Origin of the sequence: Thioalkalivibrio sp. K90mix (assembly GCF_000025545.1) — a bacterium.
In the GTDB taxonomy this organism is placed as follows: domain Bacteria; phylum Pseudomonadota; class Gammaproteobacteria; order Ectothiorhodospirales; family Ectothiorhodospiraceae; genus Thioalkalivibrio.
The window spans coordinates 823,712-880,018 of the sequence record NC_013889.1 but is presented as its reverse complement, the minus strand read 5'-3'; the positions used below and the strand labels follow the sequence as shown (position 1 = coordinate 880,018).

At 66.9% G+C, this 56,307-nt stretch carries 53 protein-coding genes, 2 tRNA genes, 1 other RNA gene, 1 pseudogene and 2 riboswitches (2 of these 59 only partly in view); of the genes and pseudogenes, 19 read left to right on the top strand and 38 right to left on the bottom strand.

All coding sequences use genetic code 11. The features are described 5' to 3' along the window. From TK90_RS04140 to TK90_RS04115, 6 genes and pseudogenes are all read left to right on the top strand, one after another. Positions 1-58, top strand: partial view of a MerR family transcriptional regulator gene (locus TK90_RS04140; protein WP_012982234.1) — the end only. 926 nt of this gene lie to the left of the window's left edge; the window shows 58 of its 984 coding nt (coding positions 927-984); its start codon lies beyond the left edge, outside the window; it ends in the stop codon at positions 56-58. A gap of 69 nt (positions 59-127) precedes the next feature. Next, on the top strand, positions 128-1,654 hold the full coding sequence (locus TK90_RS04135; protein ID WP_041444183.1) for a cryptochrome/photolyase family protein: 1,527 nt from the start codon (positions 128-130) through the stop codon (positions 1,652-1,654). Beyond that, the gene (locus tag TK90_RS04130) at positions 1,654-3,063 is read left to right on the top strand and encodes a deoxyribodipyrimidine photo-lyase (protein ID WP_012982232.1); all 1,410 of its coding nucleotides are present in this window, start codon (positions 1,654-1,656) and stop codon (positions 3,061-3,063) included. Before TK90_RS04135 ends, TK90_RS04130 begins: the two co-directional genes overlap by 1 nt. A gap of 26 nt (positions 3,064-3,089) precedes the next feature. Then, a complete protein-coding gene (locus tag TK90_RS04125) occupies positions 3,090-3,353 on the top strand; it encodes a hypothetical protein (protein ID WP_012982231.1) in 264 nt (87 codons plus the stop codon). A 138-nt stretch (positions 3,354-3,491) separates the two neighbouring features. Next, on the top strand, positions 3,492-3,992 hold the full coding sequence (locus TK90_RS04120; protein WP_012982230.1) for a hypothetical protein: 501 nt from the start codon (positions 3,492-3,494) through the stop codon (positions 3,990-3,992). Between the two features lie 148 nt (positions 3,993-4,140). Further along, positions 4,141-7,964 (top strand): annotated as a pseudogene (locus TK90_RS04115) (AAA family ATPase). Positions 7,965-8,044: 80 nt separating this feature from the next. On the opposite strand, the gene TK90_RS04110 reads toward TK90_RS04115, so the two are convergent. From TK90_RS04110 to gltX, 4 genes are all read right to left on the bottom strand, one after another. Further along, a tRNA-Glu gene (locus TK90_RS04110) sits at positions 8,045-8,120 on the bottom strand. A 20-nt stretch (positions 8,121-8,140) separates the two neighbouring features. Further along, entirely contained in the window at positions 8,141-8,371 is a 231-nt protein-coding gene (locus TK90_RS04105; RefSeq protein ID WP_012982227.1) for a hypothetical protein, read from the bottom strand. 25 nt (positions 8,372-8,396) lie between these two features. Next, positions 8,397-8,472: transfer RNA gene (locus TK90_RS04100), tRNA-Ala, on the bottom strand. A 42-nt stretch (positions 8,473-8,514) separates the two neighbouring features. Further along, the gene (gltX, locus tag TK90_RS04095) at positions 8,515-9,921 is read right to left on the bottom strand and encodes a glutamate--tRNA ligase (protein WP_012982226.1); all 1,407 of its coding nucleotides are present in this window, start codon (positions 9,919-9,921) and stop codon (positions 8,515-8,517) included. A 139-nt stretch (positions 9,922-10,060) separates the two neighbouring features. Here gltX and TK90_RS04090 point away from each other — a divergent pair, with 139 nt between their 5' ends. Beyond that, the gene (locus TK90_RS04090; protein ID WP_012982225.1) at positions 10,061-10,504 is read left to right on the top strand and encodes a DUF4399 domain-containing protein; all 444 of its coding nucleotides are present in this window, start codon (positions 10,061-10,063) and stop codon (positions 10,502-10,504) included. A 68-nt stretch (positions 10,505-10,572) separates the two neighbouring features. Here TK90_RS04090 and TK90_RS04085 read toward each other — a convergent pair whose 3' ends face one another. Next, a complete protein-coding gene (locus TK90_RS04085) occupies positions 10,573-11,553 on the bottom strand; it encodes a cytochrome-c peroxidase (protein ID WP_041444182.1) in 981 nt (326 codons plus the stop codon). A gap of 269 nt (positions 11,554-11,822) precedes the next feature. Then, a riboswitch (cobalamin riboswitch) is annotated at positions 11,823-12,057 on the top strand. Positions 12,058-12,185: 128 nt separating this feature from the next. On the opposite strand from TK90_RS04085, the gene TK90_RS04080 reads away from it, so the two are divergent. From TK90_RS04080 to TK90_RS04070, 3 genes are all read left to right on the top strand, one after another. Further along, entirely contained in the window at positions 12,186-13,301 is a 1,116-nt protein-coding gene (locus TK90_RS04080) for a porin (RefSeq protein ID WP_012982223.1), read from the top strand. Positions 13,302-13,322: 21 nt separating this feature from the next. After that, positions 13,323-13,883, top strand: a complete 561-nt coding sequence (locus TK90_RS04075; RefSeq protein WP_012982222.1) for a cytochrome c — start codon at positions 13,323-13,325, stop codon at positions 13,881-13,883. A 280-nt stretch (positions 13,884-14,163) separates the two neighbouring features. Beyond that, entirely contained in the window at positions 14,164-15,156 is a 993-nt protein-coding gene (locus TK90_RS04070) for an IS110 family transposase (RefSeq protein WP_012981642.1), read from the top strand. A gap of 120 nt (positions 15,157-15,276) precedes the next feature. On the opposite strand, the gene cobM is transcribed toward TK90_RS04070, so the two are convergent. From cobM to TK90_RS04055, 3 genes are read right to left on the bottom strand one after another with little or no spacing between them, the layout of a single operon-like run. Beyond that, a complete protein-coding gene (cobM, locus tag TK90_RS04065; protein ID WP_012982221.1) occupies positions 15,277-16,041 on the bottom strand; it encodes a precorrin-4 C(11)-methyltransferase in 765 nt (254 codons plus the stop codon). After that, the gene (locus TK90_RS04060; protein WP_012982220.1) at positions 16,041-16,469 is read right to left on the bottom strand and encodes a cobalamin biosynthesis protein; all 429 of its coding nucleotides are present in this window, start codon (positions 16,467-16,469) and stop codon (positions 16,041-16,043) included. The genes cobM and TK90_RS04060 overlap by 1 nt, the downstream gene beginning before the upstream one ends. Positions 16,470-16,498: 29 nt before the next feature. Next, positions 16,499-17,734, bottom strand: coding sequence for a bifunctional cobalt-precorrin-7 (C(5))-methyltransferase/cobalt-precorrin-6B (C(15))-methyltransferase (locus TK90_RS04055; protein ID WP_012982219.1), 1,236 nt, complete (start codon positions 17,732-17,734; stop codon positions 16,499-16,501). 4 nt (positions 17,735-17,738) lie between these two features. On the opposite strand from TK90_RS04055, the gene TK90_RS04050 reads away from it, so the two are divergent. Continuing rightward, positions 17,739-18,539 (top strand): cobalt-precorrin-6A reductase, encoded by an 801-nt coding sequence (locus TK90_RS04050; RefSeq protein ID WP_012982218.1) that lies wholly within the window; start codon positions 17,739-17,741, stop codon positions 18,537-18,539. Positions 18,540-18,552: 13 nt separating this feature from the next. On the opposite strand, the gene cobJ is transcribed toward TK90_RS04050, so the two are convergent. The 17 genes from cobJ to TK90_RS03965 all read right to left on the bottom strand — a co-directional run bounded on the left by cobJ (position 18,553) and on the right by TK90_RS03965 (position 39,440). Next, positions 18,553-19,338 carry a precorrin-3B C(17)-methyltransferase gene (cobJ, locus tag TK90_RS04045; RefSeq protein ID WP_012982217.1) on the bottom strand — a complete coding sequence of 262 codons (786 nt, stop codon included), beginning with the start codon at positions 19,336-19,338 and terminating at the stop codon, positions 18,553-18,555. Then, a complete protein-coding gene (locus tag TK90_RS04040; protein WP_012982216.1) occupies positions 19,335-20,090 on the bottom strand; it encodes a precorrin-2 C(20)-methyltransferase in 756 nt (251 codons plus the stop codon). Before TK90_RS04040 ends, cobJ begins: the two co-directional genes overlap by 4 nt. Further along, a complete protein-coding gene (locus TK90_RS04035; RefSeq protein WP_012982215.1) occupies positions 20,087-20,740 on the bottom strand; it encodes a precorrin-8X methylmutase in 654 nt (217 codons plus the stop codon). Before TK90_RS04035 ends, TK90_RS04040 begins: the two co-directional genes overlap by 4 nt. Continuing rightward, entirely contained in the window at positions 20,737-22,131 is a 1,395-nt protein-coding gene (cobG, locus tag TK90_RS04030) for a precorrin-3B synthase (protein ID WP_012982214.1), read from the bottom strand. The genes TK90_RS04035 and cobG overlap by 4 nt, the downstream gene beginning before the upstream one ends. Positions 22,132-22,150: 19 nt before the next feature. Next, on the bottom strand, positions 22,151-22,924 hold the full coding sequence (locus TK90_RS04025) for an ABC transporter permease (protein WP_012982213.1): 774 nt from the start codon (positions 22,922-22,924) through the stop codon (positions 22,151-22,153). Then, positions 22,921-23,865 carry an ABC transporter ATP-binding protein gene (locus tag TK90_RS04020; RefSeq protein WP_012982212.1) on the bottom strand — a complete coding sequence of 315 codons (945 nt, stop codon included), beginning with the start codon at positions 23,863-23,865 and terminating at the stop codon, positions 22,921-22,923. Before TK90_RS04020 ends, TK90_RS04025 begins: the two co-directional genes overlap by 4 nt. Then, complete coding sequence (locus tag TK90_RS04015; RefSeq protein WP_012982211.1) at positions 23,862-24,971, bottom strand: cobalt-precorrin-5B (C(1))-methyltransferase; 1,110 nt, start codon at positions 24,969-24,971, stop codon at positions 23,862-23,864. The genes TK90_RS04020 and TK90_RS04015 overlap by 4 nt, the downstream gene beginning before the upstream one ends. 22 nt (positions 24,972-24,993) lie before the next feature. After that, positions 24,994-25,848 carry a uroporphyrinogen-III C-methyltransferase gene (gene cobA, locus TK90_RS04010; protein WP_012982210.1) on the bottom strand — a complete coding sequence of 285 codons (855 nt, stop codon included), beginning with the start codon at positions 25,846-25,848 and terminating at the stop codon, positions 24,994-24,996. Then, positions 25,845-27,137 carry a cobyrinate a,c-diamide synthase gene (locus TK90_RS04005; RefSeq protein ID WP_012982209.1) on the bottom strand — a complete coding sequence of 431 codons (1,293 nt, stop codon included), beginning with the start codon at positions 27,135-27,137 and terminating at the stop codon, positions 25,845-25,847. Before TK90_RS04005 ends, cobA begins: the two co-directional genes overlap by 4 nt. Continuing rightward, entirely contained in the window at positions 27,134-27,748 is a 615-nt protein-coding gene (gene cobO / locus TK90_RS04000; RefSeq protein WP_012982208.1) for a cob(I)yrinic acid a,c-diamide adenosyltransferase, read from the bottom strand. Before cobO ends, TK90_RS04005 begins: the two co-directional genes overlap by 4 nt. A gap of 59 nt (positions 27,749-27,807) precedes the next feature. After that, entirely contained in the window at positions 27,808-28,098 is a 291-nt protein-coding gene (locus TK90_RS03995; RefSeq protein WP_012982207.1) for a DUF2149 domain-containing protein, read from the bottom strand. Next, positions 28,095-28,538, bottom strand: coding sequence for a MotA/TolQ/ExbB proton channel family protein (locus TK90_RS03990; RefSeq protein WP_012982206.1), 444 nt, complete (start codon positions 28,536-28,538; stop codon positions 28,095-28,097). Before TK90_RS03990 ends, TK90_RS03995 begins: the two co-directional genes overlap by 4 nt. A 143-nt stretch (positions 28,539-28,681) precedes the next feature. Continuing rightward, on the bottom strand, positions 28,682-33,229 hold the full coding sequence (locus TK90_RS03985) for a cobaltochelatase subunit CobN (RefSeq protein WP_012982205.1): 4,548 nt from the start codon (positions 33,227-33,229) through the stop codon (positions 28,682-28,684). A 124-nt stretch (positions 33,230-33,353) separates the two neighbouring features. After that, positions 33,354-33,908: a cob(I)yrinic acid a,c-diamide adenosyltransferase gene (locus TK90_RS03980; protein ID WP_012982204.1), complete on the bottom strand. Its 555-nt coding sequence runs from the start codon at positions 33,906-33,908 to the stop codon at positions 33,354-33,356. Between the two features lie 3 nt (positions 33,909-33,911). Then, the gene (locus TK90_RS03975; protein WP_012982203.1) at positions 33,912-35,756 is read right to left on the bottom strand and encodes a TonB-dependent receptor domain-containing protein; all 1,845 of its coding nucleotides are present in this window, start codon (positions 35,754-35,756) and stop codon (positions 33,912-33,914) included. Between the two features lie 141 nt (positions 35,757-35,897). Beyond that, positions 35,898-36,147, bottom strand: a riboswitch (cobalamin riboswitch). 45 nt (positions 36,148-36,192) lie between these two features. Beyond that, positions 36,193-38,091 (bottom strand): hypothetical protein, encoded by a 1,899-nt coding sequence (locus TK90_RS03970; RefSeq protein ID WP_012982202.1) that lies wholly within the window; start codon positions 38,089-38,091, stop codon positions 36,193-36,195. A gap of 110 nt (positions 38,092-38,201) precedes the next feature. Further along, on the bottom strand, positions 38,202-39,440 hold the full coding sequence (locus TK90_RS03965; RefSeq protein ID WP_012982201.1) for a cyclopropane-fatty-acyl-phospholipid synthase family protein: 1,239 nt from the start codon (positions 39,438-39,440) through the stop codon (positions 38,202-38,204). 205 nt (positions 39,441-39,645) lie between these two features. Between TK90_RS03965 and fnr the strand changes: the two genes are divergently transcribed. Genes fnr through TK90_RS03950 form a run of 3 tightly spaced genes read left to right on the top strand, consistent with a single transcriptional unit; the run spans position 39,646 to position 41,475 of the window. Beyond that, positions 39,646-40,377: a fumarate/nitrate reduction transcriptional regulator Fnr gene (gene fnr, locus TK90_RS03960; RefSeq protein WP_012982200.1), complete on the top strand. Its 732-nt coding sequence runs from the start codon at positions 39,646-39,648 to the stop codon at positions 40,375-40,377. Next, entirely contained in the window at positions 40,370-40,858 is a 489-nt protein-coding gene (locus TK90_RS03955; RefSeq protein ID WP_012982199.1) for a DUF2390 domain-containing protein, read from the top strand. Before fnr ends, TK90_RS03955 begins: the two co-directional genes overlap by 8 nt. Before the next feature lie 47 nt (positions 40,859-40,905). Further along, a complete protein-coding gene (locus TK90_RS03950; protein ID WP_012982198.1) occupies positions 40,906-41,475 on the top strand; it encodes a DUF2058 family protein in 570 nt (189 codons plus the stop codon). A gap of 15 nt (positions 41,476-41,490) precedes the next feature. Here TK90_RS03950 and TK90_RS03945 read toward each other — a convergent pair whose 3' ends face one another. Both TK90_RS03945 and TK90_RS03940 read right to left on the bottom strand, forming a co-directional pair. Continuing rightward, positions 41,491-43,080 carry a DNA mismatch repair protein MutS gene (locus TK90_RS03945; protein WP_012982197.1) on the bottom strand — a complete coding sequence of 530 codons (1,590 nt, stop codon included), beginning with the start codon at positions 43,078-43,080 and terminating at the stop codon, positions 41,491-41,493. Positions 43,081-43,214: 134 nt separating this feature from the next. After that, positions 43,215-44,384, bottom strand: coding sequence for an aldo/keto reductase (locus TK90_RS03940; protein WP_012982196.1), 1,170 nt, complete (start codon positions 44,382-44,384; stop codon positions 43,215-43,217). A 225-nt stretch (positions 44,385-44,609) separates the two neighbouring features. Between TK90_RS03940 and ssrS the strand changes: the two genes are divergently transcribed. The 4 genes from ssrS to TK90_RS03925 all read left to right on the top strand — a co-directional run bounded on the left by ssrS (position 44,610) and on the right by TK90_RS03925 (position 46,636). Then, positions 44,610-44,795, top strand: a non-coding RNA gene (ssrS, locus tag TK90_RS14620) — 6S RNA. A gap of 26 nt (positions 44,796-44,821) precedes the next feature. Then, entirely contained in the window at positions 44,822-45,457 is a 636-nt protein-coding gene (locus TK90_RS03935; protein ID WP_026148162.1) for a 5-formyltetrahydrofolate cyclo-ligase, read from the top strand. A 32-nt stretch (positions 45,458-45,489) separates the two neighbouring features. Further along, complete coding sequence (locus TK90_RS03930) at positions 45,490-45,954, top strand: EVE domain-containing protein (RefSeq protein ID WP_012982194.1); 465 nt, start codon at positions 45,490-45,492, stop codon at positions 45,952-45,954. Positions 45,955-45,958: 4 nt separating this feature from the next. After that, positions 45,959-46,636 (top strand): glutathione S-transferase family protein, encoded by a 678-nt coding sequence (locus tag TK90_RS03925; protein WP_012982193.1) that lies wholly within the window; start codon positions 45,959-45,961, stop codon positions 46,634-46,636. A gap of 6 nt (positions 46,637-46,642) precedes the next feature. Here TK90_RS03925 and TK90_RS03920 read toward each other — a convergent pair whose 3' ends face one another. The 7 genes from TK90_RS03920 to TK90_RS03895 all read right to left on the bottom strand — a co-directional run bounded on the left by TK90_RS03920 (position 46,643) and on the right by TK90_RS03895 (position 52,118). Then, entirely contained in the window at positions 46,643-46,918 is a 276-nt protein-coding gene (locus TK90_RS03920) for a cupin domain-containing protein (protein ID WP_012982192.1), read from the bottom strand. A gap of 65 nt (positions 46,919-46,983) precedes the next feature. Then, positions 46,984-47,652, bottom strand: coding sequence for a DUF6064 family protein (locus TK90_RS03915; RefSeq protein WP_012982191.1), 669 nt, complete (start codon positions 47,650-47,652; stop codon positions 46,984-46,986). A gap of 25 nt (positions 47,653-47,677) precedes the next feature. Continuing rightward, entirely contained in the window at positions 47,678-48,616 is a 939-nt protein-coding gene (locus TK90_RS03910; RefSeq protein ID WP_210399558.1) for an aldo/keto reductase, read from the bottom strand. A gap of 154 nt (positions 48,617-48,770) precedes the next feature. After that, the gene (locus tag TK90_RS03905; protein WP_012982189.1) at positions 48,771-49,241 is read right to left on the bottom strand and encodes a DsrE/DsrF/DrsH-like family protein; all 471 of its coding nucleotides are present in this window, start codon (positions 49,239-49,241) and stop codon (positions 48,771-48,773) included. A 131-nt stretch (positions 49,242-49,372) separates the two neighbouring features. Beyond that, complete coding sequence (locus TK90_RS15225) at positions 49,373-49,516, bottom strand: hypothetical protein (protein ID WP_012982188.1); 144 nt, start codon at positions 49,514-49,516, stop codon at positions 49,373-49,375. Between the two features lie 84 nt (positions 49,517-49,600). Further along, the gene (locus tag TK90_RS03900) at positions 49,601-51,190 is read right to left on the bottom strand and encodes a dynamin family protein (protein WP_012982187.1); all 1,590 of its coding nucleotides are present in this window, start codon (positions 51,188-51,190) and stop codon (positions 49,601-49,603) included. Between the two features lie 214 nt (positions 51,191-51,404). Then, the gene (locus tag TK90_RS03895) at positions 51,405-52,118 is read right to left on the bottom strand and encodes a tetratricopeptide repeat protein (protein ID WP_012982186.1); all 714 of its coding nucleotides are present in this window, start codon (positions 52,116-52,118) and stop codon (positions 51,405-51,407) included. On the opposite strand from TK90_RS03895, the gene TK90_RS15490 reads away from it, so the two are divergent. Beyond that, complete coding sequence (locus tag TK90_RS15490) at positions 52,117-52,899, top strand: hypothetical protein (RefSeq protein ID WP_017925926.1); 783 nt, start codon at positions 52,117-52,119, stop codon at positions 52,897-52,899. The genes TK90_RS03895 and TK90_RS15490 overlap by 2 nt on opposite strands. An 86-nt stretch (positions 52,900-52,985) precedes the next feature. On the opposite strand, the gene TK90_RS15345 is transcribed toward TK90_RS15490, so the two are convergent. The 4 genes from TK90_RS15345 to TK90_RS03870 all read right to left on the bottom strand — a co-directional run. Further along, entirely contained in the window at positions 52,986-53,387 is a 402-nt protein-coding gene (locus TK90_RS15345) for a hypothetical protein (protein ID WP_244406387.1), read from the bottom strand. A 404-nt stretch (positions 53,388-53,791) separates the two neighbouring features. Then, positions 53,792-54,592, bottom strand: coding sequence for a hypothetical protein (locus TK90_RS03880; protein WP_012982183.1), 801 nt, complete (start codon positions 54,590-54,592; stop codon positions 53,792-53,794). Between the two features lie 286 nt (positions 54,593-54,878). Further along, positions 54,879-55,922 carry a glycosyltransferase family 4 protein gene (locus TK90_RS03875; RefSeq protein WP_012982182.1) on the bottom strand — a complete coding sequence of 348 codons (1,044 nt, stop codon included), beginning with the start codon at positions 55,920-55,922 and terminating at the stop codon, positions 54,879-54,881. Positions 55,923-55,925: 3 nt separating this feature from the next. Then, on the bottom strand, positions 55,926-56,307 hold the 3' portion of the coding sequence (locus TK90_RS03870; protein ID WP_012982181.1) for a 6-carboxytetrahydropterin synthase. It continues 17 nt past the right edge of the window; only the last 382 of its 399 coding nucleotides appear in the window; its start codon lies beyond the right edge, outside the window — the gene reads right to left on this strand; the stop codon is at positions 55,926-55,928.

Here is a 56,307-nt window from a genome sequence, read left to right as displayed (position 1 = left end):
GCTGCCCGGCGCGCCGCTCGAAGCGGCCGAACTCCTCAGCCGGCAGCTGCCTCACTGAGCCGGTCCACCACGGCTCGTGGACTCCGGCCAACCTCCGACCGCAAACGACCACCCGACGAGATTACTGGTGGTCCTAGGTGACCAGCTCGCCCAGCCACACCCCGCTCTGGAGGCCTTGCACCCGTCCCGTGACGCCCTGTGGATGGCCGAGGTGCCGGGCGAATCGCTGCATGTCCGGTCACACACCGCCCGTACGGTGCTGTTCCTCTCGGCGATGCGACACTTCGCCCGGCGCCAGCGCGAGGACGGGTGGACGCTGCACTACCATGCCCTGGGCGAACACAGGCACCACACGCTCGAGTCCGTCCTGGAGGCCGATCTGCGCCGCCTGCGTCCGTGCGAGGTTCAGGTCCTGCAACCTGGCGAAATCCGCGTACAGCGCGGACTGGAGGCGGCCTGCCGCAGCGCCGGGGTCACGCTCACCGTCCTGCCCGACCCGCTGTTCCTGGTATCGCTCGAGGCATTCTCCGAGTGGGCCGGGGCCCGCAAGCAACTGCGGATGGAGTATTTCTACCGCGACCAGCGCCGCCGCCTTGATGTACTGATGGAGGGCGGCGGACCCGCCGGCGGCCAGTGGAACTTCGACGCCGAGAACCGGCGGCATTTCGGCCGCGAAGGCCCCGGCCGGCTGCCAACGCCAAAAGCCTTCCCGCCCGACGCCCTCACGCGCAAGGTGATCCAGACCATCGCCGAGCAGCTGCCCGACCTCCCCGGCCGCTGCGAGGACTTCGACTGGCCGGTCACACCCGCACAGGCGCGCGAGGCCCTGGATGATTTCATCGCCCATCGGCTGCCACACTTCGGCCAATACCAGGACGCGATGTGGAGCGGCGAGCCCTGGCTGTACCACGCCCGCCTGTCCGCCGCACTGAATCTGCACCTGCTCGGCCCGCGCGAGGTAATCGCTGCGGCGGAAGGCGCCTGGCACAGTGGCCATACCCCGCTGGCCGCTGCGGAAGGCTTTGTCCGTCAGATCCTGGGCTGGCGCGAGTATGTGCGCGGCCTGTATTTCCATTTCGGCGAGCGCTGGCACGAGTGGAACGCGCTCGAAGCCGGGGAGCCCCTGCCGGCGCTGTACTGGGATGCCAACACCGAGATGCACTGCCTGCACGAAGCCATCGGGCAGACCCTGCGTCTTGGCTATGCCCACCACATCCAGCGCCTGATGGTCACCGGCCTGTTCGCGCAGCTGCTGGGGGTACAACCGGCCGCCATTCACGGGTGGTATCTGGGCATCTACGTCGATGCGGTGGAATGGGTGGAGATGCCGAACGTCATCGGCATGTCGCAGCACGCCGATGACGGCCGCATGGCCTCCAAGCCCTATGTCGCCACCGGGCGCTACATCCAGCGCATGAGCAACTACTGCACGCAGTGTCGCTATCACCCGACCGAGGCGCTGGGCGACGACGCCTGTCCATTCACAACCCTCTACTGGGACTTCCTCGATCGCCACCGCGATCGCTTCGCGAATCATCCGCGCACCGCGCTGCAGTGGAAGCACGTCGAGAAGATGGACACCGAACGCCTTCAGGCCATTCGCACACAGGCCGCCGCGATCCGCGAACGGCTGCGCCAGGGGGAGCGACTCTGATGCCCGGACCCACCCTCGTCTGGCTGCGCCAGGACCTGCGCCTGGCCGACCAGCCCGCGCTGCATGCCGCCGTCGAGCGCGGCGGGGCCGTGATCCCGGTCTTCATTCATGCCCCGGACGAGGACCTGCAGTGGCCCCCCGGGGCCGCCTCCAACTGGTGGCTGCACCACAGCCTGCAGTCGCTCAACGAGGCGCTGAACAAGGCCGGCAGCCCTCTGGTGGTGCGCGCCGGCCCGAGCCTCGACACCCTGCGCGAGCTGGTCGCCGAGACCGGGGCCACGGCCGTGTACTGGAACCGCGTCTACGAACCCGCTCGCGTCCTGCGTGACCAGGGCATCAAGGCCGGGCTGCGCGCCGACGGACTGGATGTTCGCAGCTTCAACGCGGCCTTGTTGATCGAGCCCTGGGATGTCGAGACCGGCCAGGGCGGCCCGTACAGGGTCTTCACCCCGTTCTGGCGCGCCTGCCTGCAGCGCGGGATCGAACAGAACCCGCTCCCCGCCCCTTCCCGCCTGCCGGCGCCCGGGAAACCACCGCGTTCCTTGATGCTCGACGACCTGGAACTGTTGCCACCAATCGACTGGGCCGGCGGCCTGCGCGCCACCTGGACGCCCGGCGAGCGTGGCGCCCGGGACCGCCTGGAGCGGTTCCTCGAGCAGGCGATCGCAGGCTATGCCGACAGCCGCGACCGTCCCGACCAGGACGGCACCTCGCGGCTGTCACCGCATCTGCATTTTGGCGAGGTCTCGCCGCGCCAGGTGCTGCGCGCACTGCGCGATGCCGGCGTCAGCCTGGATCACAAGGGACCCGAGTCCTTCGTGCGTGAACTCGGCTGGCGCGATTTTGCGCACCATGTGCTCTATCACTTCCCGCACACGACGGAACAGCCCCTGAACCCGCGCTTCGAAGATTTCCCCTGGCGCGAATCGGAGGCCGACCTCGCCGCGTGGCAGCAGGGCCGCACCGGCATCCCGATCGTGGACGCAGCGATGCGCCAGCTGTGGGAAACCGGCTGGATGCACAACCGCCTGCGCATGGTCGTGGGCTCGTTTCTGACCAAGAACCTGCGCCTGCACTGGGGACACGGCGCCCGATGGTTCTGGGACACCCTGGTCGACGCCGATCTCGCCTCCAACACCCTGGGCTGGCAGTGGGCCGGCGGTTGCGGCGCCGACGCGGCACCCTATTTCCGGATCTTCAACCCGCAACGCCAGGGGGAACAATACGACCCGGACGGGCGATTCGTGCGAAGCTTTCTGCCGGTGCTCAAGAAGACCGAAACACGGTATATTCACGCCCCGGGCGCCGGCGGCACCCCGGGCTATCCCGACCCGATCGTCGATCTGAAAGCCAGCCGCCAGGCCGCACTCGAGGCCTTCGAGGCCATCAAGAAGACTTCACCCAATTAAAGAACATCATCCAGCAAGGCCCAGACATGACCTTTTCCGAACGCAACCTGCACTACCCCAAAGGCGTCAGCTACAACTTCAGCCGCCACGACAAAACCACCCCGGTACGCGTGACCCACGAGGGCAAGCGCTACGTAGGGCAGATCCTGAATTCCAAAGCCCCCTACCGCATCCGCGTGACTGAGGAGATCGTCGCACCCGGCTCCGCGCGCTTCATCCCGGTACGCGAGATCCAGGTGCAAAACCTCGATGGTGTCGAGTACCTGCACAACGGCTACCACGGGCACTAGGGAGACGCGAGGGCGGCCATCGCGGCCGCCCCTCGGAGCAGGCAAAGGCATGGCGGCTCATGCACACACGGGTCCCCATGCCCTAAACTTGAGACATAGTCACCCAGAAACCGGCTCCGGGTCGGCAAGGAGTACGCCATGAAATACCGGCTGATCGGCATGATCGGTCCTGTCCTGCTGGCCTTCCTGCTCACGGGTCCGGTGGCGGCAGAAAAGCCCTCAGACGAGCGTGCACTCGCAGGCGCCGAACACGGCCAGATCCTCTGGGACATCACCATTGGCGACCCCGAACGTCTGATTGCCCGGCTGAGCGTCATCGAGGAGACCTACGAGGACATGGTGCGCCAGGGCCTGGAACCGAACATGGTGTTCGCGTTTCGCGGCGGTGCCGCCGCATTGATCGCGCGCGACACCAACCACCTGGAGATCGAGGACGTCTCGGCAGTACGCCACATCCATGACCGCCTGGCCGACATCCAGGAGCTGGATGGCGTCCATATGGAGGCCTGCTACATCGCCACCCGTCGCTTTGATCTGGGCCAGGAGGACCTGATCCCGGGCGTCCATCTGGTGGGCAACACCTTCCTGTCCATCATGGGCTATGAGCGGCAGGGATACACCACCATCCGGATCGACTGACCCGGCCCCTCAAATCCCGTTACAATCCAGGTGATATCGTCTCGCGGCCAGACAGCGCGGGCAAGACACGCAATAACCACCCGGGCACCGGCAACAGCGGCGACGTCGTCTGTTGGCATGCACCCGGCGTTTGCGATAGGGGGGATGGTTGGCTCATCTGGAGATCACGACCTTCGGCACAGTCGGCGTGCGGGTCGAGGGACGAGATGTGCCCGCCCTGTCCGGCACCAAGTTGGGGCTGCTGCTGACCTACCTGGCGGCCGAATGTCCACGGCGCGTTCCACGCCAGGAGCTGGCGCACCTGTTCTGGCCCGAGCTGGACAGCGACAGCGCACGTGTCAACCTGCGCCAGGGCCTCTTTCAGCTGCGGCGCCAACTCCCGGACCTGCCCACCGCCCTGCTTGAAGCCACACCGCGCTACGTCCACTTTCAGCTTCAGCCCGGCACACCGAGATCGATTTCCTCGCCCTGCACCGCCTGCGGGCCGACCGCAGCCACCTGAGCTGCAACGAACTGGCCGCACATACCCTCGCGAGCATCCGCCACTACCATGGGCCCTTTCTTGATCCCGTGCGCGCACTCCAGGATCTCCCCGAGCTCGCCGCCTGGGCACAGACACAGCGCGACCACTACTGGTCCCAGCTGCTCCTTCTGATCGAGGAAAATCTCGACGTTCTCTGTCATTCCTCAGACGCCGAGGCCCTGCTCACCGAGCTCCAGCGCCTGGTGGCGATGGAGCCCCACGAAGAGGCTCTGCACCGTCTGGTCATGCTGACCCTGGCCGGCATGGGTAACCGCGAGCGGGCGCTGGAACACTTTGGCCGCCTGGAGCGCCAGGCGGTCGATGGCCCTGGTCAGTTACTGGTGCGAACCCGCGACGAAATCCTGGTCCCAACACCAAAGGCACCGGCCACGGTGTCTCCGACTGCCACACCCGAGACAGCCTCCCTGCGTGCCGAGCGCCGCCGGGTCACCGTCGTGGCCTGCCTTGTCCAGGCGGACTCCGACCTTGACGTAGAGCTGCAGCATGAACGCATGCAACACACGCTGGAGCAACTGGACCTGGTCTTGCTGAACCATCGGGGCCATGTCGTTCGGGCCCCTGGCTGCGGCCTCCTCGCCTATTTTGGCTATCCTGCAGGACGCGAGCAGGCCACTGTCGATGCCGTCCACGCCGCCTGGCAAGTCCTGCAGACAGCACCAAGCGACTGTCAGCTGCGCATAAGCGTCGATACCGACCTCATCGTAACAGGGGTCGACCCGGACACCCCCGACCCCGCTGGCCAGCTCAGCCAGCGCGCGCAGGCTCTGGCGCGTTCGACCGACACGGGAACGCTCGTGGTCTCTCCATCCGTGCACCAGCGCGTCTCGGGATATTTTCTCTTCAGCCCTCACGCGGGCACGGGAGCACCCGAAGGAAGCCAGCGCGTCACGGGCGACCCCGGCCCCCTGGATCGTGTCGATGCCCAGCACGCCCGAGGTGGCCTCACCCCCCTGGCGGGACGCACAGAGGAGCTTGAGCGCCTGCACCAAATCTGGCGCCAGACACTCAAACATCACAAGCCGCACTTTGTACTGATCCAGGGTGAAGCCGGACTGGGCAAGAGCCGTCTCGCACGACACCTCGACGAGCGCATCCGCGGCCAGGCGCGCTCGCGCTTCCTGCTGAAGTGCCGCGAGGACCGCTCGCGGCACTTGTTGGCGCCCGTGCGTCAGGCGTTCGCCACCTGGCTTGGACTCGGCAGCATGAATGCCAGCCGCCAGCGGCGACTGGCACGGGTCCTCGGCACCGCTCGCTCACTCGATGCGGACATCGCCGACGCCCTGGCGCACTGGCTCACACACCCGGACAGCAACGGGCTCGAAGCGCTGGCCGCGCAGGGACTCGACCGGGATCACATCATTGATGTCCTCGTCGAGCTCGCCCGGCGCCGAGCCCGCCGAGGCCCCCTCCTGCTGATCTGTGACGACCTGCACTGGATGGATTCCGGCACGGCCGAATTCCTTCGACGCCTGTATCAGCGCCTGCATGACCGCCCGTTGCTGACCCTGCTCACGGCCCGCATGAGCTTTCGCTCCAACTGGCGCGATGTCCCGCTTGAGCATCTGCGACTGCACGCCCTGCCCGACCAGGCTGCACATGAACTCATCGAGCGTTGCGACACCCGGCATCGCCTGACGAAACACCTGCGCGCGCAACTCATCGAACGCGGCGAGGGCGTCCCGCTTTTTCTCGAGGAGCTGACGCGCTACACCCTCGAAGCCGCGCGCACGGGGACCCTCCCCGACACCTTGCCGCCCGGGCTGGCCAATCTGCTGGTGGCACGCCTGGAACAAACCGGGACCGCGCGGGATTTGGCCCACGCCGCCGCCGTAATCGGACGCGATTTTGATACACGCATCCTGAGTCACCTCCTGGAGCAGCCAGCCGACACGATCCGCCGCCAGCTCAGCCGCCTCACGGGCCGCGGGTTCGTCGAGCCGGTCGGCGTCCTGGACGGTGTGCGCTACCGTTTCCGTCACGCCCTATTCCAGCAGGCTGCCTACGAATCCATGCTGGTGGCCGAACGAACGCGTCTTCACGGCCGCCTGGCGGATCTCCTGCGTGACGATCAAGGCACGAGCAATATCGACTGGGGCCAGGTGGCCAGCCATCTTTATCACGCCGGACGTGTGGACGAGGCCGTGCCCGCCTGGCTCGAGGCGGGAGAGGCGGCGTTCGCCCGGGGCATGCTGCTGGAGGCATCACACTACTTCGAAGATGCCCTCAGCTGTCTCGATCGCGAGCTAGGCGACCGGGAACCCTCGGAAGAACGCGACGCGCAGACGCAGCGAGCTCTGGGCGGACTGGGTGCCTCAAACCTCGCCCTGTTGGGGTACGGCTCCCGCACGGTCCACGCGATCTTCGAACGCACCTTGGGCATCACCGCGCCTCAGCGAGATGCGGTGCAGTACTTCCGTGTGCTCTGGGGCCTTTGGCACGGCGCCGGATCCTGGCACGGCTTTGATGAAGCCCACCGACTGGCCAACGACATGGAACAGGTCGCAGAGCAGTCGAACGACCGCCTGCTACGAATCGCCGCACACTACGTACAAGGCAACACGCACTTCTGGAGTGGCCAGCTACCGCTGGCGCTGGAACACCAGACCCAGGCGCTCGCCCTGTACCGCGAAGACGACCACCCGCACCTGGTCGCGCGCCACACCGAGAACCCCGCGATCAGCTCACGCGGCTTCATGGCCTGGACGCTCCTCTTCTTCGGCAACCACGCTCGCGCGTGGGAGGAAATGGATGCGGCCTGCGCCGAGGCCGCAGCGCTGGAGCACCGCCCCACAGAGGCCTTTGTATACGCCTTCCGGGCAGCGCTTGGCTTCTTCGCCGACGACCCTGACGAAGCCCTGACCTCCGCCCGCCGCGCGCTCGCGATTGCCGAGGACTATGACTATCCCCTCTGGCGGGCCTCAGGCCTGGCACTACAGCACTGGGCCCTGGCGCGCCAGGGCGACACCTCGGCCGTGGCACCACTCCGGGAACAGGCAGACGCATTGCGCCACATCATGGATGGCGTCAGCACCATCTTTCAGCTCTTCCTGCTCGACGCACTGCATGCAACCGGAGCCAAGCCTTCTGAGCGTCTGCAGATCGCCACCGCTACACTGACCAACTGCCTGAAACGAGGCGACCACGGCTTCGAGCCCGCAATCCGGCGACTGCGTGCCCATGCGCTGCTGGAACACAGCGACGGCACCGACAACGAGGGTTGGCAGGAGCTGGAGCGGGCACGCCGTCTGGCCCACGACCACGGCAACCCGAATATCGAACGATTAACCCTGCTCGACTATGCCCGCTTTGCTCGCGATGACGTCTGGCGCCAGTGGAGCGAACGCGAACTCCTGCGCATCAACCACTGCATCATCCCCCGACGACACCCATCCGAGCAGGCGCTGCAGCAGAACCCGCGGCTCGCCTGAAGCGATCCCGGGCCAGCACGGGTAGCGTCCTGCACAAAAGAAAAGGCCCGAACCTTTCGGTTCGGGCCTTTTCGGAATAATGGCGTCCCCACGGGGATTCGAACCCCGGTCGCCGCCGTGAAAGGGCGGTGTCCTAGGCCTCTAGACGATGGGGACGTAGAGGCAACGTCTTGTTGCTAGTTTGGCGGGCCCTGGGGCCGGCCGCTTCTGTGACCTCCGGCGGTCTCACGATAAATGATCGTGGTTACAACACCGGTAAACACCAGAAGAAATCCGATCGGAACCGCCGCAATCAGGGGCTTGGACCAGGTTTGCTCCCCGGTGAACATCAGCCCGAAACCGCCGAACAGTCCAACCACTGCGATCACCAGACCCACCCAGATGGATATAACCCCAAAACGATGCATCGGTGAACTCGCTTACACCCGAATTTGGTGGAGCCAGGCGGGATCGAACCGCCGACCTCCTGCATGCCATGCAGGCGCTCTCCCAGCTGAGCTATGGCCCCGTGTCAGGCGAGCGCGTACTGTAGCCAGCACCCCCTGGAGTGTCAACCCGCTTCCGCCGAAATTTTCTTCAACGCCCGCTCGATTCGAGCCAGTGATCGCTCACGCCCAATCAGCACCAGGGTGTCGTCGATCGGCGGCGATACCGTACTGCCGGTCAGGGCCACACGCAGCGGCTGCGCGACCTTGCCCAGCTTGAGATCCAGCCGCTCGCCGGTGTGCACCACGACCTCGTGCAGCGGCTCCTTCTCCCAGGCACCCAGCGCACTGAAACCGTCATGCAGCGTCTGCAGCACCGGGAGGGCCTCGGCGGTGAGCTGCTTGCGCGCGGCCTTCTCGTCGTAGTCCTCGAACTCGCGGTAGAAGTACACGCTGTTCTCGGCCATCTCGCGCAGGGTGCGCGCTCGCTCACGCTGAGCGATCACCACGTCGCGCATCGCCGGGCCATTGGCCGGATCGATGCCCAGCTGACCCAGGTGCCAGCCGAACTCCAGCGCCACATGATCCGGGTCCAGCGTCTTGATGTAATGCTGGTTCAACCACAACAGCTTGTCCGGGTTGATCGCCGAGGCGGACTGATTCACGTCCTCGATATCGAACAGGCGCACCAGTTCGTCCACCGAGAAGATCTCCTGATCGCCATGCGCCCAGCCCAGACGGACGAGATAGTTCAGCAGTGCCTCTGGCAGGTAGCCCTCGTGGCGGTACTGCATCACCGAAACCGCGCCGTGGCGCTTGGACAGCTTGGCCCCGTCCGGGCCCATGATCATCGGCAGGTGGCCGTAGCGTGGCGGCTCGACACCCAGCGCCTTCAGGATATTGATCTGGCGCGGGGTGTTGTTCAGGTGGTCATCGCCGCGGACCACGTGGGTGATCCCCATGTCCATGTCATCGACCACGACCGTCAGGTTGTAGGTCGGCGAGCCGTCGGAGCGCGCGATGATCAGGTCGTCCAGTTCGCGGTTCTGGAAGGCGACCTTGCCGCGCACCATGTCGTCGACAACCGTCACACCCTCGTCCGGGGTGCGAAAACGGATCACCGGCTCCACCCCCTCGCGCGGTTCGGTGCGGGTGCGGCAGCGTCCGTCGTAGCGTGGCTTTTCCTTGCGCGCCTTCTGCTCCTCGCGCATCGCATCCAGCTCTTCCTTGGTGCAGTAGCAGCGATAGGCGTGGCCCGTCGCCATCAACTGGTCGATCACTTCCTTGTACCGGTCGAAGCGTTCCGTCTGGTAGAACGGCCCGTGATCGTAGGTCAGCCCCAACCAGTTCATGCCCTCGAGGATCGCGTTCACCGACTCCGCGGTACTGCGCTCCAGGTCGGTATCCTCGATACGCAGCACGAACTCACCACCGTGGTGACGCGCATACAGCCAGGAGAACAGCGCGGTGCGGGCACCACCGATATGCAGATAGCCGGTTGGACTGGGGGCAAAACGGGTGCGAAAACTCATGCGGGCTACTCGTCTCGATCGGGAGGTGGAAAACGAAGGCGCATAGGGTAGCAGAACGCCACCGTACTGCCGCGCGGACCGCCGACTATACTCGTAAACGAGCCAACCGACTGCCCGCACGCGGGTCCAAGGAGCACCCATGAACACCACTCTTACTCGGCTCTCCACGCTGCTCGTGCTGACGGGAGGCCTTGCCCTGGTCGGCACCGCCACGGCCGCCGATCGTATTGCACCGCCGGATGGCGCGAAGGTCTATTTCATCAGCCCGCAGGATGGCGAAACGCTCGAAAGCCCGGTGCGGGTCCAGATGGGCCTGCGAGACATGGGTGTCGCCCCGGCCGGTGTAGAGATGGACAACACCGGCCACCACCACCTGCTGGTGAACAAGCCGCTCGACGAGGTGGACCTGGATGTCTCGCTGCCCTTCTCCGACCACAAGCGCCATTTCGGTGGCGGGCAGACCGAGGGCGAGCTGGAACTGGAACCCGGCGAATACACCCTGCAGTTGCTGTTCATGGACTACCGCCACATCAGCTTCGACCCACCAGTTGTTTCCGAGAAGATCACCATCACGGTCGAATAGTCCTGACCACGAAAAAGCCCCCTCCGTCTCCGGAGGGGGCTTGAAACACCCGATCCCAGTGCGGCCAGTTACGGCAGCGCAGGGATGTCGAAGCGCGGCATTTCGCCGGTCAGTGCATGCATGAAGGCCTCGATGTCCGCGACCTCGTCATCGCTGAACTCCATGCCCAGCATCTCCTGCCCCATGATGCGGATCGCTTCGTCCAGCGTGGCGGTCTCGCCGTTGTTCATGTAGGGGTAGGTCAGCGCGACGTTGCGCAGGGTCGGGGTCTTGAAGGCGAACTTGTCGGCCTCGTCGCCCGTGACCAGATAGCGACCCTTGTCCTCCGAGCCCGGCACCTGGATGCGGTGGAAGTTGCTGTCGGTCAATGCCGGGCCGCTGTGGCAAGCCACACAACCGTTGTCGGCGAACAGCTTCATTCCGCGCATCTGCTGCTCGCTCATCGCGCCCTCGTCCCCGGCCAGCCAGCGATCCAGCGGCGAGTTCGGGGTGTTCAGCGTGCGCTGGAAGGTCGCCAGCGCCTTCGCCACGTGGTCGGTGTTGATCACGTTGTCGCCGTCATAGTCGGGATAGGCCGCCTCGAACTTCTCCTGGTACTCGTTGAACTCCTCCAGGCGCGCGATCGCCTCCTCCAGCGGCATCGCCATCTCGATCGCATCCTGGATCGGACCGAGGGCCTGACCCTCCAGATCGTCCTCGCGACCATCCCAGAACTGGGCGGTGAAGAAGCCGGAATTCAGCACGGTCGGGGTATTGCGTTCGCCCACCTGGCCGTCGTGGCCCACCGCGCGCGGGATGCGGTCCGCCCAGCCCAGCGCCGGGTTATGGCAGGTCGCGCAGGAGATCACGCCGGAGCTGGAGATGCGCGGCTCGAAGAAGAGCATCTTGCCCAGCTCGATCTTCTCCTTGGTCATCGAGTTATCCGCCGGGATCGGCGGCAGCGCCGGCAGCGGCTCGAATACGTCGCGGTACTCGGAATAGTCAGTATCGGCCGCGGCCGGGGCCGCCGCCCCGAACGCCAGGGCCGCACAGGCGGCCAGCGCCGTCATGCGGAATCCGGAAAGCGTTTTCATACAGGTCTCCCTTGAGTAACAGATGAGTAACAGACATCTGAGAAGCGGATATCGGCGCGAACCGAAATAGACTCGGTCCAAACCACTTAAAACCCACCCTACAGACGCGGAAACCTGGTCGCGATCAAAATCCGCCCCGGAGATGATCTGCATCAATTATCAGCCTCCAGGGGAGCCGGGTTCGCCCCCACTACACCGTTTCCCGGGATACCCGGACAAACTTGACCCCCTCTTTTCCCTCCATTACGGTTCGCCCCTCTCTAGGTGCCCCGGCGCTCAGCCGCCGGGGATAATCGGGAAGCCGGTGCGCGAATCGACATTCGCAAGGCCGGCACTGCCCCCGCAACGGTAGGCGGAGACGGGCGGATCCAATGCCACTGCGGCGCATCCCCGGGATGCCCGCGGGAAGGCGATCCGCCCTGGATGCATCGCGCATCCACTTCGCGAGTCCGGAGACCGGCCTGGACGACACCCGACGCCGCGGTGGGCGGCCGAGCGGGCCAGACCGGCGTGCTCGCATCGCCCGGCCTCCCCTGCTCCCTGTCCAGCTTCCGGCGTCGTTTCATCCACGGCGTGCGGGGTCGCGCGTCCAAGGGAGCAACCCAACAATGAACCATACCCATCTCCGACCGGGACAGCATGCCGTCCCGGCCCTGGCCACCCTGTGCCTGATGACGGCCGCGGGCATCGCGCCGGCACAAGCCGGCTTCGAATTCGGCGACGCGGAAGACGGCCTGCAGGTCACCCTGGATCCGCTGATCCAGGGCCGCTACAGCTACGAACGAGACCCGGATGGCTCCAGCAGCGAATTCGACTTCCGTCGTGCCTGGCTGGACACCTCGGGCACCCTGTTCCACCCCGATCTGAGCTTCCGCCTGCAGCCGGATTTCAGCAGCGGCGAGCTGTCCATGCGCGACATCTGGTTGCAGTACGCACTGGGTGAACACCTGGGCCTGCGGGCTGGCCAGTTTACGGTCCCCTTCGGCCTGTCGCGGGATATCGGCGGACCCAACCGCCTGTTCACCGAACTGAGCATCGCCGGCAACCAGTTCGAGGTTCCGGCCGGCCGCGACACCGGTATCGCCCTGCTGGGCGGCGCCGGCGACAACCGGGCATGGGCCATCGGCGTGTTTGACGGTCGCGGGCGTCTGGATCAGCGCGACGATCGCCCCTCCACATCCGGCCACCTGTTCAGTGCGCGCGGCGCGTGGGCCCCGGTCGGCGCAGTCCCACGTGACAACACCACGTTAGGCCAGGCCGTGGAGCGCACCGTCGCCCTGGGCGCCGGCGTACAGGCCGCCAGCCGCAACCACCTGCGCGACTGGAGCCGCGGCATCGAAGACACGGTGGCCAACCAACGCGCCGACTGGATCACCGCCACCGCCGACGCGGTGGTCAAGTTCGCCCATACCTCGCTGTCGCTGGCGGCCTTCCGCCGCGATGTCTCCCCCGACCGCACCGCGAGCTACCACGACCTGGGGGCCGAACTGGAACTGGCGCAGTCGCTGCCGGTGGAGGGACTGGAGTTCGCCGCGCGCCACGCCGTATTGCGCCACGACGCAGGCGACGATCTTGGCACTGACGAGCGCTGGCAGCGTGAATGGGGTGCCGGCCTCAACTGGTATCACCGTGGCCAGCGGCACAAGACCCAACTGATGTGGCTGGACCGCGACACCGACACCTCGGACTGGGAGCTGCACCTGCAGCACCAGTTCCGCTTCTGAGAAATGACCGGGAGAATCGACATGAACTGGATGCAACCGATCCACCACCCGTTGAGAACCACCCTCTTTGCGATCCTGTTGCTGGCTGCCACCGGCAGCCCGGCCACCGCGGAGGTCACTGTCACAATGCCGGGCCCCTGGGGCGACTATGACGAGACCCTGGACGATCCGGCCAAAGTGGATGCGACCGAGGCCTTCCAGCGCTTCCGTCAGCAGAGCATGCAGGGCACCTCGGCCACCTACCGCAGCATCGAGCAGATCCTGCGTTATGACGCACCATTCGCCGAACGTCTGCCCGGTCTGGCCGAGGAACTGGCGCGCCGCGCCGACGACATCGAAACCTGGTTCGCACGCGAGACACCAGCGCGGGACGGCGAACCCGGGGCCCTGCCCGCGGCCTGGGAGGACCCGGAGTTCTCCGAGTACAAGGCAGCCTACCGCGAGGCCGCCGAACGACTGCAGCGCAAGGTGGAGTCGGCCGACGACCTGGAGAACGAAGACTTCCAGCTTCGCGCCACCGAGGCCCTGAACGGCGTGCGCCACCATTGTCTGGCCTGCCACGACAACTACCGCCGCCGCTAAACCGGCCGGGAACCAAGGGGCCGCCGCATGGCGGCCCCTTGCCATGACCCTGATCGGGAAGAAACCGCCTTCGCCTGCAAGCAGACTCCTTGTGTCTTGCGGTTCACGGATCGCTACCATGAACCGTATTGGGCTCGGGTAACCCGTCAGGCTCCTGAGGTCACGAACCTGTTCTGTAGATTGGCCCCCGAGTCCTTTCTCATCTCGAAGTTTGAACGGTATCCAAGACCCCCCTCCGTGACGGACGGGTGAGGCTGTACGGACAAGGCGAGAGGACGAGATGGCTCATATTGGCGTTGATGTTAGCAAGAACAAGCTCGACTGCATGTGGGTCCGGGATCTGGAGGCGGGCAAGGTGAAGCCCAAGGTGTTCCCGAACCGCCAAGACCAGTACCGGGAGCTGCTGCACTGGCTCGAGCGCAACACCGGCGAGACCCCCGAGGGGCTCCATGTGTATCTGGAGGCCACCGGCATCTACCACGAGCCGCTGGCGTACTGGCTTCATGATCAGGGGGTGCAGGTCCACGTGCTGAACCCGGCCCAGGTGCGTTCGCATGCCAAGGGCATGGGGGTGCGCAACAAGACCGACCGCAAGGACAGCATGATGCTGGCCCGCTACGGCATCGAACGCGCACCACGACGCTGGCAGCCCGAACCGCCGGAGGTGCGGGAACTCAAGCGCCTGCTCAGCCGCCTGGAGGCTCTGGAACAGGATATGCGGCGCGAAGAGAACCGCCTGGAGAAGGCGCGTTTCAGTGAGGACACCCTCGCTCAGGCGTCGATCGACAACGTCCTGCAGGCCCTGCGTGAGGAACACCGTCGGCTCCAGCAGCAGATCGACGATCACTTCGACGCCCATCACCACCTGAAGCGGGATCGGACCTTGCTGGAGAGCATCCCCGGCATCGGCCGCGTGCTGTCGGCCTCGATGACCGCAGCGCTGCGCAGCCGCGCGTTCACGAGCGCTCGACAAGCGGCGGCGTTCCATGGGCTGGCACCGGTCCTGGAAGAATCGGGGACCACGGTCCGGCGGCCCTCGCGGTTGGCGAAGATCGGTTCCAGCCGACTGCGCAAGGCGCTCTACATGGCGGCGGTGGTGGCGACCCGGTACAACCCGGACGTGCGACACCAGCATCAACGTCTGCTGACACGCGGCAAGGCCAAGATGTCGGCGATCGGGGCGGCTATGCGCAAACTCCTGCACATCGCCTTCGGTGTGCTCAAATCCCAAACCCCGTATCAAGCCCGCCATGAAACCCCTTGCACCCCGTAGGGCAAGACGGTATCTACAGGTTCCTGGCGATGTGGGAGCCTGCTTGCAGGCGAAAAGCCCCGTGTCCCACAACACCCACCGGCGTTATCCCTGCCTGCGGAAGATCAGGGGCGCCACCGCTTAGTCCCCGTCCATGCCGCGGTAACGGCGCACGTGCGACGGGTCGTACAGCGCACTGTCGCGAAAATCCCCCGGGTCCAGCGCCGGCCCCACCAGGATCAGCGCCGAGCGCCGCGTGGTCAGGGCCTGCGCCCGTTCCGCGATAGTCCCCAGCGAACCGCGCACCACGGTCTCGTCCGGCCAGCTGGCGCGAAACACGATCGCCACCGGGCAATCGCAGCCATAGTGCGGCCGCAGGTCTTCGACCACGGTCTCGATATTGTGCAGCGACAGGTGGATCGCCAGGGTCGCCCCGGTGGCGGCAAAGCTCGCCAGCCGTTCGCGCTCCGGCATGGAGGACGCCCGCCCCGGCGTGCGCGTCAGCACCAACGACTGCGCCACCTCCGGCACCGTCAGTTCCCGCCCCAGGGTCGCCGCGGCGGCAGAGAACGCCGGCACTCCAGGCGTGATGCTGTAGTCGATCCCGGCCGCCTCCAGCCGGCGGATCTGCTCGCCCAGCGCGCTGTAGACCGAAAGATCGCCGGAGTGCAGGCGCGCCACGTCCTGGCCCGCCGCGTGGGCGCGTTCGATCTCCTCCATGATCGCGTCCAGCGTCAGTGGCGCGGTGTTGACCACGCGCGCCCCCTCCGGGGCATGTTCCAGCACCACCTCCGGCACCAGCGAACCGGCATACAGGCATACCGGGCAGGCCGCGATACGATCGCGCCCGCGCAAAGTCAGCAGATCGGCCGCACCGGGCCCCGCTCCGACAAAATGAACCGTCATCAAAACTCCTCGAAATTCCCGTCTGTCCCGTTCACCGTCCGCACGGCCACCGCGCAGCTCGCCCGTGCCGAGAGCCGCCGCGGCAGCAGCAGGCGCGCCCCGTCGCCGGCCACCGCCAGCGCCGCCGCCTCCGCCACCGAACCGACCCCGGCGGCGGCACGCGAGCGCGAGGAGTCCGTGGACAGGGCAGCGTCGCGCGCGGCCAGCGCGGCCGCCGACGCGAACACCGGCTCCAGCTCCAGGTCGCGCGCGGCCGTCCACAGCGCCGGGCTGTCGCCCTTGTGCCCCGGGGCCGCCAGCTGCCGGGTCTCGATCGCCTCGCCGCCCCCCGCCCGCAACACGGCGTGCGCCTCGGCCAGCACCTCGCGGACCAGTGCCTCCAACTCGCCGGCCGTGCAGGCCGAGGCGAAGCCGACGCCGGGGGTCACCCGGACACGCGCCCCGCTCGGCGTTTCCCTCAGCCCCGGCGCAGGGACCACAGGGTCACCGGCCGCAGCGGCTTCCAGCCGGCCATGCCGCCCAGCGGCTCCGAGCGACTGACGTTGATCCGCGTGAGCTCGCCGCCGTGGCGCTCGTGCGCCGCCGCCAGCACCGCATCACCCTCCACCGTCACGCTGCTGGCGACCAGCCGCCCCCCCGGGCGCAAACGCTCCACGCAGTGTTCCACCAGCCCGGGCGTCGTCAGCCCACCACCGATGAAGATCGCGTCGGGTGGCGGCAGGTATTCCAGCGCCTCCGGCGCCCGCCCGTGGATGGGACGCAGCGCCGGCACTCCCAGCGTGCTCGCGTTGCGCGCGATGCGTTCCAGGCGCTCCGCGCGCGGCTCGATGGCCACGGCGGTGTTGGCCGGATCCGCCAGCATCCACTCGATGCCGATGGCACCGGAGCCGGCGCCCACGTCCCACAGCCGCTCGCCGCGACCGGGCGCCAGCAGGGCCAGCGCCACCGCCCGCACCTCGCGCTTGGTGATCTGACCGTCCTGCTCGAACTGCGCCTCCGGCCGGCCGGCACTGGCCGCCAGCACCTGCGCCGCCGGATCGGCCCGGCATTCCAGCGCCACGGTGTTCAGCGCCTCGATCGCGACCTCAGGCCAGGCCCCGGCCCGCGCGCGGACGGCCGCCTCGCGGTCCGCACCCAGGGACTGCAGTACGGTCAGGGTGGAATCGCCGAAGCCGAGCCCGGTCAGCCAGTGCGCCAGTTCCGCCGGGGTATCCCCGTCGCGGCTCAGGACCAGCAGTCGCGCGCCGTCATGCAGCCAGGGCCGCAGCGCCTCCATCGGCCGGCCGTGCACCGACAGGCAGCGGGTCTGCTGCAGCGGCCAGCCCATGCGCGCAGCAGCCAGACTGAACGCCGAGGGCGCCGGCCAGACGCAGGTCTGCGCGACCGGAAAACGCCGCATCAGGGTCGCGCCCACCCCGAACCAGAAGGGGTCGCCGCTGGCGAGTACGCACAGCGGCTGCCCGGCGCGCGCCTCGATCCAGTCCAGCGCAGTCTCCAGCGGCGACGGCCACACCAGGCGCTCCTGCCCCGGCCGCGCCGGCAGCATCTCCAGATGCCGCGCGCCGCCGATCACCGTCGCCGCCGTGTCCAGCGCCATGCGGGCATCGGGGGCCAGCCCGGCGAGCCCCTCCGCGCCCACACCGACGATGTTCAGCCATGGCGCTCGCTCCTCGTTCGTGGCTAGACTGGTCATCCTCATGAGCTCCCGTTCATCCTCCGATACCGGCCCCGGGGCGGCGCGCACACGGCAGATCCTGCTGCTGGGCGGCACCACCGAGGCCGCGGCGCTGGAACCGCTGCTGGACGGCCACCCGCGGCTGCACGCCACCGTGTCGCTGGCCGGACGCACGCGCAGGCCCGCGCCCTCGCGACTGCCTCGGCGCACCGGCGGGTTCGGCGGCGCCGAGGGCCTTGCCGCCTGGCTGCACGAACACGCGGTCGACGCCCTGGTGGACGCGACCCACCCCTTCGCACGGCAGATCTCGGCCAACGCCGTCACGGCCGCACGCAACACCGGCATCCCGCTGGCCCGCCTGACCCGACCGTCGTGGGAGGCCGGACCGGAGGACCGCTGGATCCGCGTGCCCGACCTCGCGGCCGCCGCCCGCGCCCTTCCGGAACTCGGCCGACGCGTGCTGCTGACCACCGGCCGCCAGCACCTGGAGGCCTTCGAGGCCGCGCCCGAACTGGACTACGTGATCCGCACCATCGACCCGCCCGAACCGCCGCCGGCGCTGCCGCGGGTCACCTGGATCCACGCCCGGGGTCCGTTCACGGCCGAAGACGAGGCGCGCCTTTTGCGGGAAAACACGATTGACGTGCTGGTGACCAAGGACAGCGGCGGCGATGCCACAGCCGCCAAGCTGCAGGCGGCCCGCGAACGGGGTATGCCGGTTGTGATGGTGGAGCGCCCGCCGGACGCCCCCGGGGTACCGCGATTCCACGCCCCGCAGGCGGTACTCGGCTGGCTGGAGGATCTCCCGGACGCGCACGGCTAACGCGGCTCCCGCCTCATTCCGCGGACTCGACATAACGCGGGGTGTACACGTGGCGCCGGCCGGAGGGGCGCTCCAGCACCCGGGTGGAGGCGGCGCCCACGATCACCAGCGTGCTCATGTTCGCCATCGTCGGGTCCACCTCGCCGAGAGTGGAGATCTGCACGTCTTCGCGTTCGCCGCGTCCCACCGCGGTGGCCAGCATGACCAGAGTGTCCGGACCCTGGGCCTCGCGCACGATGCCCAGGGCCTCCCCAAGCTGCCATGGTCGCGCGCGCGAGATCGGGTTATAGAACGCCATGGCGAAGTCGGCCTCGGCCGCCAGCCGCACCCGGCGCTGGATCAGCGACCAGGGCTTGAGGTTGTCCGACAGCGAAATCACGCAGAAATCGTTGCCCAGCGGCGCACCCAGCCGCGCGGCGGCGGCCTGCATCGCCGAGACCCCGGGAGTCACGTCCACCTCGACTCCCGCCCAGCGTTGTGCCTGCGCCCCTTCCAGCGCCTCGAAGATCGCCGCCGCCATGGCGAATACACCCGGGTCACCCCCCGAGACCACGACCACGTCCCGCCCCTCGGCGGCCATGTCCAGGGCATGGGTCGCACGCGCCAGTTCCTCGCGGTTGTCCGAGGCGTGCACACGGTGATGGGCGCTCGCAATCCGTTCCAGGTACGGCCCGTATCCCACCAGATCGGTCGCCGCTTCGAGACGGGCAGCGACCTCCGGCGTGATCCATTCCGGCCCGGCTGGCCCCACCCCAACCACACTCAACCGACCGACCGGCTGGCCGCCATCCCCGCTCATCGCCGAACCCCGCGCCCGGGAATCACAATCATCGAGAAATAGGGCACCCGCTCCGGGATCTCGAACAATGGCAGGACCCGCTCCTCGGCGGTGCTGGCGCGTTCCACGTACCAGGCGCGCTCGTCCAGCCCCAGCTCCTGAAGGACACCGACCACCGCATCGCGATGGGTTCCGACCTTCATAATGACCGCCGCATCGGTCCCCTGCAGGGCCTGGCGCAGATCGTCGATCGGCATCGTGCCAGGGATTACCGTCAGCAGGTCATCGCGCATAGTCAGCGGCGTCGACAATTGCGCAGCCGAGGCCATCATCGAGGTCACGCCGGGCACCACGTGGGTGGGAAACCGATCCTTCAGCCGCAGGTACACGTGCATGAACGATCCGTAGAAGAACGGATCGCCCTCGTTCAGCACCACCACCGAACGTCCGGCTGCCAGTTCGGCGGCCAGCTGCTCGGCGGCGGCGTCGAAGAACTGCTCGATGCGGCGGCGATACTCGTCGGAGCCGTGCGGGATCTCGTTGGTCACCGGATACTCCAGCGGAATCTCCTGCTGCCCCGTACCCAGGTGGGCGTCCACGATGGCGCGCGCCTGGCCACGACCGCCTCGGCGACAGAAGTAGGCCACCACCGGGCTCTCGGCAATCAGCCGCGCGGCCTTCAGCGTCAGCAATTCGGGGTCACCGGGCCCGGTGCCCACGCCGTACAGACAACCCGCGGTCTCGGGTTCATGCAGGTTGGGGGATGTCGTCATATCCGGTCACTCGCGAAGGCGTTGATGGCCGCCGCGGCCATGGCACTGCCACCCCGGCGTCCGAAGATGGTCAGGTAATCGAGGTTCAGCGGGCTGGTGGCCAGCGCCTCCTTGCTCTCCACCGCGCCAACAAACCCCACCGGGATACCGAGCACGGCGGCCGGCCGCGGCGCGCCCTGGTGCAGCATCTCCAGCAGGTGAAACAGTGCGGTGGGTGCATTACCGATGGCCACGACCGCACCCTCCAGATGCGGTCGCCACCATTCCAGCGCCGCCGCCGAACGCGTGGTGCCCAGGCGCTCGGCGGCCGCCGCCACACCCTCCTCCCGCAGGCTGCAGATCACCGGGTTGTCCGCCGGTAGCCGGGCCCGAGTGATCCCGTGCGCCACCATGTTGCTGTCGCACAGGATCGGCGCACCGGCGGCCAGCGCCTCGCGGGCCGCCCGGGCCACGCCGGCCGAAAACCCGACGTCCCGCGGCAGGTCGGTCATGCCGCAGGCATGGATCATGCGCACCACCGCAGGCACCAGCTCCTGTGGGAAGCGGTCCAGTTCCGCCTCGGACCGGATAATCGCGAAGGACTCCCGGTAGATGGCCGCCCCGTCGCGGATATAGTCGGGTACGGCCCCGGCCGCATCGCTCTGCGTCATGCTGAATCTCCGTTGTTCATCTTCGCGTTCATACGTCTCGTCAGCGCTGTTCCCTCCAACCGTTGCATGGCCTCGATCCTCGACTCATTCCCGCCATCCTCTTCGCGGGCGATAGCATCGAGGGCCGCGAGGGCCGGCTCGACCTGCCCCGACTCCAGCCTCGTCAGGACGGTCTCCCATCGCGCGGGGGCGCGTTGCAGCGCCAGCTCATAGCGGCCTTCCCACGCCGTGAGCAGGACCTGCGCATTCGCGGGACGCCCACAGTGCTTGTCGCAGCCACTCACATGCACTTGCCCGCCCCCCGCAAGCAGCCCGCAGGCAGCGGCGACGGCTGCCTCTGCATCCGCCCGCGTGGCGGTACTGCCCGCGGAGCAACCCGCCTGCCCGATACAGGCACTCACCGCCAGGCGCGGGTCGTTCGGATCGGCCACACCGCCCCACTCGGCGACGCGGTCCGGTTCCACCGGGGGCGCCCCGGTCAAAAGCAGGCTGCGCCAAGGTGTCAGGCACAGGCGTCCGTCGTGCGCCCGGATATGTTCGGCCAGTCCCTGCAGAGCCTCGGCGCGCAGGGCCCCGAACGGAAACGCGATCCCGAAGGCGCGCCCGTTCAGAAGCGTCCCAATCCCGGCATCCGCATATCCGGGGATCCGTGCCGCGACCCCGTCCCCGCCCGGGAGCACCCGCTCCAGCCCCGGTGGGGCCAGCGCCTCGGGGCCAAACCGGGCCACGGCACCGGCCACACGCCCTGGCGGATCCACATCGCCCTCGCGCAATACCACGAAGCGTTCGAGCACCGCGAGGGCGACGTCCACCACATTCTCCGCGCGTGTCCAGCCCAGCACCGTGGCCGTGCGACTGGACGCCCCCAAGGCCACTCGGAACCACACCCCTCCCAGCGCCGTACAGGCCTCCAGTCGCAAATCCGCCGGCACCCCATCCAGCGGCAAACCGCCACCCGCCTCCACCAGCACCCCCACCTTCGGGGGCAATGCCCTCAGGCGCGGGTGCTCCCCCAGTGCTCGCACGAGATCCCGCGCGACCGGCTGCACATCCATGGCCGCCTCCGGGTCGATATCCGTCACCGGGGCCGCCAGGACATTGCGCACCGCTTCCGCCGCAGGGTCGCGATCTGCCAACCCCGCCCCCTCCAGCTCGGCGCGCGCCGGCTCCAGCCCCGCCGCGTCCAAACCACGCAGCTGCAGATTGCCGCGGCTGGTCAGCTCGAGAACACCGGACCCAAAGCGCCGCGCCACCTCCGCAATGGTCTCCGCCTGCCCCGCATCCAGCCCCCCGATCGGGTGACGCACCCGCATCAACAGACCGTCCCCGGTGGCCATCGGCGCGGCTACCCCCGGACAGGCCCGGCGCACCCGCGAATGATCGGCACTCATCGCTGCACCCCGCCCCCACTCATGTCCGGATCCGCACGCCGCGGGCCACCAGGGCCCAGGCCAGCACGCCAACGACAAGGGTTGCCCCTGCGAGGACCCAGAAGGTCGCGGCCCAGGCAAAGGAACCGGTCCCCAGCAGGCCGTAGCGAAAGCCCTCGATCATGTAATAAAGCGGGTTGAGTACGGCCAGGGACTGCCAGGGCTCGGGCATCCGTTCTACCGGGTAGAACAGGCCGCCCAGGTAGATCAGCGGGGTCAGCACGAACGTGGCCACCACAGAGGTATGGTCGAAGCTGCGCGCATACAGGCCGTTCAGGAGCCCGGCCAGGGCGAACAGCAAGGCGCTGATCAGCGCGATCCCCAGCGTGGCCGCCAGATGGTGCAACTGGAAATTGGCAAACGGAATCGCGACCAGCGCGACCAGCGCCCCGGCCAGCAGGCCTCGGATGACACCACCGGTGGCGAAGCCGGCCACAATCAGCCAGGCGGGCAGCGGCGCGACCAGCAGCTCCTCGATATGCCGCTGCAGGCGCGCGCCGTAAAACGCCAGGGTCACATTGCTGTAGGCATTGGTGGCAACCGCCAGGATGATCAGGCCGGGCAGGATGAAATCGGCGTAGTCGACCCCCCGCATGGTGCCCAGCTCGCGCCCGATCAGATGACCGAAGATAACCAGGAACAGGACGGTCGTCACCACCGATGGCAGGAGGTTCTGCACCCAGGCCCGCAGGAACCGGCGCACCTGCTTGACCACCATCCCGCGATAGGCGAATGCATAGGCCGCGAGTCTCATGCCCCGGCCCCTTGCAGTGCGTCCGCGCGTTTCGCAATGCGCTGCAGGAACAGCGACTCGAGCCGGTTGCGCTTGTTGCGCAGTCCCGCGACCCGGACCCCGCTTCCGCCCAGGCGATCGAACAGGTCATTGACCTCCATGCCCTGCGGGAGATCGATCTCCAGGGTCCAGGCATCCACCAGACGGGTCGCCAGCCCCTCCAGGACCGGGGCCGCGTCCAGAGGCGCGTTCAATTCCAGCACCAGCGTCTGCACGTTCAGCCCGTGCAGCAGTTCGCCGGTCTCGCCACGCGCGACGATCTCGCCCTGATCCAGGATCGCCAGCCTGTCGCACAGGCTCTCGGCCTCCTCCAGATAGTGGGTGGTCAGGAGAATCGTCACGCCATCCGCGTTCAAGCCGCGCAGCAGCTCCCAGGTTGCATGGCGCCCCTCCAGGTCCACCCCCGCCGTCGGCTCGTCCAGCAACAGCACGCGAGGGCCGTGTACCAGGGCGCGGGCAACCATCAGCCGCCGCTTCATGCCGCCCGACAGGCCCCAGGCCGACTGTTCGCGCCGGTCCAGCAGACCCGCCTGTTCCAGCACCTCGCCGGTTCGCTCGCGCGCCCGCCTCGGGGACAGCCCGTAGTAGGCCGCCTGGGCCTCGACGATCTCGCCCACCGGTTCGAAGCTGTTGAAATTCACCTCCTGCGGCACCACACCCATGCACGCCTTCGCCGCGACAGCCTGCGTGGCCACATCGTGCCCGCAGACCCGGATCGAACCGCGATCCGCCCGCACCAGCGTGGTCAACAGCCCCACCAGGGTGGTCTTGCCCGCCCCGTTCGGACCCAGCAGGCCGAAAAAGCTGCCCGCCGGCACTTCCAGATCCACGTTCGCCAGCCCGACCCGGCCACCGGCGTAGCGCTTGGCTACCGACTGCAGGGCGATCGCCGCGGCCGTCATGGCGCAAGGCCCCTGGCGCCATCGGCAAACCCGACGATGCGCCCCGCCCGATCCACCGCGCAGACCTCCAGCGCCGTGGTCTCCGGCAACATCCCGCGTGCCCGCTGCCAGGCGCGCGCGCTGATCCGGTCGGCCAGCGCCACGCCCTGTTCCAGGCAGTCCGCAAGGGCCTGGGCACTGGTGTTGGCCGCGCGGATGCGCGCCACCAGGTCCGGGCTGGCGCCCAGATCCGCGGCTTCCTCCGCCAGGGCGTCGAGATCGATGCGCGACTTGCGGCTATGGGCATCCAGGTTCCCGGCCGCGAACTTGCTGAGCTTGCCGAAACCCGCGGCCAGCACCACCGCGGGCAACGGCTGGCGCCGCAGGTACTTCAGCGCCGCCCCGAACAGATCCCCCATCTCGATCAGCGCCATGTCGTCCAGGCCGTAGCGTTCACGCACCGCCGCCTCGCTGGTGCCGCCGGTACAGCAGGCCACGCGCGGACAATCGTTGGCGCGGGCCACGTCGATGGCCTGATGGATGGATGCGATATAGGCGGCGCAGGAAAACGGGCGCACGATCCCCGTGGTGCCCAGGATCGAGAGACCGCCGAGGATGCCCAGGCGGGCGTTCATGGTCCGCTCGGCAATCCTTTCGCCCCCGTCCACCCCGACCGTGACCCGGAAGCCCCCGCTGTAACCGGTCGCCTCGGCAAGCGTCTCCAGATGCCCCTGCATCATGCGTCGCGGGACCGGGTTGATCGCCGGTTCGCCCGGCGCCACCACCAGGCCCGGACGCGTGACCGTCCCAACCCCGGCACCCGCCACGAACGCGACGCCGGCTGCACCACACAGGGTCACCTCGACCCAGACCCGAGCCCCGTGGGTCGCATCCGGGTCATCGCCGGCATCCTTGATGACCCCGGCGACCGCGCCACCCGGGGTGGGCTCCAGATCGTTCAACGCCAGGCGCACGACCTGCCCCCTCGGCAGGGTGACCTCGACCGTCTCGAGCCGCCGCCCCTCCAGCAGCCAGCGTGCGCCGGCCACGGCGGCCGCGGTCGCGCAGACGCCGGTGGTCAGGCCGGTGCGCAGGCGCCCGGTTGTCTCGCGCGTCTCCGGGCGCATGCCGCCCTCCGCACTGTAGCGATCAGCCGACTTCATGCGTCCCCGGCCCGGGCTCGAAGCCCGGCGTGGCAATCGTCTCGCGCAGGCGCACCACCTCGCCCACGATCAGCAACGCGGGCGACTGGATGGCCAAATCCGCAACCCGCGCGGGAAGGTCCGCCAGCGTGCCCTCGATGACGCGCTGCGTCGGGCGCGTGCCCTGCTCCACCAGCGCGGCCGGCATCGCGCCATCCGCGCCCGCCGCCATCATCTCGCCGCAGACCTCGGCCAGGGTGTGCAGCCCCATATAGACGACCAGGGTCTGCTGCGGATAGACCAGCGAGGCCCAGTCCAGATCGGTCTCGCCGGCGCGGCGATGGGCGGTCACGAACTGGCAGCGATAGGCATGATCGCGATGGGTCAGCGGGATCCCGACATACGCCGCGCAGCCACCCGCCGCGGTGATCCCCGGCACGATGCGGACCGGGATCCCGGCCGCGGCGATCGCCGCGGCCTCCTCGCCGCCGCGACCGTAGACGAACGGGTCCCCACCCTTCAGGCGCACCACGTAGTGCCCCTCCCGTGCCAGCGCGATCATGCGCTCGTTCAGGTCCCCTTGATCACAGCTGTGCCGTGAGCGGGCCTTGCCCACATACAGGCGCTGCGCCTTCGGGTTGGCCAGCTCGAGGATCGCCTCCGGGATCAGGCGGTCGTGCAGCAGGATATCGGCGTGCTGCATCGCGGCCACGGCGTCCAGTGTCAGCAGGCCCGGATCGCCCGGCCCTGCGCCGACCAGATCCACGCAGCCGGGCTTTCGCTCGCCGCGCAACGGGATGCGGGCCCCGGCGTGCGCCCCAGGCCCGATCCGCGCCACCTTGTCCCGTTGCCGATCACTCATGCTCGAAACAGCTGCGCCGTGGCCGCGGGGTTGGAAGGGAACCAGGCATGTAGGTAAGTGGCGGTCAGGCGACCATCACGATAGATCGCCTCCCCCTGCGAGCCCGTCCCGCGGGCCCGCCAGCAGTGACCATAGGGTTCCAGACCAACCTCGGAGCGGGTGTGGTGAAAGGTATGCCCGCGCAGCTCGCCTTCCGGCAGCGGGGCCGCCTGGAGCCCCAGACCCTGCAGGCGGTCTGCCAGCTGGGCCTTGCCCGGCACCAGCCCGGCCATGGCCGCGGCATGACCCTCGCGATTGGCCAGTTCATCCAGCAGGTAGAGAAAGCCCCCGCACTCCGCCAGGATGGGGCGACCCGCCGCATGATGGGCCTCAAGGTCCGACTTCAGGACAGCATTGGCGGACAGCTGATCCAGATACAACTCGGGGTAGCCACCCGGCAGCCAGACGGCATCGGCCTCTGGTAACCCGTCCCCCGCAAGCGGGGAAAAGAACCGCAGTTCGGCGCCCATCTTCTCCAGCAGGCGCAGGTTGGCCGGATACATGAAAGCAAAAGCCGCATCCCGCGCAATGGCAATGCGCACGCCGGACAGCGCCGCCTCGATCGGCGCAATTGTTTCCGGATCAAAGCGCACCGGCTCCGGGAGCCCTGTCACCCCAGCCTCTTCAATCGCGGCCGCTGCCGCCTCCAGCCGCGCATCCAGATCGGCGATCTCGCCGGCCTGCACCAGCCCCAGGTGACGATCCGGGACACTCAGCGTCTCGTTGCGCTGCACGGCCCCGAAAAACCGGATCGCGTCCGGGGTGCAATCCTCCAGCATCCGCGCGTGCCCCGGACTGCCCACCCGATTGGCGATCACGCCGGCGAATGACAAGTCCGGGCGGTAGGTCGACAAGCCGTGCACCAGCGCCCCGAAAGTCTGACCCATACCGCTGGCATCCACGATCGCCAGGATCGGCAACCCGAAGGCCTGGGCCAGATCCGCGCCGGAGGGATCCCCGTCGAACAGCCCCATCGAGCCCTCCACCAGGATCAGATCGGACTCCTGGGCCGCCTCGTACAGCATCGCTCGACAGGCTTCTTCCCCGACCATCCACAGATGCAAGGCGTCGACCGGATGCCCGGAGGCCTGTTCCAGGATCATCGGGTCGAGGAAGTCGGGGCCGGTCTTGAACACGCGCACGCGCCGGCCCTGGTTGCGCTGGTAGCGGGCGATGGCGGCAGTGATCGTGGTCTTGCCCTGGCCCGAGGCCGGGGCCGCCACGAACGCGGCGGGGCAGGTCACACTCACAGCTCGATCCCTTTCTGCGCCTTGATGCCGGCCTGGAAGGCGTGCTTGACCGCGCCGATCTCGCTGACGGTATCGGCCGCCTCGATCATCGCCTTGGGCGCGGCGCGGCCGGTGGTGATCACATGCTGCATCGGCGGGCGGTTGGCCAGTTCTTCGAGCACCTCGGCCACGTCCAGGTACTGGTATTTCAGGGCGATGTGCAGCTCGTCGAGCAGCACCAAGTCGACGTTCGGATCCCGCAGCATGTCGCGGGCATGCGCCCAGGCCTCGCGGGCCGCCGCCACGTCCTTCTCGCGGTCCTGGGTCTCCCAGGTGTAGCCCTCGCCCATCACGTGGTACTGCACGTGGTCCTGGCCACGGAAAAAGGCTTCCTCGCCGGTGGCGAACTGACCCTTGATGAACTGCACGATGCCGACCTGCATGCCGTGCCCCAGGGCGCGCGCGACCATGCCGAAGCCCGAGGAACTCTTGCCCTTGCCATTGCCGGTCAGAATCAGGAACACGCCCTTTTCTTCCTGGGCCTCGGCGATCTTGCGATCCACAATCTCCTTCTTGCGCGCCATGCGCTGGGCGTGGCGTTCGGCGCGTGCCGCTTCGGTGTCGTCGCTCATCTTTCTGTTACTCCTTGATTCGTTGCGTCATACGGGGATTCGGACGGCGCCGGGAGTGGTTATTCCCCAATCAGGATCATCCGCCCGGTATCGGGGTCGCGGTAGACCTGCCCCATGGATTCGAAGCCCGAGCCAGCCTCGCCGGCGCCTTCGGGCGGGTCCGGGATCTCGCGCCCGGGTTCGATCTCGGTGCCGCCACTGGCCGGTTCCAGCCCGCTGCCCGAGGCGGCCATCACCACCATCAGGCCGACGGCGAACACCAGCATGATGTCGGCCAGATTGGCCAGTGGCCCCATTGGCTCTTCGTCGGGCGCGTCGAAACGGCTGGCGCGGTAGTGCGGGACCCTCATGCCGCCGCCTCCATACGCTCCATCGCCGCGTCATACCAGCGCCGGCGCAGCCGCCCGAGCAGGAAGCCAAGGATGCCGACCAGCAGCCCCAGCACCGTGGTGTTGAACGCCACCGTAACGGCCTGGGCGAGGATTTCCAGTTCCCCACGCCCCATCGCCGCCAGCCCCGGCCCCAATGGGATCAGCGTACCCATCAGCCCGAGCATCGGACCGATCCGTGCCAGCAGATCGGCGCGGTCGATACGGCGCCGGGCACGGTAGGCGAGGCGCTCGGCATCACCACTCAGTTCCAGACGGCGTACCCCACCGGAGCGTTCGCCCAGTGCCAGCCCGAGCTCCCAGACGGCCACCGCGACCAGCACCAGCAGGCCGACAATCACCGGCTCCAGCAGCCAGCGCACCACGGTGTCCATCAGCTCCATCGTGATCGAGAACGACATTCGGTTTACCTCGTTACCCTTTGTTCATTCATGACCCCAGCCCCGTAGGAGCCTGCTTGCAGGCGAACGCTTCTGCCCGTGTCCGACTTTGGCAGGGGCTTCGCCTGCAAGCAGGCTCCTACAGGCAAAATATCCCGCGAGCGTTATCGCCGTCGGCCCACGGCAATGCCGCCGAGCAGCAGCAGGAACAGCGCAGCGGCGACCAGCCAGGGGAGCCAGGGCATGCCCGCCGCCTCGTCACCGGTTTCCTGGCCGCCGTCGGCCTCGGCCGGCTCGGGGATCTCCTGCATCTCTTGTGCCGTCGGGTCTTCCAGCGGCTGGATCTCGGTGACACGGTTGGGGTCGGCTTCGGGCTCCGCCCGCTCGATTTGCGCGGCCGCGCGCACGGCGTCAAAGGCCTCGCGCAGATCGGCGTCGTCCAGGCGCTCGGCCACCTCGTCCAGCATGGGGTGATCGGGGCGCGTGTGGCCGCTGCCGGGCAGGCCGTGTTCGGCGACCAGTTCCGCGAAGCGCTCGGACAAGGCCTCCAGCACCTCCGGATCGGCCTCCCAGAACCCGTGACTGGCCGCGACCAAGTGCACGGCCTGCAGGTGTGTCTTCACGTGCACGTTGTGGCCATCGGCCAGGAAGTCGTCCAGGCCCAGTCCGTGGCGGTCCTGCAGATACACGTCGTGCACCTCGTCCCAGACCCAGGAGCGGATGACCTCCGGGTTGGTCACCTGCCAGCCCCACAGGTTGTCGACGAAGTCCCGGGTCATGGTGCGGGCCCCGGCATAGCCGTGATCCATCAGCGGCTCGATCCACTGCGGATTCAGGTTCTGCCCCTGCAGCTCGCGCATCAGCGCGCGGCCGAGCGTTTCCACCCGCGGGTCGTCCGGGTCGGCATGCTGCAGCACGCGGTTGTCCGGCACCTCGCCGCGAATGCGCTCGACCGCGGTCGACAGACCACCCTGGAAATCAAAGCCGTCGTCGTTGTCCAGCAGGCCGTAGAGGTGCGAGGCGCGCCCAAGGTAGGTCCGCCCGACCTGGCCCAGCCGGGCCTCGAAGGCCTCGTGTGCGGAGCCACCGGACTCATCCGCGCCATAGGCATGCCCCATCCGGCGCAGATAGGCCGCCCCCAGTTCGGCACGATCCTCCCAGGCCCCGGAACGGTCCGCGAGACGATTGACCCCGGCCCCATAGGCCCCGGGGGCGGTACCGAACACCCGCAGCGCGGCCTGCTGACCCGCCTCGAGGCCATTGAGGCCTGCGGCGCGCAGGGCCTGGGTGTCCTCCACCCATTGGGCGGCCACATCGTTGCGCGCCAGGGGCTCGGTGCCCGGATCGCGCAGGTCTTGCCCCAGCGGGGCCAACGCCGCTTCCAGTGCCTCTTCCAGCTCGGGGTACTCGGCAAGAATGGTCTCGGACGATCCGTCCAGCGCGAGGCGCGCGGCCCGGTCTAGCCACACCAGCTGGTCCTCGTAGAGGTCGCGGAACAGACCGGAGGTGGTAAACAGGGCATCGCGACGTCGATCGCGCCCGGCTTCATCAAGGTCCATGCGCTCCAGCCCCTGGACGATCCCGCGACTGTTCCAGGCCGGACGAATGCCCAGCATGTCCATGCCAAAGGCGATCATCACGCCCTCGTCGCGCACAGTGTCTGACGCCCAGAGGATGATCGCCTCGCTGCCATCCGCCTCGGGATCGCCGTGCTCGCGGGCATCCGCGGCCAGTTCCTGACCGATACCCCAGGCGATACGCGTGGGGACCAGGTCCGCCGCCAGCGCGTGGAAGTTGCGCCCGGTCGGCAACACCTCCGGCGTACGGATCGGGTCATTGCCCTGCCCTGGCGGCACGAAACGGCCTTCGAGCGCCGCCAGCAGATGCGCACGCTCGCTGGCCGGGGATCCACGCAGCTTCGCATCCCAGTCGTCGTCGACCGCGTCGTCACCCGCCATCGACTCGAGCATCGTGTCCACAGCCTCGTCGCTCCAGTCGCGTCCGAACACATGCAGCCCCAGCGGCATCTGGTCTTCCTGCATGTCGGTCAGGTAATGCCCGATCTCGTGGACCAGCAACTCCTCGTCCATCTCCGCCAGCGCGGTCGGTGTGGGTTCGTCATGACCCTCATCCGCATGCTCGTCCGCGTGGTCATGCTCATGGGCATGCTCGTGCTCTGCATCCCCGTGTTCCCGGTGATGGACCGCGTCGCGATGTTCGTCGCCGTGTTCGGCTCCGTGGTCTTCGCCATGTCCCGCGTGGTCCTCGTCCTGATGCCCCTCGTGATGATCACCGTGACCATCATGGTGATGCCCGTGATCGTGATGGTGACCCCGCGCCAGTTCACGCTCGATGGTTTCGGTCAGGCCGAGCTCATCGATGCGTTCGCGCAGGGTCTGGACTGCCCGCGAGCGCGTCGCGGCATCCGGCTGCGCGGCGGCCTCGTAGGTCTCCACCAGCTGGCGCAGTTCCAGCAGGCTGTCGTAGAGCTCGGTGGCCGCCAGCGGCGGGGTCAGGTGGCTGATCATCACGCCCATGGCGCGGCGCTTGGCCTGGATGCCCTCACCCACGCCATCGACAATGTAGGGATAGATGATCGGCAAAGCCCCGCCAAGGAGCTCGGGGTAATCATCCGGTGCCAGCCCCGCGCGCCGGCGCGGCAGGAATTCGCGGGTCGAGTGGCGGCCGACGTAGACCAGCGCGTCCGCCTCGAAGTGATCGCGGATCCAGTGGTAGAAGCCGACATACTGGTGGGTCGGCGGGAACGTGGTATTCGCGTGCAGCAGGCGCTCGCTGACCTCCCAGCCGCGCGGCGGCTGCGGGCCGATGAACACATTGCCGAACTCGATCCCCGGGAACAACATCTCGCCGTCGCGGGTCATCGCCTCGCCCGGCGGCTCGCCCCAGCCGGTCAGGCCGGGGATGCCCGTGCGCACCAGCGCCTTGCGCAACTGCTCGGTGGTCGCGTGCGCGTCCTCCCCCGCCAGCGTGGCCTCCCAGGCCTCCTCGTACTGGGCCAGCAGGTCCAGTGCCCGCTCCTGCGCCGCGTGCGGATAACTCTCGAGCATGTGGCGCAGATCACCGACACCGCTTTCCAGCCCAGCTTGCGCGATCTCGACCTTGTCGGCGGCCCTGGCGGCCTCCAGGCGTGCCTGCAGGTAGCCGATCGGTCCGTCGACCAGCTCCGCCTGCACCGCGGCGGGCAAGCCGTCGAAATACGCCTGGTACTGATCGCGATCCAGCGAGGCGACCCGGCCGGCGATCGCGTCCAGTGCATCGGCCTGTTCCGGCAGATTCACCGCCCGGTCCTGGATCATGTCCAGCAGGGTCTCGGCATCCTCCGGCACCTCGTCCCCGAGGTCATACCCGGCGGCCTCCAGCCGTTGCAGGATCTCCAGCAGCGATTCCGGGACATCCAGCTTGTCGGCGCCGATATTCTGGCGACCGGGCGGATGGTTGTAGTACACGACCGCGACCCGCTTGTCTGCGTTGTCCAGCTGGCGCAGCCGGTCCCACCGCTGCATCCGGTCGGCCAGGGCCTCCACCCGCTCGCCCACCGGCTCGGGCAGGGCCAGTTGCACGCCAGTGCGTTCGTCCCGCGTGGGCTCGCCAGCCGTCGCCAGCACCATCGGCTGGCTGGCGCCCTGCAATTCCGGCATGGCCACATGATAGTGGACCTTGTCCCAGGGGATGCCCTCGTGCGAGAGCCGCCACTCGGTCTCGCTCACGTCCGCCAGGCGAATCCCCTTGACCACCGGGACATCCAGTTCGGCGAAGGCCTCGGCCACCGCCTCGCGGTTGCCACCGCCGCCCACAACGAAGTCCTGCAGGCTGACGATCCCGCTCAGCTCGGCGGGCGCCGCCGATGCGGCGAGCTTCTCGACCGCCTCGCGACTGGCCCCACCCCAGCGCGCGAGTACCGCGAAGCACTGGATATCCCGGGCCTCCAGTGCCTCGCAGGTCGCATCCAGCAGCTCGCGGTCACCAGGACGGTCACCGGTATCCAGGTCCAGCACGGCCACGGCCGGCCTGGCATCCAGGCCAAGATCCTCCGGATCGGCGACCGACTGGCCATCCCGGTAATAGCGGATGGTCTCGCGCGGATCCGGTTCCGGCACCTCGATCGAGTGCCCGCCCCGGGCAGCCAGCCAGCGGATGAGGCCCTCCATGTTCTCCGGTGTGCGGCCCTGATAGAACGCTCGTCCGGTCAGCCAGTCGGCCTGGTTTGAGAAGCGCTCCTGCTGCCGGGCCAGATGCTCGCGCGGATCCTCGCCCGCTTCGGGATTCTCGGCCAGTTCGGTCCGGGCCTCCTCGTCCAGTCCGTCGAGCACGGCCTGGCCGTCGATGCGGGACAGCGCAGTCAGACGCCGTTCGCTATTGATCGCGAGAATCGGCGCTGACTCGGCCGGCGGCTCTTCGCGCAGCAGACGTTCGAGACGACCGGCCTGATCCCCGAACACCGCTGCCACGAGTACCGCGTCGGCATCGCGCCACAGCGCCTGGACGGACGAGTCCGACTTGTCCGCCAGCTGCTCCGGAGTGCGCAGCACCACCTCGGCATCCGGCACGGCCTCCAGGAATCGATGCGCACCGGCGGCCACCTCGGGGGCCGAGCGCTCGGAGACGATGCCGACGATTTTGGGATCCGCCCAGGCGGGCGCGCTCCACAGCACAATCACCAGCAAAACCACACCGCGTTTCCAGAAGGACATGCGATAAACCCCGAAGAAAATCCGATGGGGCGACGCCACCGGTACCGTGGTGGCGCCGCCAATCCGTTATACGCAGGAAGGTGCCGTGGAAACGGCACCCGAAAACCGGCAAAGGCAGATGAAGTCAGCCGCGTTTGTTGGCCGGCTGCCAGAGGACTTCCGCGCCGTTCTCGTGACGTGCAAGCACACGGCAGAGCACGAACAGAAGATCCGACAGGCGGTTGATGTAGGCCAGTGAACTCGGCCGCAGCGCCTCATGGTGATTCACCGCCACCAGACGACGTTCCGCGCGCCGGCAGACCGTACGGGCGATGTGGCAGTCGGCCGTGGCCGGGCCACCGCCCGGCAGGATGAACTCCTCGAGCGGCGGCAGGTCGGCATTGAAGCTTTCCAGCTCCACATCGAGCCGCTCCACAGAGGCATCCGGCAGTGCCTGATGCCCCGGCACTGCCAGCTCCGCCCCCAGGTCAAACAGCTCGTGCTGAACCAGGGCCAGCACGCGCCGAACCTCTTCCGGGAGATCGTGGACCAGGACCCGGCCCACGACACTGTTCAGCTCGTCCACATCACCAAACGCCTCGACACGGTGGCTGTCCTTGTCCACCCGCGAGCCATCCCCCAGGCCCGTCCGGCCCTCGTCACCCGTGCGGGTCACAATCTTCGACAGTCGATTACCCATGCATCACCTCTGCTGGTAGCGCAGCTTGACGAAGGCGGCCCGCCCCGGCTGGTTGTACCCTCCGGCGGTCTCGTAGTCCTTGTCGAACACGTTATTGACCGTCGCCTGAATCTGCCATTCCGGCGCAATCTGATAGCTCGCCCGCAGGTTCAGCAGTCCATAACCGGAAAGGCGCTCGTCGTTATTGGCGTCGTTATATGAGCGGCTCTTCGCGATCACCGAGCCGCCCATTGAGAAACGCTGAAACTTCCGATCGAGATCCATACGGGCCGTAATGGGAGAGCGTCTCTGCAACTCGTTTCCCGTTTCCCGGTCTCGGGCATCCAGTAGGGTCAGTGAAGCGCCTGAAAGCCATTGGCCAAATTCGTATCGGCCATCCACTTCGACTCCCCGAATTCGTGCTTCCTCAACGTTTTCCGGTGGAGCGAACCCTGCAATCAAGTTTTCAACTCGTGTCTCGAAAGCGCTCAAATCAAGATATCCGGATCCCGCCGAATAACGGGCCCCTATTTCGAAAGTTTCAGATTCCTCTGGATCAAGGTCAGGGTTGCCGCGGAAAAACCCGATGTCAGGATGGTAAAGTTCGTTAAACGTTGGGGCCTTGAATGCTGTCCCGTAAGAAGCCCGCAGTCGCCATGCTTCCGCGACCTGGAATCCCCAGGCGACTTGACCGGTAGTTTTACTACCGAACTGTTCATTGTCGTCGTATCGTAACGAACCCTCCAAAGTATGCCGGCCTAGATCGGCTTGGAGAACCCCAAACCCACCAATGTTGTAGCGGCTGGTCTCCTCATATTCGTCCGTACCGAATCCCTCTCTTAGCCCAGGATCATCGACCTGAATACGGTCCTCACGGGCGTCAACGCCTGCCGTGAGGAACAGCTGATCCGACAGGACGATTTCGTTCAACCAGTCGATCGAATCACGCTTCGTGTCATAACGCGATGTGAATTCCCCATCCACATAGCGATCATTCTCATCACGTGCATGTGCAACACTCAGCTCAGTATCCCAACGGTTATTCACCGGGATGCGGAACCCCGCACGGAAGGCTGCATGGACAAAGTCGGTGTAGTCATCTCCCTCCGTACTGTCAAACTCTGACTCCCCTTCCGAGTACAGTACGTTGCCGAAAACCTCAATCCCATTGTCTAGTCGATGGGTCACCTTGGTCGCAAGCGAAGTGTTGTCGTAGCCGTCACGGTCATCGTCACCAACGTCATCCTGCACATTGATGCCGTCGGTCTCGAAATGGCTGAGCGAGAAGCTGTAGTTCGTGTTCTCGGTTCCGCCGGCCACTCCCACACCCGTTTCCCAGGTGTTGAAGCTGCCGCCCCCGACAAACGCGTTGACCCTTGGTGGCCCCTTCTGACCCTCGCGGGTAAAGACCTGCACCACGCCACCAATGGCGTCGGAGCCGTAGATGCTGGTCCGCGGTCCGCGCACCACTTCGACGCGCTCGATCTCCTCCGGTGGCAGGAACTGCCAGCTTGCGCCGCCACTGGTGGCCGACCCCATGCGCACGCCGTCGATCAGAAGCAGGGTGTGGTCGGAGCTTGTCCCGCGGGTGTAGACGGAAGTGGTCTTGCCGAAGGCGCTGTTCTGGGAGGTCTCGATCCCGGCGCGGCCCTCCAGCAGATCGGTGAACTGCTGGGGCTGCAGGCGTTCGATCTCTTCGCGGCCAATGACGGTAACCGAGGACAGGGTCTCGTCGACGGTCTGCGCGACACGCGCGGCCGTGACCTGAACCACATCGAGGGTGTGCGCTTCGGCATTGGAGTCTGGCGTGTCGGCCAGTAGCGGGGTCGTGGCCAGCAGGATGGCCGTGGAAAGTGCTGTGCGTTTCATGTCGTCCGTGTCTCCCGGCGAGCCGCCCGCACGCCGTTGATTCATCGGGATCACGCAGACGAGGGAAGATAGACACGAGGGGGACCCAGCACAGCCGCTATGCGACCAGGCCTGATCATCCGCCTCGCATGCCCGCCGCATGCCGCGCGATCATTCCCTGGCCGGTCTCCGGGCTGACGAGCGTTCCGGTGCGGCGCCTTCCCGAACGATTCCGTTCAGTGGCATGTGCCGCGACCATCAGAGGCCATCATGGCCTCTCGCTCGATCACCGTTGCGGGGGCAGCGTCGGATTCGTCCGCAGGCATCCAGATACCTTTGGCGGGCTCACCGAACTTCCCGTTTAACCCGCCGGCGAGACACGCCGACGGGCACCAGAAAACGCACGAAAGCCTACACCATTGGTCAAGAAATTACCAGACCCGGGAAACGCGCAACGTCAGGATCGCTGGGCCTCTGCCTGCACATAGCGCACACCGCGCTTGAGCAACCGGCCCCAGGACTTGTCCTGCAGCATGGCGTCGAACTCCGGCGAACGCTCGGCACGCAACGCCACCGGCGGCATCTGTGCGCCCTCGTCCACCGGGTGCGCGGCCAGCATCTCCAAGCGCTCCTGATTGGCACCATATTGCTGTACCAGGAAATCACGCATGGAGTCGGACAGGGGCAGGTGGTAGATGCGTGTCAGGCGCAGCGCCAGCCACTCCGCCATACGTCCGAGATCCTGGCGCACCATGCGCACCATGGCCGAGCCCAGGCCCGCCTTGGCATCCGCATTCATGCCGACGTACAGCCCCCCGAGATAGGCGGCCGGATTTGCATAGATCGCACGCTGGATACTCGGGTTGGTCAGGTCGACCAGAGGCTCGAGAATCAGTGCGAGCTGGATGCCGATGCGCTTGGCGGTGTCCGCATCCAGCAGGTGTCCGCCAAAGTAGAACAGGTCGCCCTCGCGCCGGATGCCGAGCTCGGACAGGTATTCACAAAACCGGTCGGCCAGGCGCAGTTTCTGGTCATCCGTCAGTTCGATCACCTCCTCGCTCACCCGAATACCGCGCGCACTGCGCTTGAACCAGCTTTGCTGCCCCTTCTTCTCGACCTCCCGGCGTCGCAGCGCCTCCCAGCGCTCGACCGCAGCGGTATAGCGACTCTGCGCCTGCATCAGCTGGTCCCGTGCCGCGCGCAGGTCCTCAACCTGACGCAGCGCCCGCCCAAGCAATCGGCCCTCCGGCGAGTTCACGGGCGGGCGGGCCTGCTCCAGCTTCGCGAGTGCATCCAGCACATCGCGCCCGAGGTCGAGGGTCGACGCACGCAGGACCTGCGGATCCAGCCCACTGGCCGGGCTTTGTGCCAGCAACATCGCCAGCGAACGCAGGCGGCTGACCACGCCCGCCTGCGCAACACGGAAACGGTTGCCCTGGTACTCGAGCCGGTCCAGCGCATGCCCCAGCCGCCAGCCACCCGACCACTCGAAACTCAACCGCCGGATCTGCCGCCCGTTGACCATCTCGAAGGCCAGCACAAACATGGCCTGCGCATCATCCAGTGTGCAGCGCGACAGGTCGTCCGAGTCCGCCGCGGAGAACAGGCGGTCCAGAAACTGATCGATCCGCCGGACGCCATCCTCGCGCGTCGGCGCGACGCCCTGCAGCCGGTCGCGCAGCGGGTCCGCCAGCTCGGAGGCATCGTGGTGCAGTTTTTCCAGCGCGGCCAGACGCGCATCCGCCGTGGCGTCCACCAAGTCCGCCACGCGCGAGCGCAGCCCCAGTCGGCGGTAGATCTCGATCTGCTCGGCCGCCGCCGCGAGGCTGGTATCGCCCGTCATTTCGCGCACCGCGACCGCGACGCCTTCCGGAGAGATATCCACCTCGTGCAGCAGCACCTCGGCGGCCTTGCGCCGTCGCATGTCCGGTGCCATCTCGGCCATCGCCAGATCGCGCGTCACGAACAGCAGATCCGGCAACAGGTCGATCGTATTACGCAGCTGATCGCGCGAGCGCTCCTGCCGCTTGCCCCGCGTGGCATCGGCAATGAATCGCGCCAGCAGGCCAATCACCCCGAACAGCAGCGTGTAGACCGCAAAGAAGATGAAATTCTGGGCCGGGGCGGCGTGACCAAAGCCCAGGAAGTAGCCCCCCTGCATTGCGAGGAAGGTCACCGGGCCGGCCGCCCACAACAGCTGCAGCATGTTCAGCGACCAGGGCACCTTGCGCGCAGTCGCCGCGACCTCGGTGATCCGGCTGCGTCCGGCGGCCTCGATCAGCACATGGTCCTGGCTCGGACTGGCGGCCTGGGGGGCCTCCTGCCGCTGTTGCCGCTTGCGAAACCTGCCAAACACCCGTCGTCCCTGCCCCTTCAGCGTTTCCGTGAAGTGTAGGGAAAACAGAGAGGTTGCGGGTGTCCGGTCAGGAAAAAATACTCAGAGAACCAGGAAGTAGTCCGCGATCCTTACGCGGCACTGCGGCCCTGGGCGGCCGCCTCCCCCGGCGGCGTCGAAACCACCTCGGGCACCTCGTCGGCATACAGATAGTCGCGGGTCAGCGGCACGGCATCCTGCTGCTTGGCCACCTGGATATGGAAGACCACCTGACGCCACCAGCGGAAGGTCGCCTCGCAACTGGCCAGATAGAACTCCCACATGCGGCAGAAGCGCTCATCGAAATGTTCCACCGCCTCGGCGCGAATGTTCTGGAATCGCCGATACCACTCGGCGAGCGTCTCCGCATAGTGCAGCCGCCAGAACTCGATATCGGTGGTATGCAGCGGAGTCGGTTCCAGTGCCTCCATCACCTCGGACAGTGCCGGGGTGTAACCGCCAGGGAAGATGTACTTGCTCAACCAGGGGTTGGTGGTGCCCGGAGGGCCCTGGCGGCCAATCGTGTGCAGGACCGCCACACCATCGTCCTTAAGCAGATCGTTCACGCGCTGGAAGAAGGTGCCGTAATTGGGCACGCCGACATGCTCGAACATGCCGACACTGACGACCCGGTCGTACTGGTCGTCGTGTTCGCGGTAGTCCTGATAGAAAAAGCGCACGCGATCGTCCAGGCCGCGGCGCTTCGCCTCCGCCTGGGCCACTCGCAGTTGCTCCCGCGACAGAGTAATTCCGTCCACCTGGACATCGGCGTTCTCGGCCAGGTGAAAGGCCAGCCCGCCCCAGCCGCAGCCGATATCCAGCACCCGCTGACCGGGCTCCAGCACCAGCTTCTTGCGCAACATCGCGCACTTGGCCTGCTGGGCCTCCTCCAGGCTCATGTCCGGTCGCTCGAAATAGGCGCAGCTATAGAACATGCCCTCGTCAAGGAAACGGCGGAACAACCACTCGTCCACGTCGTAATGATGCGAGATGTTCTGGTAGCTGCGCGCGATACGGTTGCCCTGCTCGAGGATCGCACGAAACATGCACACCAGCGGATGCACTCGACGCTGGAACCTGGGCGCAAAATTGCGCATCACCACATCCAGAAACACCCGGATGCCCTCGGGTCCCGGCGACCAGAGCCCGTCCATGTAGGTCTCGCCCAGCTGGAACCCGGGATCGCGCGCGATGCGCTTCAGAGCCGCCCGATCATGGACCTGCAGTGTTATCTCGGGTGCCCCCTGCCCGAAACGGCGCTCACTCCCGTTCGGCTCGCGCAGGATCAGCGTGCCGTGGCGCATGTATTCGTTCAGCATCCGTTCGATCATTGCGTCCCTTCCCCTGCGAATCCTCTGCTATATTAAACAGAGTCTAAATATCGCACTCGCTTCGTCGCAAGCCTCTGAATTGGCTGATCCCTGCTACCCCAAAAGGTTCCACACTCACAATAACGGAATTCCTCATACGAGCAACCTCCATCCAGGGCCAACAGACGCCTTCCCTCTCTGACGCCAAAACCGCTAACCTGAGCACATGACACTGCGTCCGACCCAAGCCTGCGAACACTGCACCCTGCGCCAGCTCTGCCTGCCGATGGGCCTACCACAAAATGAACTCTGGCAACTCGACGAGATTGTTCAACAGCGCCGTCCGATCGAGAAGGGGGCACTGCTGTTCAATATGGGCGAACGCTTCGAAACCCTGTTCGCCGTCCGAACAGGCGCACTGAAAGCGGTGCTGATCAGCGACGACGGCACCGAACAGATCACTGGATTCGCCTTCGCTGGCGATCTCCTGGGGCTAGACGCAATCCATTCCGGCAAGCATCCAGTCAGTGCAGTGGCGCTGGAATCCACCAGTGTCTGCGCCGTCCCCTACGCCCATGTGGACGACCTCGCCGACCGACTCCCGACCTTTCGCCAGCACATGATGAAGGTGATGAGCAAGGAGCTGGCCCAGGACGAAAGCCTGCACACCCTGCTGGGACAGCGCACGGCGGAGCAGCGTCTGGCCACTTTCCTGGTGACGCTGTCCGAACGGCACCGTGCGCGTGGTCTGTCCCCCGAACGCTTCTATCTGCCGATGTCGCGCGCCGACATCGCCAATCACCTCGGGCTGACCCAGGAGACCATCAGCCGCCTGTTCACGCAATTGCGCAAACAGGGCGTGATCAGCCTCCGCACCCGGGATCTCGAGATCCTCGAACCCAACAGCCTGCGCAATACCGCCGGCGTGACCTTTACGCCTGCCGCCAGCAGTGCCTGAACCCACTCACGGGTTCGACACCTTCTGGAAATTCGCCCTGGGCCGCTGGGACTATGCGCCGGCCCGCAACCGCCTGCTGCACTGGCAGGATGCACATGCGGTGAATGTCATTCTCGCGCTGTTCGCGCTGTGGTACCCCGGCGGCATGCCAGCAAGCGACTGGAAGCGGCTTGCGCGCGATGCAGCGGCCTGGCAAGTGCAGGCCACCGAGCGCGTCCGCCGACTGCGTCGTCGACTCAAGCCCATTGCATCAGAGCCACATCGCCAAGCGTTGTATGGCGCCGCAAAGGAACTCGAGATCGCATGCGAGCGGACCAGTGCACTTCGCCTCTGCCAACAAGCGCAACATCTCGGGCACCCGGGCAGCAACCCCGACGTTCCCCGGCGCATACACCTGCTGTTTCCAGCCCTCCCCGAGGCCGAGATTCGCGACGGACTACCCGATCTCACCGCGGGCCACGAACCGGGCGGCTGCACATAGACCGCGTTCGGGCTATCCTCCCGGCACATTTTCTACAGGCAAGCGGCATGTCGGACGATCTGCGCAACCAGCTCCTGAAGGCCGGGCTGGTGGACGAAAAACAGGTGCGCAAGGCCAAGAGCCAGAAGCACAAGGCCCAGAAGACACAACCGAAAAAGAAAAAGGGCAAGCCCGCCGACGCCGAGGCCAGTGCCGCCGCAGCCCGCCAGGCCGAGCAGGCCCGGCGCTCGCGGGAGAAGAACCAGGAACGACAGGAAAGGGCCGAACGCCGCGCGCGCCGGGCGCAGATTCGCGAGCTGGTGAACCAGCACCTGGCCCCGATCCCCACCGGCGACGCCGCCATCGACTATCACTTCCAGTTCGACGGGCAGGTCCGTCACCTGCCGGTGACCGAGGACACCCGCAAGCGCCTGGTCGACGGCCGCGCGGCGCTGGCCGGCCTGGAGCTCCACCCGAGCAAGGGTTTCCGTGTAATCCCGCGCGAGATCGCGGACAAGATCCGCGAGCGTGATGGCGAATGGCCGCTGGTCATCCCGGCCGAGGAAAGCGGAGACCCCGAGCCCGATCCCGACGACCCGTACAAGGACTACGTCGTCCCCGACGACCTCATGTGGTAACGCCTTGCCCGGGGCTCAGGCCTTGCCGGCATCGCCCCCGGCCTGGGCGGTGGGGAGTTCGGCGAAATGCTCGCGCGCGCGGGCAACCAGCTGGGGCGGCAGCCCGTTCTTCTCGGCAATCGTAAGGCCGAACGACACACCCGGCTCGCCGATCAGCAGCCGGTAGGTCGGGGACAGCGTCTCGGCGTCGAACTGCATCGAGGCGTTCACGATGCCCGCGTGCTGGGCGGCGTAGTCCTTCAGGGGCGCCAGATGGGTATTCACGATCCCGCGCGTACCACGCGCGCGCAGCTCGTCCAGCATCGCCATCGCCAGCGCCGCACCCTCGTCCGGGTCGGTGCCCGTACCCAACTCGTCCAGCAGGATCAGGCTCTCCGGCCCGGCGTGGTCGAGGATACGTTTCAGGACCTCCACATGCCCGGCGAAGGTCGAGAGGTGGTGGAACAGGCTCTGGTGGTCGCCGACATCGACCATCACCCGATCGAAACGCCCGATGCGACAGTCCTGCTCGGCCGGGATATGCAGCCCGCACCAGGCCATGGTGACCAGCAGCCCGAGCGTCTTCAGCGCGACCGTCTTGCCGCCGGTGTTCGGTCCGGTAATCAGCAGCAGCGGCTGCTCGCCATCCAGCCGGATGGACAGCGGCACCGGCTGCGGCCCGTTGCCCTCGGCGAACTGCAACAGCAGGAGCGGGTGATAGGCCTCGATCAGTTCCACCCCGGCCTCCGCCTCCAGCCGCGGGGCATGGGCATTCATCTGTGCCGAGAGCTGCGCGGCGGCGGACGCCAGGTCGATCCAGGTCAACGCGGTCAGCATCAGTTCCAGCGGCTCGCCATACTGGCGCACCACGTCGGTCAGCTCGCGCAGCAGGCGCTGCTGTTCGGTGTTGATCTGGCCGTTGACCGTATCCAGCTGGTTGTTCAGCGGCACCGCCTCGATCGGCTCGACGATCTGGTCACGCCCGCCCATCGCGGTGCCACGACGCACGCCCTTGACCGCATTCGCCGCCTCGCCACGCAGCACCATCACCGCGCGCTCCTGGTGCCACTGCACCTTCAAGGCATCCTCGCCCTTTTGCGCGACATCGGAGGCCGCCAGGCGCTTTTTCACCACCGCCTCGACCTCCTCGCGCAGGCGTCCGCGCTGCTCGAAGGCCTCGATCAGCGAGGGGCTCGCGTCCTCGCGCAGCGACCCGCCGGGGTTCAGGCATGCCGACAGTCGTTCTTCCAGCCCCTCGGGTGGGTACAGCTTGTTCAGGTCCGCCGGATAGATCTCGGGCGTATCCGCCAGCTGATCCGCCAGCTCGCGGGCTTGGCGCATGATGGTCTGCAGGTTGTGCAGGGCCTGCACCGGCAGCGCCGAGCCCGGATTGGAGGCCTGACGCAGGGCCGCGCGCACATCCGGCAGCTGCCCCAGCCGCGGCAGGGTGCCGGCATCCAGACGTCGGCGCGCGACCGTCACCGCGGTCTGCAGTGCGCGGGCCGCATCCAGATTCGGTGCCGGTTCCAGCCCGCGCGCGGCATCCGCGCCGTAGGGCGTCGCGGTCAGGCGCTCCAGCAGACGCTGGATCGCGGGGAATTCGAGGGCCTTCAGATCAACCTGCATGTCATACCCTTGTGCATGAAATCTCCACCACCGCAGAGGCTCCGGAAACCTTGTAGGAGCCGGCTTGCCGGCGAAGCCCCTGCCAAAATCGGACGCGAGCAGGGCTTCGCGTGCAAGCACGCTCCTACACGGCGTTATTCCTCCTCGGCCTTCTTGAACATCCCGAGGTAGGCCTTCTTCTCCAGCAGCGGTTCGCACATCACCGCCAGCATGTCGTCCAGGTGCTCCGGCGTGCTCATGCCGACCAGGGACGTGCCCAACCCCGGCGTGGAACGGTTGAACTGCATCGCGCGCTGCGCCGGGTTGCGCAAGTTCGCCAGCTGCTGCTCGACGACCTCCACCGACTGCTGGGCGAGGTGTCCCTTCAGCATGGAGTGTGAGGCGAACATATACACCTCCAGCTGGTGCGCGGCCTGCAGCGGGCTGGCCACATTGCCCTGCCCGGTCGCGGTGTTGAAGCGGGTAAAGCCTTCCAGCATCACCTGGTTGAAAGGGAGCATCCCGATCTTGAAGTGGTGCCGGGCGTGGTCGTCGCCGGTTACGGCCTGGGCCGCGCGCTCGGCCAGCCCCTGCATGGAGGTCAGCGACTGGAACACGGCGGCGTCGGTCTCCTCGCGGAAGCCCTCGAACGTGGAGATCCCGTAGGCGCGGATCTTCTTCTCCCGCGCCGCGCGCTCCAGCATCGCGAACACCGGCTCCAGCTTGCGGTTGGTCGCTTCCTTGCCGATCTCGTGGATATGGACCTCGGGCTGGTCGATGACGAAGGCATCCAGCGTCTCCACCCCCATCAGTGAGCGCGACAGCTCCATCTGATAGTGGATGTACTCTGGCGTCAGCAGGTGCGCGCCCTTGGCCAGATCATCCCGCGTACCCATGCCCTGGGACTCGATCTCGCGCTGGAACCAGGCATCCATGTCCTCCGGCGGCCCGCCGCGCCGCGTCAGAAACCCGCCCTTGGAGATCAGGAACATCGCCTCGCGCGGAACTCCGGCCTCCAGGGCCGTGCGCACGCCTGCCCCAACGGCCGCCAGCGAACGGCCGTAGCGGTAGTGGGCACCGGTGTCGACGACATTGATACCCTCGGTCAGCCCGCGGGCGACGATGGCGGAGATCGCAGCATCCACCTCGGCCGTAGCGGCGCCGCCAAAGGTGCCAATGCCCAAGCTGGACAGGCGCATCTTGGCACGCGAGAAGTCGCTGTAGTGCCCCTCGGCGGCCTTGCCCTCGGCGATGTAGTGTTCCGCATACCGGCGCGTCGCCTTGGCGTTGGCGTATCCGGGGATCAATTTCTGCGGCGATTCCATAAAGCTCCTCTGCACAATCGGAAACGGGCAGCATCCATCCGCGCACCGCCCGCTCGCATCCATCCGGAAAACGCGAATCCTACGTCACCCGGGCGTGATTGCTAAAACCCATCCAAACCGGCGAGTCTCCCGCACGGCCGGATTTCAACAAGGATGGATAGTGCAACCATTCTGCGATCATGGTTGCGCACACCCCCGGGGGATTGGTTCATAATGGTGCCGGACGCGTCGCTGCGGCGTGCGAAAGTGGCCTGGTGGTACCCTTGAGCCTTAATTCTTCACCACGGGACCGAGCACTTCCGTTTCGTTGCGCATGTCCGTCTTCGAGCGGAAAGCCTTAAGATTCGGAGGCTTCTCCCACCTGAACCGTTGGTTCAAGGTCGATGGTCACTCCGGCGCCCGCGGGGCGCGTCCACCTCATTATTTTTGCGGATCGTATGTCCAGGGACGAGACCTCCTTCACGCCTGACGAACTGCGCCAGCTACGGCTGCGCCTGCGCCGCGAGCGCGCCGCGCTGTCCGACGAGCGACTGGAGATTCATTCCGCCCTGATCTGCGACCACCTGCTGCGCTGGTTCCAGCGCTGGCAGCCGTATTGCATCGGCGCTTACCGGGGCCTGCGCGGCGAGGTGGATCTGACCCCCCTGACCGTGGCCCTGGCCCGACGCGGCACCCGCATTGCCCTGCCGGTGATGGATGCCAAACGCCCCGGACGCATGCACTTCCACGCCTGGGAGCCGGACGCGCCGCTTTGTCACAACGGGTTCGGCATCGCCGAGCCCTGCCCCGATGCCCCGCGTATCTGGCGCCGCGAGATGCAGGTGGTACTGCTGCCGCTGGTCGCGTTCGACCACGCCGGCAACCGCATGGGGATGGGTGCGGGCTACTACGACCGCTACTTCGCCCGCCGCCGCTTCGGTATCCGCCGCCCCAAGCTGATCGGCGTGGCCCATGCCCTGCAGGGAGTCGAGGCCCTCCCCAGCCAGCCATGGGACGTGCCGCTGGACGGCGTGGTCACGGAGGACGGCTGGCATGCACTGACCCGCCGCGCGCGGCACAATACGCACACCTGACCCACACGCCCGAGCCGGCACAAGGAAACCGCATGGCCTACTGGCTGATGAAATCCGAGCCCGACGAGTTCAGCATCGCCGACCTGGAACGCGTGGGCGTGGAGCCCTGGGACGGCATCCGCAACTACCAGGTGCGCAACATGATGCGCGACGAGATGAAGAAGGGGGATCTGGCCTTCTTCTACCACTCCAACGCCAAGCCGCCGGGCATTGTCGGCATCCTGCGCATCGAGAAGGAGGCCTACCCGGACTCCTGCGCCTTCGACCCCGAGGACCCGCACTACGATCCGAAGAGCGACCCGGATAACCCGCGCTGGCTGCGGGTGGACGTCGCGTTCGAGGAAAAATTCGGCGACATCATCACCCTCGACTGGCTGAAACAGCAGCCGCAGCTCGAGGACTGCCCGCTGGTGCGCCGCGGCAACCGCCTGTCGGTCATGCCGATCACCCAGGAGCAGTGGGACTTCATCCTGAGCCACGCCCAGCGCGGGAAGTAACCGGGTGGCCACGCTCTACCACTTCCCGCACGACGCGAAGGCCGACCGCCTGCGCCTGGCCTGCGGCTACAAGGGTGTCGCGCTGGAGACCCACGCGCTGGACTGGTTCGACGACGAGACCTTCTTCGAGCTGGGCGTGGCCCGCCAGTCGCCGATCCTGCAGACCGATGACGGCACCCTGCACACCGACACGCTCACGGCGTTACGGGATATCGACCAGCTGTTCCCGAGCGACGAGCCACTGTCCGACGGCGTGATCGCCGAGGACGCCTGGCAGGCCCTGGTGGACTGGCGCGCCAAGGTGGAAATCGTGCTGGACCGGCTCTACGCCCCGCTGGCGCCGGGCTTTCACGGAATCGGCGAAAGCGCCGAGGCCCTGGCCGACTACAAGGCCCAGGTGCAGCACCGCTTCGGCCTGTCGCTGGAAGAACTCGCCAACGACCGGTACGACGGCTACAACCAGCTGGCAAAGCTGAGCCGCCTGCCGGAACTGGCCAAGCACCTGGCGGCCAGTCGCTTCTATCTCGGCCACCCGTCCATCGCCGACTGCGTGATCGCCGCCGACCTCTACCCGCTGCAAATGCACGACGGCATCAACCTGCCCGTCGACATGCTCTACTACCTGCGCCGCGTCGAGGAGACCTTCAACACCCCCCTCGACACCCAGTGGCTCGCCCGGTAAGGAAACTCAGCCGAAGCGGTAGTGCTTGCGGATGTCGCGGTGGATCTCCCAGGTGCAGCCCATGCCCTCGGGGAAGGTCACCAGGTCGCCCTCGCCTACGGTGACCGGCTCGCCACCGTCGTCCGGGGTGACCGTCACCTGTCCCTCCAGGATGTAGCAGACCTCACGTTCGTCGTAGTGCCAGGGGAAGGTGGAGACCTCCTTTTCCCAGACCGGCCAGTCGAATACGCCGAGGCGCTCCAGATGGTCCTGCTCCGGCCGATGGATTACTTCGATGGACATGACGGTCTCCTCTGTCTGAGAAAATGGCAAGCCTAACGGGACCGCGACCGGACGCCAAAAGCGCACTATCCGTCGAAGCGGAACAACTGTCTCTCGCTCGAGTGAAACCGCCGAACCAGCAGCAGTACGAAAGCGATCACGCCCAGCGCGGCCGGTAAATATTCCAGCCAGACGCCCAGTTCCCAGGCGATGTAGGCGGTCACCAGAGCCCAGAGGAAGGGAATGATCGTCAAGATCAGTGACGGGCGCGGCTGCGCCAGCAGCAGGATGCCGAGGGTGAACAGCATGGTGGGTCCCGGCGTCACGCCCACGTACTGCGCTTGGGTCCAGGACACCCCCAGGAGCAGGACCTCCAGCAGGGCATGACCGACCATGGCATAGGCTATCACCACGATCGCGACAAGGCCGGCCACACCGCCCGGCCAGCCAAAGCCATGACGTCCCAGCAGCGTGAGGGCGAACAGGAGCATCAGGCCCTGTGCGACGAACACGCCTGCCAGACGACTCGCCCAGAAGTGGAATTCGGCCAGCGCGCCCCCGATGAACACGACCCCGATCCAGATCCACAGCACGCCGAGCAAAAGGCCCACAACACGCCCGCCCCCCCGGCCGCCCATCAGGGCCAGTGCCAGTGTAACGAGCACCATTAGCACCGCGACCGCGTGCAACGGCCAGATGGCGCGATTGTATTGCCCGAAGATCGACAGCAGGGTTTCAGCGGCGAATGGCAGCATCCGGGCTCCCGGAGACGGTGGAGGGTTAAAGCGCTTCGACGTAGTCGATCATGCGCTGGCGTATGTCGTCATCCGGCATCGGGCCGTACAGGGCGCCCATGTTCTCGCGCATGTGTTCCACGACCGAGGTCGCCGGGATCGCGCAGGTGATATCCGGGTGCGAAACGATGAACTTGAGCAGGAATTGCGGCCAGTTCTCGCAGTCGATCTCCCCCGCCCAATCGGGCAGTGGTTCGCTCTCGAAGCGGTCGATCAACGCCTTGCGGCGGAACGGGCGATTGGCGATCACCGCGACCTCGCGCTCGCGAGCCAGCGGCAACAGGCGGTCTTCCGCCTCGCGGTCGAGGATATTGTAGGTGAGCTGCACGAAGTCCAGATCCTCGCGTTCGAGGATGCGCGCCAGTTGGTCGTGGCGGCGCCCGTGCGAGGTCGTCACCCCGATATAGCGGATCTCGCCCGCCTCACGCTTCTCGCGCATCGTCTCCAGATGCGCCTCCCAGTTCTGCAGGTTGTGCACCTGCTGCACATCCAGGGTATCCACGCCCCACAGGTCCAGCGACTTCGCATGCTGGTTGCGCCCGGTGCCGGTGCTACCCGTCCAGATCTTGGTCGCCGAGATCAGGCCTTCGGGGTAGCCCAGCTCCTGCAGGCAGTGCCCCACTACCGCCTCCGCGCGCCCGTACATCGGCGAGGAATCGATCATGCCGCCACCGTGGCGGAAGAAGGTATCGACAATCTCGGTGCGCAGAGCGAGGGCGTCGGGGTCATCTGCCACGTTGAAGGTAATCCAGGTGCCCATACCGATCACAGGGATCTCCTCGCCCGAGGAGGGAATCGCCTTGCTGTTCGGTTCGCGTTCCTCGGCGGTTGCGCCCAGCGGCCAGCCGCTGCCGGCGGCGATGGCCGAGCCCGCCATCCACTGGAGGAATGAACGGCGCGAACACTGATTCGGGGTTTTCGACATGCGGTGGCTACGCTTGGAACCTATTCACGTGGTCCCCTTGGAGCCACTGGAAGTTCCAGCCCGGCAGGATTTCGGCCCGCCAGAACGAAAACGGCCCCGGGCATGCACCTCGGGGCCGTAACGGGCGGACGAGCCACCCAGGGCGTCTACCAGACTAGATGAACAGGCAGATGTCGGATTCACCCGCGAACTCGAAGAACGCGGCGGCCCCGGCATACTCGATGCCATCAATGAACTCGCTGGTATCCATATCGAACAGGTCCACGGTCATCTGGCAGGCGATCATGCGCACCTCGGCCTCCTGGCAAAGCTCGCGCAGTTCCGCGAGATCGGAGACACCCTTCGCCTTCATCTTGTTCTTCATCATCATGGTCATCATCTTCTGCATGCCCGGAAGGGCCTGCAGCATGACCGGCATGGGCATGGGCATCGGCATGCCCGGATTGCCCAGCGACGTGACCTGCAGATCCATCTTCTTGCGCAGCAACTGCAGTCCGTAAAAGGTGAAGAACACTTCGACTTCATAGCCGAGCGCGGCCGCGGTCGACGCCAGGATGAACGGGGGATAGCCCCAGTCCAGACTGCCCTTGGTCGCAATAATGGCCAACTTCTTGGTATCGCTCATTCACTCCTCCTTGGTGGTGGAGGATGGGTTCGCCACAGCCCCCTGCGCGTAACCCACCCCCCTGTGGACCGAGGTCACCCCGTGCGACCTCGATACTTGGATCTCGCTAAAGTGTCGGCGATCCAGGCCGTCTATTTGGACGCCAGACGCGCCTTGCGCCAGTCCCGGATCAATGCACACCCCGCACATACCCCAAGCGCCGCCAGGCTGGCCCAGACCGAGATCGGGACCAGAATCATGGCCAGCGCAAAGAGTATCCAGGCGACAACCGTCATGGTGATACCTCGTCATGGCCCTCGCCCCCCGACGAGGAAACCATGCATCGCGGATTAACCAGGGGAACGCCGCTCGGCGTTTCCCTAACGCGCTTCGGGGCGCTCCGCGGTTGCATCCCCTGGCGTCTCGGCGGCCGGTGACTGCTGTACGGCATCACCGGTCGACTCCGACACAGTACCCGATTGTGCCTGTTCTGCCGAGCGATGCACATCGGCGGCCGAGGCCCGACCACCGGTACGCGACACGGGCCGGGCATCCACAAACTGGTTATTCAGACGCTGGATATACGCCTCGGCGCGGTCACGCAGCGCATGCAGGCGGCCAACCTTGCGCCGTCCCAGGCCCAGCGGGGCACGTCCCAGCATCAACCGCCACGGGCGCGTGTTTTTTTCAAATGCGGCCCGCCAGTTACCGGCGGCAGATTCGGTCGGCAGCGTGCGCGCGATACGCCGCGCGATCCAGCGGCGGTTGAAGAAGTGGAGCCCCGCCAGTACGAGGGCCAAACCGATGATGCCGGCGGACGTCCAGATCGGGTGATCCCCCATGGACGACCAGGCCGAGCCATCAAACCACGGGCCAAACCCGCCCGCCGTGTTGTAGCCGATCACGCCCAGGATCACGGCAATCACCGCGAACATCGCCGCATCGACTTGCAAGACCCGGCGGCGCCATCGTTCCAGGGCCCGACGCAGGGCGGGCAGCGCATCCATTTCGATGGATTCGGCGATCGCCTGCAGCGACCCGAGGATGCGGTACGAGCGTGACGAGCTGATCTCCTGGATCTTCTCGTGGATCTCCGCGCGGTCGCGCTGCGACTTTTCCTCGTAGCGTTCGCGCACCTGCTCGTCGCCGATCTCGACCCCTGCGCTCTCGTTGAACATGCAGTAGAAACGGCCGGTGGCATTCCCCTGACGCACGACCGCGCGTTGCCAGGCGGAGACAACCTCCTCCAGGTTGTCCTCGCGCCAGGTGGTATCGATCTGGTTGAGCACGAACACCAGTTTGTTGAAGTCGTTGCGCTCGGCGACGCGATTGACCAGGTGCTCCAGCGTGTCGCGCATCGCGCCCGGTTCCGGGTGCCGCGCATCGAAGAAGACGACCACCAGGTCGGACAGATCAATGATGTGGTCGGTCAGCTGCAGGATCGTGGCACGCTGCTCGTCGGCATCGAACCCGGGCGAGTCGATCAGGATACGCCCGCGCAGACGCTCGGAGTTGGCGGTCTTCATCGCCAGAAAATGGTCCACCGTACGACCACCGCCATCGGTGATGCGCTCGATCTCGTCGGACACGCGGTAGAACGGGAAGCGCGGATCGCCGTCCAGCGCCAGCCCCGGCAACTCCTGCACCCGCTCGCTGCCACCGTAGCTGATGACCGTGAACTTGTCGTCCACCGCCTGCGAACCACTGCGCTGAACGGTGGTGCCGACGTATTCGTTGATAAACGTGGACTTGCCCGAGGAGAACGTCCCCAGCACCGCGATCATCGGCCACCAGGAGATGGTGAAGGCGTAGGAGTCGTCCTGCGGATTCAGCAGCCCGGAGGCATAGCCGACCCGGTCCAGTTCGCGGAAGGGATCGACAACCCCCTTGAGGACCGGATTTTCTTCGGCGAGGCGATCGCTCAGCAGCTTGAGCTGCTTGCGCACGCGGCGACCAGGACGATTAAACATGCGGACTCCGTTGCGGCGGTGGCCATCCGGAAGACACAGCTTCTCGGTGCCCGGATGCCTCCGCGATGTGAATTGGCTCCATTCATCATACCCACTGCGCCCACGCCTGTGTGGCCCGCAATATGGGTACGACCCCGGCAAACGCTGGCGATCCAGCGTTTTGCCCCATAAAGGCTCGAAAACGTCAAAGAAACGCGTACTGGTTCGCGTTCTTCTATCGATACTCATCGAGGTGCGCCGCACCCTCCTCATGATGACGGTCGTAAACCGGGGCGAGGCGCTCGATCATGCGCAGACGCTCGCTCTCGGGCAGCACCTTGAGGGCACTTTCCCAGGCATCCATTGCAGCCTCGAAATCGCGCATGGCAAACAACGCGTTGCCGAGCTCGCCATACAGATCCGCACGTTGCACCGAATCCCTCGGCAGCGCCTCCAGGCCTTCACGCAGGACCCCTGCCGCCGCGCGCGGTCCCGCACGCCAGTAGGCATCACGCCCAGCCTGCAAAGCCGCCTGGGCAAACTGCGCGGCGCGCTCCGCGTCCGCCTCGACCGCTGCATCACCTTCGAACGCGGGCTCGCGCTCGGCAGCGAGATCAGCAGCCGCCTCATCCTCCGCGTCCTCCTGAACGTAGGGCTGCTCATGCGCGGCCCCGGTCATGGGGTCGGGGTCCCCCTCGTCATCCAGGTCACGGGCCGGCCCAGGGCGGACATCGTCTTCCGCGGCTTCATCCTTCGCGGCGGCCTCGCCCTGCGCATCGGCATCGTCGGCCGGTACTGCGTCGGCCTGCTCGGCCGCCTCGTCCTCGGGGACCGCCTCGGCACTCGGGGCCAGCACGTCACGTGCCGACCAGGCGATGAACCAGAGCACGATCACAATCACGATGAAGTAGCGGTTGATAAAACTGCGCGGCTTGTCTGCGTTATCCATGCGTCACCTTTCGGTTTACCTTCCAGTTCAATCCTACATCCTCTGTAGCAGCCGGTCCGCACCGCGCGTTATTCGCCCGGAACGGTCAATCGTTCATCTCCGGGGTCAGGTCGGTGTCGTCGTCAAAGGACGGTTCGTCACCCATACCACCCTCGGTCGGGGGAGGATCGCCGGGGCCATCCCCGCTGGTCCCACCCGGGGGTTCGGCATCACGAGGGGGCATATCCTGACCACCCGGCGGCTGACCCTGGGGCGGTTGGCCCTGGGGCGGTTGGCCTTGGGGCGGCTGACCCTGAGGTGGCTGGCCCTGAGGTGGCTGACCCTGGGGCGGTTGCCCTTGCGGCGGCTGACCCTGCGGCCCTTGTCCCGGCGGAGCGCCCTGCGGGTCGCGACCTTGGGGATCACGCGCGCCCGGGGGCTCGCCCGGCTCTACATCGCGTTGTTGCGGGTCTCGTTGCTGCGGGGGTTCGCCCTGCCCAGGCGGCGGTGCACCGCCCGGGGTACCGCCCGGAGGCGCTCCGCCTGGGGGACCCCCCGGCGCGCCACCCGGAGGGGCACCGCCAGCCGGGCCACCCGGGTCGCCACCCGGACCACCACCTGGTGCCTGGACTTGATCCAGACCGTGGCCGCGTTCGCTCTCAAAGGCGGGGCGTTCACCCAGACCGGAAGGCCCGGAATAAGGCGCAAGACCGGAATTGTCGCCAGGTGCGTACTGCGCGGAAACGGTAAAGGGGACGGCCATCAGGGCACCCAAGACCCCGGCCTTGAGAAGACTGCGTGACTGGCTCATGACGAAACCTCCGTCGGAGCTGACTGCGTGAATTCGGAGCCGGACGAACATCCGACCCCCGTAGGTCGCGCCAGGATTCAGGATCCGTTGGCGTCGTCTTGCTGCTCTTGCATGGCCTCGCGGTGACGGCGCATTTCCTCGCGATAGACCTCGCGCGCGCGCTCCGCGGCCTGGCGGTGTGCCTCGCGCATTTTTTCGTGCTCGGCCTGGCGTTCGCGCATGTGCTCGCGCATCGCCTCGCGGTCCTCGGGATCGAAGTCCGGGTCAAAGTCGCGCATGCGCTCCTTCCCGCCGGGGCCGTACGGCATGCCGTACTGCATCGGCCCGCCGTGATAGAGACCGTGATAAGGCCGCTGGCCGTAACCGGAACCATAGCCATAGCCATGCCCGTGTCCGTGTCCGTGTCCGTGTCCGTGTCCGTAGCCATAGCCGTAACCAGGCCCATAACCATGCCCGGGCCCATGGGGGCCCGGCCCCATGGGCCCGTACATCATGCCTCTATGGCCAGCCCCCCGGGGGCCTGGGCCATATGGCCCCGGGACCGCTTCTCGGTGCATCATGCCCGGCCCGCCAGGATGTCCACCCTGACCGTGCATTCCCGGGTAGCCATAAGGACCGGGGATGGTGGGCGCGTGCATGGCGCCCGGCTTGTCAGACGCGGAATCTGCATCCTGGGCCAGCGCGGGCCCCGCCAGTAGCAGGCCGGCAACGCATGCAACACCCCTAAAAAAGTGTTGTGGTCGTTTCATGTTCGGGCTCCTTCTCCAGGCGCCGCCAGATTCAACCGCAATGCGGGCTTCTGGCGAACTGCACGTTCTCCTCAAGGCGTGTGACAACACAATCGCCGCAGTTACTCCCGCCAATTACGCGAGGGAAACACTGATCAGCGTTTCCCTAGCACCAGCATATCGCAGTGCCCAACGCTCAGATGCACCCGCCCGTCCGCGATGTCCCTGACTCGGGAACGCGCCCAATCCTGGAACAATGGACGACCCTGCGGCTCCATCTCGGCGGCCGCCTCCGCCCAGCCTCCGATCAACGCGGCCGCCAGCGCTGCCTGACCCTTTCCCAGCCGCCAGTCACTGGTCTCGGTGATCACACGAAGGCCGTTGGTGGTCAAGGCTCGGGCACAATAAGCCGCGGCATCGGGCCCCAGGGCTGGGCCAAAACCCTTGTCCGTACGCTGATGGCGATTCACTGCCGTACGCACGCGCTCGTCGGCCGCATGCGGGTGGCTCCACTCGATGCGCCCATCGTAGCTGAGCGCGAACAGCGCCGGGACCAGCGATTCGATCAGCGTCATCACCAAGCGGTCGAGCCAGTTCGCCGCGACCAGATCCAGCAGGGCAGAGGCCGTCACCAGACCTGCATCCGGCGGGATCGGGGGTGGCCCACCCGAGAAATCGAGCACCTGCGGGGTGATGGTTACGGCCTCGTGCGGCGCCGCGATGGTCGCCAGAAGATCGGCGTCATGATCCACCAGGGTCCAGTGCTGCGGCCCCGACAGGCGCGGCGCCAGGTAACGCAGGTTGGAACCGGCCCCGCTGCCCAGATCCATCACGTGCAAAGGCCGCTCGCATAGAGCAAGCGCGTCGTTCAAGGGACCGAGCAGGGAGTCCGGCCGGGCCGCATGATCCGCAGGTTCGCGCAGGGCCAGCCAGTCCCCGGCAAAGCGTTCAGGCATCTCAGGCCGCCTCCAGGGAAACACTGATCCATGTACACGCTCGCTGCTTCGTCGCTTTTACCTTCGAACAAGGCGCGGTGACTGCCGTGCAGTCATTCTGCACAAGGGCGCCGCAACGCCGTCCCCACGCCCATTTTTGATCACAACGGGCGGCCGAGTCCCTTCGGGGTTGGCACCCCAGGTTCCCCGATACGGCGTTGCGCCGCTTGCAGGTAGAACCACTACCCGCTGCGCACCGCGCCTTGTCCCGGAAAACCTGGGGTACCAACGCGAGCGTGTACATGGATCAGTGTTTCCTTAGCCACTGGGCCAGACGACGGGCACCCTCCGTCCAGCCCGGCAACGACTCGGCATGCGCGCGCCCCGCGCAGCCCATGCCCCGACGCTGCTCGGAGTCGCACAGCAGGCTCTCCAGCGCCCGGCGCAAGGCGTCCACGTCGCCGGGCGGCACCAGCAGGCCCGCGGTCTCCGGCACAGTCCGGGGGATGGCCCCACCGGTGGTCCCGATCACTGGGAGCCCGCGCATCATCGCCTCGGTAAAGGCCATGCCAAAACCCTCGTAGGCGCTCGGCAGCACGAAGATCGAGGCCTGGTCATATCGCTCCGCCAAGCCCTCGCGTGTCAGCACGCCCGGGGCCGAGATCCGCGAACCCAGACCACTCTCGGCAATGGTCGCACGCACAGCGGACGTGTAGTCCAGATCGCGATCCATGGCACCGGCCAGCTCGGCCCGCCAGGACCAACCGCGCAGGCCAGACAGCGCGCGCACCAGCTCGAGCTGTCCCTTGCGGGGCACCCAGGCGGCCACGCACAACAGCACCGGCACCCCGTCTTCCGGGCCACGGGCCAGCGGCGCCTGTTCCACGCCAGGCGGGATGCTGCAAAGGCGTTCGGACGGCACACCCCAGTCGGCCACCTGCGCCCGCGTATAGTCACTGGTCACGACCACCCGCGAGGCGAGGGCCACGGCCGCACGCTCGGACACGAGCAGTTCGCGCGAGCGCGTGGGCGCAAGCCCCGCCTCCAGGCCCAGCGGGTGATGCATCAGGTAGACGAGCCGCAGGCGCGCTACGTGACGCTTCAAGGTGGCGGGATACGCGCCCGCGGCCAATCCATCGAGCAGCACCCGCATGCCATCGGGAAAGCCCGCCAGGGCCGCATCCAGCGCCTGTTCCGCGCGCGCATCGGGACCGGGAAACTGGCCCTCCAGCTCGCACAGCTCGATCCGCCAGCCCTGCTCGCGCAGCCCGGCGATCATGCGCGCGTCGTAGCGGTACCCGCCGGTGGGCTGGTCCAGTGCTCCCGGGACCACAAAACCAAGCTCGGGCATATCTCAGGGAGCGCCCTCGTAGCTCGCCCAGGCCACATGGGATTCGTGCAGGGTCACCGCGACGGCATCCAGCCCCCGGGCCGATTCGCCAAGCTCACCCCTGGCGATGGCCTGCGCCACGCGCTGGTGGATCGCGTGGGCCAGAAATTCAGTGGTCGTGTTCTGCCCGCGAAAGTCTTCGCGCTCGTCGAGATTCTGGTAATTGAGCTCGCCCAGGATGGCCCGCACGACCTCGCTTGCCCGACCGATATCCACCACCAGGCCATCGGCATCCAGTGCCGCGCGTCGAAAGGTCACGTCCACCACATAGGTAGCGCCGTGCAGGTTCTGCGCCGGGCCGAACGTCTCGCCGGAGAAGCTGTGGGCGATCATGAAGTGGTCACGG

Coding starts and splice junctions, on each gene's coding strand:
- cobM (WP_012982221.1), bottom strand. CDS start 16,041: ATGACGGTTCATTTTGTCGGAGCGGGGCCCGGTGCGGCCGATCTGCTG.
- TK90_RS04015 (WP_012982211.1), bottom strand. CDS start 24,971: ATGCGCCCGGAGACGCGCGAGACAACCGGGCGCCTGCGCACCGGCCTG.
- TK90_RS04025 (WP_012982213.1), bottom strand. CDS start 22,924: ATGAGACTCGCGGCCTATGCATTCGCCTATCGCGGGATGGTGGTCAAG.
- TK90_RS04080 (WP_012982223.1), top strand. CDS start 12,186: ATGAACCATACCCATCTCCGACCGGGACAGCATGCCGTCCCGGCCCTG.
- cobA (WP_012982210.1), bottom strand. CDS start 25,848: ATGAGTGATCGGCAACGGGACAAGGTGGCGCGGATCGGGCCTGGGGCG.
- TK90_RS03900 (WP_012982187.1), bottom strand. CDS start 51,190: ATGTTTAATCGTCCTGGTCGCCGCGTGCGCAAGCAGCTCAAGCTGCTG.
- TK90_RS04075 (WP_012982222.1), top strand. CDS start 13,323: ATGAACTGGATGCAACCGATCCACCACCCGTTGAGAACCACCCTCTTT.
- gltX (WP_012982226.1), bottom strand. CDS start 9,921: ATGAGTTTTCGCACCCGTTTTGCCCCCAGTCCAACCGGCTATCTGCAT.
- TK90_RS03910 (WP_210399558.1), bottom strand. CDS start 48,616: ATGTCGAAAACCCCGAATCAGTGTTCGCGCCGTTCATTCCTCCAGTGG.
- TK90_RS03905 (WP_012982189.1), bottom strand. CDS start 49,241: ATGAGCGATACCAAGAAGTTGGCCATTATTGCGACCAAGGGCAGTCTG.
- TK90_RS04055 (WP_012982219.1), bottom strand. CDS start 17,734: ATGACCAGTCTAGCCACGAACGAGGAGCGAGCGCCATGGCTGAACATC.
- TK90_RS03980 (WP_012982204.1), bottom strand. CDS start 33,908: ATGGGTAATCGACTGTCGAAGATTGTGACCCGCACGGGTGACGAGGGC.
- TK90_RS03940 (WP_012982196.1), bottom strand. CDS start 44,384: ATGGAATCGCCGCAGAAATTGATCCCCGGATACGCCAACGCCAAGGCG.
- TK90_RS04020 (WP_012982212.1), bottom strand. CDS start 23,865: ATGACGGCCGCGGCGATCGCCCTGCAGTCGGTAGCCAAGCGCTACGCC.
- TK90_RS03915 (WP_012982191.1), bottom strand. CDS start 47,652: ATGCTGCCATTCGCCGCTGAAACCCTGCTGTCGATCTTCGGGCAATAC.
- TK90_RS03895 (WP_012982186.1), bottom strand. CDS start 52,118: ATGGATAACGCAGACAAGCCGCGCAGTTTTATCAACCGCTACTTCATC.
- TK90_RS15490 (WP_017925926.1), top strand. CDS start 52,117: ATGCGTCACCTTTCGGTTTACCTTCCAGTTCAATCCTACATCCTCTGT.
- TK90_RS04105 (WP_012982227.1), bottom strand. CDS start 8,371: ATGCATCGTTTTGGGGTTATATCCATCTGGGTGGGTCTGGTGATCGCA.
- TK90_RS03985 (WP_012982205.1), bottom strand. CDS start 33,229: ATGTCCTTCTGGAAACGCGGTGTGGTTTTGCTGGTGATTGTGCTGTGG.
- cobG (WP_012982214.1), bottom strand. CDS start 22,131: ATGAGTGCCGATCATTCGCGGGTGCGCCGGGCCTGTCCGGGGGTAGCC.
- cobJ (WP_012982217.1), bottom strand. CDS start 19,338: ATGAGCGGGGATGGCGGCCAGCCGGTCGGTCGGTTGAGTGTGGTTGGG.
- TK90_RS03965 (WP_012982201.1), bottom strand. CDS start 39,440: ATGATCGAACGGATGCTGAACGAATACATGCGCCACGGCACGCTGATC.
- TK90_RS04040 (WP_012982216.1), bottom strand. CDS start 20,090: ATGACGACATCCCCCAACCTGCATGAACCCGAGACCGCGGGTTGTCTG.
- TK90_RS03990 (WP_012982206.1), bottom strand. CDS start 28,538: ATGTCGTTCTCGATCACGATGGAGCTGATGGACACCGTGGTGCGCTGG.
- TK90_RS03950 (WP_012982198.1), top strand. CDS start 40,906: ATGTCGGACGATCTGCGCAACCAGCTCCTGAAGGCCGGGCTGGTGGAC.
- TK90_RS03935 (WP_026148162.1), top strand. CDS start 44,822: ATGTCCAGGGACGAGACCTCCTTCACGCCTGACGAACTGCGCCAGCTA.
- TK90_RS04090 (WP_012982225.1), top strand. CDS start 10,061: ATGAACACCACTCTTACTCGGCTCTCCACGCTGCTCGTGCTGACGGGA.
- TK90_RS04035 (WP_012982215.1), bottom strand. CDS start 20,740: ATGACGCAGAGCGATGCGGCCGGGGCCGTACCCGACTATATCCGCGAC.
- TK90_RS04125 (WP_012982231.1), top strand. CDS start 3,090: ATGACCTTTTCCGAACGCAACCTGCACTACCCCAAAGGCGTCAGCTAC.
- TK90_RS04050 (WP_012982218.1), top strand. CDS start 17,739: ATGAGCTCCCGTTCATCCTCCGATACCGGCCCCGGGGCGGCGCGCACA.
- TK90_RS15225 (WP_012982188.1), bottom strand. CDS start 49,516: ATGACGGTTGTCGCCTGGATACTCTTTGCGCTGGCCATGATTCTGGTC.
- TK90_RS04120 (WP_012982230.1), top strand. CDS start 3,492: ATGAAATACCGGCTGATCGGCATGATCGGTCCTGTCCTGCTGGCCTTC.
- TK90_RS03945 (WP_012982197.1), bottom strand. CDS start 43,080: ATGCAGGTTGATCTGAAGGCCCTCGAATTCCCCGCGATCCAGCGTCTG.
- TK90_RS03995 (WP_012982207.1), bottom strand. CDS start 28,098: ATGAGGGTCCCGCACTACCGCGCCAGCCGTTTCGACGCGCCCGACGAA.
- TK90_RS03875 (WP_012982182.1), bottom strand. CDS start 55,922: ATGCCCGAGCTTGGTTTTGTGGTCCCGGGAGCACTGGACCAGCCCACC.
- cobO (WP_012982208.1), bottom strand. CDS start 27,748: ATGAGCGACGACACCGAAGCGGCACGCGCCGAACGCCACGCCCAGCGC.
- TK90_RS03930 (WP_012982194.1), top strand. CDS start 45,490: ATGGCCTACTGGCTGATGAAATCCGAGCCCGACGAGTTCAGCATCGCC.
- TK90_RS04085 (WP_041444182.1), bottom strand. CDS start 11,553: ATGACGGCGCTGGCCGCCTGTGCGGCCCTGGCGTTCGGGGCGGCGGCC.
- TK90_RS03920 (WP_012982192.1), bottom strand. CDS start 46,918: ATGTCCATCGAAGTAATCCATCGGCCGGAGCAGGACCATCTGGAGCGC.
- TK90_RS15345 (WP_244406387.1), bottom strand. CDS start 53,387: ATGGGGCCGGGCCCCCATGGGCCCGGGCATGGTTATGGGCCTGGTTAC.
- fnr (WP_012982200.1), top strand. CDS start 39,646: ATGACACTGCGTCCGACCCAAGCCTGCGAACACTGCACCCTGCGCCAG.
- TK90_RS03880 (WP_012982183.1), bottom strand. CDS start 54,592: ATGCCTGAACGCTTTGCCGGGGACTGGCTGGCCCTGCGCGAACCTGCG.
- TK90_RS04130 (WP_012982232.1), top strand. CDS start 1,654: ATGCCCGGACCCACCCTCGTCTGGCTGCGCCAGGACCTGCGCCTGGCC.
- TK90_RS04070 (WP_012981642.1), top strand. CDS start 14,164: ATGGCTCATATTGGCGTTGATGTTAGCAAGAACAAGCTCGACTGCATG.
- TK90_RS03975 (WP_012982203.1), bottom strand. CDS start 35,756: ATGAAACGCACAGCACTTTCCACGGCCATCCTGCTGGCCACGACCCCG.